Raw genomic sequence first — 57160 nt, 5'->3', positions numbered from 1 at the left:
GCAGCACGAACACACCGAAGTCGAGCCGCAGCAGCGAGCCCAGGGCCAGCACCTCGCGCAGGCTGCCACGGGGCGCGTCCAGCGGCAGCGGCGGCGCCGTGGGCACGCGCCACAGCACCACGGCCACGCCGCTCAAGGCCAGCAGGGCGATCAGCACGAACAGGCCCGACAGGCCCAGCCAGGCGGTCAGCACCGGCGCCAGCACCAGCGACAGCGCAAACATCAGCCCGATGCTGGCGCCGATCAGGGCCATGGCCTTGGTGCGCACCTCGTCGCGGGTCTGGTCGGCCAGCAAGGCGGTGACCGCCGCCGAAATGGCCCCGGCGCCCTGCAGGGCCCGCCCCAGCACCAGGCCGTGCAACGTGCTGGCACCCGCCGAGATGAAGGCACCCAGGGCGAACAGCAGCAGGCCGACCACGATCACGGGTTTGCGCCCGAAGCGGTCGGAGGCCATGCCGAAGGGAATCTGCAGCACCCCCTGGGTGAGCCCGTAGATGCCCATGGCCAGGCCCACCAGGGCCGGGTCATCGCCCCCAGGGTATTTGCGCGCCTCCAGGGCAAACACGGGCAGCACCAGGAACAGGCCCAGCATGCGCAGGGCAAAGATGAACGCCAGCGACTGGGTGGAGCGTCGCTCCAGCGCTGTCATAGCGGTTGATGCAGTCATGGAGTGTGAAAAGGGAGAGACAAGTGAATGCGCGTGGCATTCAGGCACAAAAGCCATATTGTCGGCGAAGCCCGCCAGGCCGGCCTGTGCCAAACGGTGACGTGGTGTCTATCATGGTGGGTTTTTCCCAGCCCGGATCACCGTGAACCCCATTGCCCCCGACAGCGCATCTACCGACGGCACCTACCTGGCCAGCCTCGTCAACGAGCAGCGGCAGCAACGCATCAGCGTTCGCGGGGCACGCACGCACAACCTGAAGAACATCGACCTCGACATCCCGCGCAACCAACTGGTGGTGATCACCGGCTTGTCGGGCTCGGGCAAGTCGAGCCTGGCCTTCGACACCCTGTACGCCGAGGGCCAGCGCCGCTACGTGGAAAGCCTGTCGGCCTACGCGCGGCAGTTTCTGCAGTTGATGGACAAGCCCGATGTGGACGTGATCGAGGGCCTGTCGCCGGCCATCTCGATCGAGCAGAAGGCCACCTCGCACAACCCGCGCTCCACCGTGGGCACGGTGACCGAGATCCACGACTACCTGCGCCTGCTGTTCGCCCGCGCCGGCACCCCGCACTGCCCCACCCACGGCCTGCCGCTGCAGGCCCAGACCGTGAGCCAGATGGTCGACGCCGTGCTGGCCCTGCCCGAAGAGACCAAGGTGATGATCCTGGCCCCGGTGGCCCGCGAGCGCAAGGGCGAGTTCGTCGAGCTGTTTGCCAGCATGCAGGCCCAGGGCTATGTGCGCTTCCGGGTGGATGGCGTGTCGCACGAGTTCGACCAGTTGCCCGCGCTCAAGAAGAACGAAAAGCACGACATCGACGTGGTGATCGACCGGCTGAAGGTGCGCCCCGACATGCAGCAGCGCCTGGCCGAAAGCTTCGAAGCCGCCCTGCGCCTGGCCGATGGCCGCGCCATCGCGCTCGAGATGGACGCCGACCCGGCCGCGCTGCGCCCGGCCGAGCACCTGTTCAACGCCCGCTTCGCCTGCCCGGTGTGCAGCTACTCGCTCAGCGAGCTGGAGCCGCGGCTGTTCTCGTTCAACTCGCCGGTGGGCGCCTGCCCGGCCTGCGATGGACTGGGCGCCACCGACGTGTTCGACCCGCAGCGCGTGGTGGGTTTCCCGACGCTGAGCCTGGCCAGCGGCGCCATCAAGGGCTGGGACCGGCGCAACGCGCACTACTTCGCGCTGCTCGAAAGCCTGGCCGAGCACTACGGCTTCGACATCGACAGCCCCTTCGAGACCCTGCCCGAGGCCACCCGCCAGGCCATTCTCTATGGCTCGGGCACGGACGAGATCCGCTTCAGCTACGAGCTCGAAGGCGCCGCCGGCAAGGCCCCGCGCAAGGTGGCCAAGAAGCACCCCTTCGAGGGCATCATCCCGAACATGCAGCGGCGCTTTCGCGAGACCGACTCGCCCGTGGTGCGCGAAGAACTGGCCCGCCTGCGCAGCACCCAGCCCTGCCCCGACTGCGGCGGCGCCCGGCTGCGCACCGAGGCCCGCCACGTGCGCCTGGGCGAGGGGCCCGAGGCGCGCGCCATCTTCCAGGTCAGCCACCTGACGCTGCGCGAGTGCCACGAGTATTTCCAGCAGTTGCAGCTGCATGGCGCCAAGGCCGAGATCGCCGACAAGGTGGTGCGCGAGATCGGCTCGCGCCTCAAGTTCCTCAACGACGTGGGCCTGAGCTACCTGAGCCTGGACCGCAGTGCCGAGACCCTGTCGGGCGGCGAGGCCCAGCGCATCCGCCTGGCCAGCCAGATCGGCTCGGGCCTGACCGGCGTGATGTATGTGCTGGACGAGCCCAGCATCGGCCTGCACCAGCGCGACAACGACCGCCTGATCAGCACCCTGCAGCGCCTGCGCGACATCGGCAACAGCGTGCTGGTGGTCGAGCACGACGAGGACATGATGCGCGCCGCCAACCACGTGATCGACATGGGCCCGGGCGCCGGCGTGCACGGCGGGCGCGTGATGGCCCAGGGCACGTTTGACGACATCCGCGCCAACCCGCAGTCGCTCACCGGGCAGTACCTCAGCGGGGCACGCCGCATCGAGGTGCCCACCCAGCGCCATGTACAGAAAGACCCGGCCCAGGTGATCCGCATCACGGGTGCGCGCGGCAACAACCTGAAGAACGTGACGGTCGAGTTCCCGGTGGGCCTGATGACCTGCGTGACCGGCGTCTCGGGCTCGGGCAAGTCGACCCTGGTCAACGAGACCCTGTACACCGCGGCGGCGCACCAGATCCACCGCGCCCACGACGAGCCCGCCGAGCACGACACCATCGAGGGGCTGGAGCAGTTCGACAAGGTGATCAACGTCGATCAGTCACCGATTGGCCGCACGCCACGCAGCAACCCGGCCACCTACACCGGCCTGTTCACCCCCATCCGCGAGCTGATGGCCGAGGTGCCCACCGCGCGCGAGCGCGGCTACGGCCCGGGCCGTTTCAGCTTCAACGTGGCCGGCGGGCGCTGCGAGGCCTGCCAGGGCGACGGCGTGGTGAAGGTGGAGATGCACTTTCTGCCCGATGTCTACGTGCCCTGCGATGTGTGCCAGGGCCAGCGCTACAACCGCGAAACCCTGGAGGTGCAGTACAAGGGCCGCAACATCGCCCAGGTGCTGGACATGACGGTCGAGGCGGCCCACGAGTTCTTCAAGGCCGTGCCCGCCATCGCCCGCAAGCTGCACACCCTGCTGGAGGTGGGGCTGTCGTACATCAAGCTGGGGCAGTCGGCCACCACCCTGTCGGGCGGTGAGGCCCAGCGCATCAAACTGGCGCTGGAGCTGTCCAAGCGCGACACGGGGCGCACGCTCTACATCCTGGACGAGCCCACCACCGGGCTGCACTTTGCCGACATCGACCTGCTGCTCAAGGTGATCCACCAGTTGCGCGATGCGGGCAACACCATCGTGGTGATCGAGCACAACCTGGACGTGATCAAGACCGCCGACTGGCTGATCGACATGGGCCCCGAGGGCGGCGCCGGCGGCGGCACCGTGGTGGGCGTGGGCACGCCCGAAGCCCTGGCCGCCCTGCCGGCCAGCCACACCGGGCGATACCTGGCGCGGCTGCTGACGCCCACCCCCTGAGGCGGGTGAGCCGGCCGCATTCAAACGGGCAACACCAGCCTGGGCCGGCGACAGTAGGCCACGAACTCTTCGGGTGGCAGGGCACGCGAGAACAGGTAGCCCTGCCCCATGTCCACCCCCAGGTCACGCACCTGGGTGGCCACGGCGGTGCTCTCCACCCCCTCGGCCACCACGGTGGCGCCACAGCGGTGGGCCAGTTCGACGATGTGCTGCACCACCACCAGCGACTTCAGCTCGCCCAGCGAGATCACCAGGCTGCGGTCGATCTTGACCTCGGAAAACGAGAAGCGGGTCAGCAACAGCAGATTGGAGTAGCCGGTGCCGAAATCGTCGATCGACAAGGGCACACCCAAACTCGTCAACTGCGCCAGATTGGCCTGCACCCGAGGATCGTCGAGCAGATCGGACCACTCCACCAGCTCCAGGCGCAACAGGGCAGGCGGCACCTGGCACTGCGCCAGCAAGGCCTGGACCTGTTGCGCAAACCCAGGCATGCGCAGCGACTCGGCCGACACATTGACCGCCAGCGACACGCCCGGCAAATGATTCGCCAGACCTTGCAACAGGTGTGCGGCGGCCGCCACGGTGGCCCATTCGACCTCGGCCAGGCGCCCACAGCGGCGCGCCACCGTGATCACCCGCATGGGCGAGACGGCCCGGCCCTCGGGATCGCTGAGCCGCAACAAGGCCTCGGCCCCCCCCACCTGACCGTTGGCCAGGTGCAGCTTGGGCTGCAGCCAGATCGGCACCGTGCGCGGATCCGACCACCGATTGATCTGGCTTTCGATGAAGGCAACCAGCGCCTGATCCTGGCGCATCAGGCCGTTGAAATACGCCACCCCGCGGGGCAGCGAGTTCAGCGCCAGGGTGATCTCGCGGTAGGGCAGGTGGGGCGCTGGCGCCGCATGGGCCGGGTCCAGGTCCACGACCGCGCACCGGATGGCGGCCCGGTAGCCCGGCCAGGCCCGGCTCATGCCCAGCTCGCAGCGCCGCAATGCGGGCTCAAGCTCGCCACGGTCTTCCAGCTCGGACAAGCCCACCCCTTCCAGGAACAGGGCCAACGAGAAGTCGCTGTATTGGAAAGGCGTTGGCCGATACGCCCGCAGGGCCGCCAGCACCTCGCGCAGCAAGGCCCCGCCCTGCTCCAGCCCGCCGCTCTTCCAAAGCTGCCAGGCCCGCTCCTGGCCGTGGCGTGACAGGAAATCGCTCAGGTTGCCCAACTCCAGCACCACCAGGCAGGCCGCACGGGAAGGATCGAGGCGCCAATGCGCCTGCACACACTCGCTCAGCGCACGCCGGTTGGGCAGGCCGCTGACCGGGTCGCGGCGCAGCAAGGCGTGCTCACGGGCCTGCTGGGCGTCGATCTGGGCATCGGTGGCCAGCAGCAGCAAGGTGCAGTAGATGACCAGAAAGGAGATGGGCAGCACCGTGGCACGCCCCTGCCACAGCAGCACCAGGGTCTCAAGGGGGGTGTCGGACAGCACCATGCCCACCCAGGCCCCCAGAGCGGTCGAGAGCAGGCGCCCACCCCAGACCCAAAGCACGGTGCGCGCCTGCAGATGCAGCAAGGCACGTGGATCGATCAGCAGACGCAACACCCAGCCGCACAGCACATGGATCGAACCATCGGCCAGTGCCGCCCCCAAGTGCATGATGCCGCCGTACTGCCAGCGGGCCAGCTCCACCAGGGCAAAGCTGAGCAGCCCGCCGCGCCAACCTCCCAGGTAGGCCCCCAGGTACAGAAAGTCGATCACCAGGGTGGGGCGCACCTCGCTCTCGCCGTAGTTGGACACCATCGCCCCGATCACATAGCCCGCGCCCCCCACGGCCAGCCCCAGTGCCAGACTGCGCTGGCGCAGCGGCAAGCCATGGCGGCGGCACACCAGCAACACCGCGGCCAGCAAGCCCACCAAGGCGGCCCCCTGCAGGCACAGCAGCGGGGTGTCGGGCGGCAGCAGGTGCAAGAGGCCGGACAGCGGCTGCTGCAGCAATTCATACAGGGCTGTGGCCATGCGGGCTCCAGGTCGGGTGGAAAGAAAGGACCGCACGCTCGACCCACTCGGCAGCAGGGAAACAGCCCACACACGCCCCTCTGGAATCAGGATCGACGGCCTGCTTCAAAGGAACGCCGGGGGATTTTTGACCCCACCCCTCGTTTTTCCACACCGCCAACCGACCAGCGGGCCTCGCTGTGGTGCGCCCCACCACAAGCGCCGAGCAAGACAACCGCCGGTCGGGAATAATGCGACTTTCAGCGACTCACTACCCCACCATGCATTCCATCGTCCTGCGCTTTCTCGCCGAACCCAGCACCGTCAATTTCGGCGGCAAGGTGCACGGAGGCACCGTGATGAAATGGATCGACGAGGCCGGCTATGCCTGCGCCACCAGTTGGTCCAAACGCTATTGCGTGACCGTCTTCGTGGGCGGCATCCGCTTCCACCGCCCGATCATGATCGGCGACCTGGTCGAGGTCGAAGCCCGTCTGGCCTACACCGGCACCACCAGCATGAACATCTCGGTCGAGGTGCGCAGCGGTGACATGAAAAGCGGCCAGATGGCCAAGACCACCGAATGCCTGATCGTGTTCGTGGCCCTCGATTCGCACGGCCACACCATCCCGGTGGACACCTTCTCGCCCGAGACCCCCGGCGACATCGCCCTGGCCCAGCGCGCCAAGGCCCACATCGAGGCCGCCAAGGCCAACCCCCAGGCGCCGCATTGACGGCCGCCCCCGGCCCTCTCCCCGCCTCGGGCCTGAGCCGCACCGACCTGCTGGCCGCGCTGTGCGTGGTGGTGGTGTGGGGGCTGAACTTCGTGGCCATGAAGGTGGGGCTGCGTGACTTCACGCCCTTCCAGCTCGGGGCGGCGCGCTACCTGGTGGCGGCCTTTCCGCTGGTGCTGCTGGTGCGCCGACCGCAGGTGGCCTGGCGCTGGCTGCTGCTGTACGGCCTGACCCAGGGCGTGGGCCAGTTCGGCTTTCTGTTCTGCGCCATGCAAGTCGGCATGAGCGCCGGCCTGGCCTCGGTGCTGCTGCAGACCCAGGTCTTCATCACCGCCGTGCTCGGCTTTGTGCTGCTGGGCGAACGCGCCGGCCGGCCGCTGCAGCTGGGGCTGGCGCTGGCCAGCGCGGGCCTGCTGTGCTTTGCGCTCAACTACCTGGCACCGGGCGGCAGCGCCGGGGCCACCACCTTCTGGGGTTTTGTGCTCAACCTGTGTGCTGCGGCCATGTGGGCCAGCTCCAACATCGTGATCCGCAAGGCGCGCGAGCACAGCCCCGACATGGACCCGCTGGGCTTTGTGGTGTGGAGCTGCCTGGTGCCGGTGCTGCCGTTTGCGGCGCTGTCATGGTGGCAAGACCCGCCCGAGCTGCGCTGGCACTGGCTGCAGGCACCGCCGCTGGCCTGGGCCGCCGTGGCCTACCTGGCCTGGATGGCCAGCGTGCTGGGCTATGCGCTGTGGACGCGGCTGCTGCAGCGCCACCCGGCCAACCGCGTCGCCCCCTTCAGCCTCGGGGTGCCGGTGGTGGGCCTGAGCGCCGGCATGCTGCTGCTGGGCGAGGGCATCACGCCCTGGCAGTGGGGCGGCATCACGCTGGTGGTGCTGGCCCTGGCCTGTGTGCTGGGCGGCGATGGTCTTCTGAAAAACCGCCGCCTGCGCTGACTCACCGCCTCACAAGGGGCTGCGGCGCGCGAACCGGACGACGGTGACGCCGGCGCGGGCCTGGCGCACCGAGGGCATCACCAGCACGCAGTCGTCGTAGGGGGTGGTGACGGGCTCGCCCTCGTTCCAGCCGATCACGGTGCCGGCCTTGTCGATCACCTCCAGGCCCTGGAAGGGCTCGACAAAGCGGAAGGCCGGGCTGCGGGCCACCACCGGGCCGGTCACCTCCAGCGCCCACTGGCGCGGGGCAGGCGGCTGCAGCCAGCCCGGCAGGGCGGCCAGCAGCACGGCCTCGTCGACCGTGCCGGATTCGCGCAGAAAGCGCAGGCAGGCGTCCTGGGCCACGCTGCGGCTGGACAGGTCGCCATGGAAGCCGCACTCGATGAGCAGCGAATGCGTGCCGTTGTCGGCCAGCTCGCCGAAGCGGCCGAAGTCGCGCATGCGCACGCCATCCTTGTGCCCGGCGTCGACCACGATGTGCTCGGGCGCGCCCAGGGCGCGGGCCAGCGCCCGGTTGCGCGGCTGCACGCCGGTCAGCAGCAGGGGCTGGCCGCGCTCATGCATGGAGTGCAGGTCGAGCAGCCAGTCGGCCTGCTCGACAAAGGGGCGCAGCTGGGCGGCGCGCCGGCGCTCCTGGCTGCCCCCGGCCTCGATGCGCTCGACCAGCCACTGGCGGTTCAGGTCTTCGTCGACAAAGCGCGAGGCGTCGTGGTTCAAGGGGTCGAAACGGTCGAACGCGGCCAGGTTGCAGAAGGCCAGCGTGAGGCGGCCGCGCTGCGGCCGCAGACCGGCCTGCAGCAGGCCCAGCAGGGCCCAGGCACCGCACAGCTCGTTGCCATGCACCAGGGCGCTGATCATCACGTGGCGGCCGGGCTGGTCGCCGTCGAACTGCCACACGCCTTCGACGCCGGTGTTGCCGGTGCGCCAGGGGCCCAGATCGGGACAGGGCAATGCGAATTCAGGGGATGCGGTCACGGGTTCACTCCTCGATGCGGGCAAATTCAACAATGCGCTTGTACTTGGCGCTTTCCTCGGCCATGAAGCGGGCCAGGTCCAGCTGCGGGTTGGCCACGGTGGAGCCGGTCTCCTCGAGCTTTTTGCGCACCTCGGGGGCCTGCAGGGTCTCGGCCAGGGCCTTCTTCAGGCGGGCGGCCACCGGCTCGGGCAGGCGGGCCGGGCCCAGCAAGGCGAACCAGGAGCTGATGTCGATGTTCTTGAGCGCTGGTGTCTCGGCCACCGCAGGCACGTCGGGCGTGGCCTGGGAGCGCTTGCGCTCGGTGGTGCCCAGGGCCACCAGCTTGCCGCTCTTGATCAGGGGCAGGCCGCTGGACAACACGAACACGCCGTAGTCCACGTTGCTGCCGAGCAAGTCGGTGGTCAGCGGGGCCACGCCGCGGTAGGGGATGTGGGTCATGAACAGCCCGCCCTGGTCCTTGATCATTTCGCCGGCCAGGTGCAAGGCCGTGCCCACGCCTGAGCTGCCATAGGTGAACTTGCCCGGGTTGGCCTTGACCTGTTTCATGAAGTCGGCCACGGTCTTGACCCCCGTGCGCGGCGAGGCCACCAGCACCATGGGCTGCGAGGCGATCAGCCCCAGGGGGGTGAAATCGCGCAGCTCGTACTTGACCGAGGCCGGGGCCACCAGGCGCTTGATGGCGATCTCGTTGTTGGCGCCTACCAGCAGGGTGTAGCCGTCGGCCGCGGCGCTGGCCACTTTCTGGGCCCCGATGGCGCCACCGGCGCCGCCCAGGTTCTCGATCACCACCGGCGTGCCCAGACGGCGCGACAGCTCGGGGCCGATGGTGCGCGCCATCAGGTCCGTGCTGCCACCGGCCGGGTAGCCGACCACCAGGGTGACAGGCTTGTCGGGATAGCCCTCGGCCTGGGCCAGCGGGGCCAGCACGGTCAGGGCACCCAGCGTGCTCAACAAGGGCCACAGCGCACGGCGGCGCAGGGACAGGGAGGATTCAGTGTTCATGGCAGGCTCCGGACAAGGCATACATGACAGGGGAAGGGGTGGCAGACGTCGGGCACAGGCAAGTGATCGTTCACAGCCCGCCGATTGTCCAGCCTGCAGGCTGACCTTTGGTGCCAAAACAGCACCAGACGGTGCTGTTTTCAAACACAAGCGTCAGAGCAGGCTCTCGCTGCGCTGCCAGACCTGCTCGGCCAGGTCCGACAGGCGCCGCTTGGCGCGGTACAGCCGCACCTCGAAGCGCACGGCCAGGCGCGGATCACCGACCCGGCCCAGGCGGCCCTCCTGCAGCGCCCCGGCCGCCAGCGAGACAGGCAACCAGGCCACGCCCAGGCCTTTGAGGGCGTACTCGAGCAAGGCATCGGCCGAGTCGCACTCGATGACCCGGCGCAGGGCCGGGGCCTGCGGGTGGTGGGCCAGGTGGTCCTGCACCAGGCGGCCCAGCGCCAGGCTGTCGGCATAGGCCAGATAAGGGGCGGCGATGCCCGGGACGGAGGCATGCAGGGGCACGCCGCCGGCATCGCATTGGCTGACCGGCACCAGTTCGTCGCGAGCCAGGGTCAGGTGGCTGTACTGGCGGGCCGGGATCTGCAGCGCCAGCAGCGGGTGGTGGTAGGTGAGCATGAAGTCGACCTCACCGCGCTCCAGCAGGCGGGTGGTGTCGGCCAGGGCCCGGGTGCGGATCAGCACCTCGGCCTGGCCCAGCACGGGCTGCAGCCGGCACAGCCAGTCGGCCACCAGGGTGCGGGCCAGGGTGCGGCCGGTGGCCAGGCTCAGGGTCTGCTGTTCGCGCCCGGCCGCGCCGCGCAAGGCGTCATGGGCCTGGTTCAGGCCCTGCAGCAGGTGGCGGGCGTCCTGCAGCAGGCTGTCGCCGGCGGCGGTCAGCGTCACCGGGCCGGGGCCGCGCTGCACCAGCGGCGTGCCAGCCCATTCCTCCAGCGCCCGGATGCGCCGGCCGAAGGCCGGGTGGGTGACATGGCGCAGCTCGGCCGCGCGGGTGAAGCTGCGCGTCTGCGCCAGCACCACCAGGTCTTCGAGCCACTTGACCTGCATGGCGATGGCGGGGTGAGCGACGGGCCGGGGTTCAGCCGCGGGCGGCTTGCAGCAGGTCGCGGGTGCGCAGGGCTTCGCGGCGGGCCGCGTCCTGGAAATCATCGCCCGACGAGGCGTACAGGATGGCGCGCGAAGAGTTGACGACGATGGGGGCACCGGGCTTCCAGCCCGCGCGCACCGTGGCCACCGCGTCACCGCCCTGGGCCCCGACGCCAGGGATCAGCAGCGGCAGCGTGGGCGCCAGGGCCCGCACGCGCTCGATCTCGGCCGGGTAGGTGGCACCCACCACCAGGCCCAGCTGCCCGTTCAGGTTCCAGGGGCCCTGGGCCAGGCGGGCCACGTGTTCGTACAGCAGGGGCTGGCCCTCGACCGAGGCCAGGCGCTGGTTCTGCAGGTCGTCACCACCGGGGTTGGAGGTGCGGCACAGCAGGAAGGCGCCCTTGCCTTCGTACTTGAGGTAGGGCTGCACCGAGTCAAAGCCCATGAAGGGCGACAGGGTGACGGCATCGGCGCCATAGCGGTCAAACGCCTCTTTGGCGTACTGCTCGGCGGTCGAGCCGATGTCGCCGCGCTTGGCGTCCAGGATGATGGGCACGTGGGGCGCGACACGGCGCATGTGCTCCATCAGGCGCTCCAGCTGGCCTTCGGCGCGGTGCGCGGCAAAGTAGGCGATCTGGGGTTTGAAGGCGATCGACAGATCGGCCGTGGCATCGACGATGCGGGCGCAGAAATCGTAGATCTTGTTGGCGTCGCCCTTGAGCTGGGCCGGGAAGCGCGCGGGCTCAGGGTCCAGGCCCACGCAGAGCATGGAGCCGTTTTGTTGCTCGGCGTTGCGGAGCATGTCGAGGAAGGTCATGGGCGCCATTTTAAAGAGGTGCCCGATCGACGGGCAGCCGGGGGGAACGAAAGCTCAGCCCAGGGCCAGGCACAGGTCGGCCCAGGCGCGCGCCTTGTCGGTCTGGGCGCGCAGCAGGTAGGGGGCGTCGTAGGTGACGACGGCAGGCACGCCGTGCAGATCGTGCACGCGCCCGCGCAGCCGCCCCAGCGGCTCATCGGTGCCCAGGGCCTCACGCGCCGCGGTGCGCCCCATCAGCAGCACCCGCTGCGGTTGCCGGGCCTGCAGCAGTTCGGCCCAGCCCAGGGGTTCGGCGGCCTCGTCGGCGCCGCGCCGGGCCAGGCCGGCCGCCCACACCTGGGGCGCCTTGTGCAGGCCCATGGCACGCAGCATGTTGTCCAGCAGGCGGGCCGCCGGGCCGCCGTCTTCGGCCAGCGGGTCGTCGCCCGGCCAGATCGCCTCGGTGACCACCAGCCAACCGCCCGGGGCGGCGGGGCTGGCATACAGGGCCTGGGGCGGCAGCAGGCGCCAGGTGCTGGCCGCGCCGGCGACCACGCGCCCGGGGGCCGGGGCGGGGGCGGGGGCGGGGCGGGCCACTTGCGGCGGGGCCACAGGCGCCTGCGGGGCGGCTGCTGGGGGGGCTGCGGGCGCACTCATGCGCTGCGGTGCCTGGGTCGGTGTCTGGACCGAGGGTTGGACCTGTGTGTGGACCTGTGTATGGGCCGGTGCCTGGACCGGGGTCTGCTCCGGTGCACGCACCAGCAGCTCGCCCACCACCGGGGGCTCAGGCCACCAGTAGGGGATGTGCATCTCGTCCAGCATGGCGCGCTGGCGCGCGTCGAGGTTCAGGCTCATAGTTTCAGGCTCATCACAATCGCGTCTTCACGCCCTTCGAAGGCTGGATAGTAGGCCCGGCGCACGCCCACCCGCTGGTAACCATGGGCCAGGTACACCGAATACGCCCGGGTGTTGGACACCCGAACCTCCAGCCACAGCCACTGGGCGCCCTGCCCGCGCGACCAGGTGGCCAGGGCATCGAGCATCACCCGCGACCAACCTTGGCGTTGAAACGCCGGGGCGACGGTGATGTTCAGCAGGTGGACTTCGTCCACCCCCTTCATGGCCACAAAGTAGCCGATCAGGCTGTCATCGCCCACCAACACCTGGGCCTGGTAGCCCGAACGGATGGAATCGGTGAAGTTGCCCCGGCTCCAGGGGTGGGTGTAGGCCTGCTGCTCGACGACCAGCACGGCGTCCATCCAGGCCTCGGTCATGGTCTCGAATCGGGCTTCACTCACGGACATGGGGCACCTCAGACCTGGGGCTGGCGGGCCGCCTTGTCGGCCTCGCGCTCGGCGGTGGTCTGGGCCACCTTGTCACGGATGTACAGGGGCAGAGCCTGCTCGGCGGGCACCGCCCGCCCCGCCTGCCACAGCGCCGGGGCCAGGCGCAGCAGCGCCGTGGCGGTGGGCAACAGCGCCAGGCCCGGCGCCCCGGCCAGCCGCCCGGGGTAGGCCGCGGCGGCACTGCCGGCCAAAGTCCAGCCCGGGGGCACGGCCACGCTCTCGGGCGCACCCAGGGCGAAGTCGGCAGGCACCTGCCACTGGCCGCCCTGCCATTCGCAGGGCGCGCTGTAGACCTCGTTCATGCGGGCGTCCAGCGCGGCCACCACCCGGGTGCAGCCATGCTGGTGACGGGCCTCTTCGGCCACCGCCAGCAGGGTGCTGACCGGCAGCACCGGCAGACCGGCCCCGAAGGCCAGCCCTTGGGCCACCGAACAGGCGGTGCGCAGGCCGGTGAACGAGCCCGGGCCGCTGCCGAACACGATGGCATCAAGCTGCTGCAGTGTGAGCCCGGCCTGGGCCAGCAGCGCCAGCAGCGCCGGGATCAGGGTGGCCGAAGACTGGGCGCCCCCGGCGCCCTCCTGCTGCCACACGGCCTCACCCCGCCCCACGGCCAGCGAGAGGCGTTCGGTGCTGGTGTCAAAAGCAAGAAAATTCATATTCAGGGAAAGGGTTCAGCGCAGGCCTTTGGCCGGCTTGGAAAAAAGGGGGAACAACCCGGCCGGCCACGACGGCAGCACACCGGCCGCGATGCCCGCCGTGACCAGGGCCAGGCCCAGCACCAGGTTCCAGTGCATGGGCTCGCCCAGCAGCCAGACCGCGCCCAGGGCCGACAGGCCCGGCACCAGGGCCGTGATCATGGTGGAACGCACCGGACCGAAGTATTGGATCATGCGCGTGAAGGCGATGCCCGAGATCACCACCGAGCCCACGCCCTGGAACAGCAGCTGAAAGACAATTTCGCCCCAGGGCGCCGAGCCCAGGCGGGTGGGCAGCAGGCCCGACTGCGTCAGCAGCGCAAAGACGGGCACAAAACTCAGCAGGGCCAGTGCGGTGACGGCCATGGTGGCCCGCACCGCATCGGCCCCGGTGCGGCGCACCAGCACGCTGTAGGTGGCCCAGCAACTGCTGGCCGCCATGAACAGCAGATCGCCCTTCCAGACCGAGCCCTGGCCCGACAAGGCGCCCAGCAGGCTGGCGCCACCGACCAGCAGGTCGCCCAGCAGGATCAGACCCAGGCCGAACACCCGCGCCGCAGGCGGCCGGTCGCCCAACAGCCAGATGCTCAGCAGTGAAGCCCACAAGGGCAGGCTGCCGGGCATCAGCACCGAGCCGTGGGCGGCCGGAGCAAAAAAGAAACCGCTGTAGGCCAGCACGGCATAGGCCAGCCCGCCGAACAGGCCCAGCACCAGCGTGGGCCGCAGCGGCAGCGGCGACAAGCCGCCCAGCGAGCCACTGAAACCCGCCGGGCTGCGCCGCTCACGCCGGGCGCGCCACAGCGCCCAGGGCATGAGCACGGACGCGGCCCCGACGATGCGCAAAAAGGCGATGTCGAAAGGGCTGAGGGTGCGCTGGGCCGAGGCTCGGGCAATCACGATGAAGGCGGTCCAGATCAGGACCGTGACGAGGGCGGACGCCAGGCCCACCGCTCGCGGAGAAAAACGCATGGGGCGATTATCCCGAAATGGCTTCAGGCAGGCGGTGCCGTGTCAAGATCCGGGGCCAGACTGATCTGCCCTGCGATGAAACCAAGCCGTTTGATGCCGCTGTCAACCTCTTCCCCCCTGGCCCATGCCTGCCTGCGCTCACTGCTGGGCGGCGCGCTGCTGCTGGCCTATGCCCTGTGCGCCAGCGCCGCCACCGCCCTCCCCCCCGAGATTGAGGCTGCGCTGACGCGCTCGCGCCTGCCGCGTGACTCGGTGGCCCTGCTGGTGAGCGAGGTGCAAGGCCAGCGCCCGCCCCGGCTGGCGCTGAACCCGGCAACCCCCATGAACCCGGCCTCGGTGACCAAGCTGATCACCACCGAGGCGGCCCTGGAGCTGCTGGGGCCGGCCTTCAGCTGGCAGACCCCGGTGTACCTGGATGGCCCGATTCGCGAGGGCACGCTGCAGGGCAACCTGGTCATCAAGGGCCAGGGCGACCCCAAGCTGGTGCTGGAGCGCCTGTGGCTGCTGCTGCGCCGGGTGCAGGGCCTGGGCATCCGCCAGATCAGTGGCGACATCGTGCTGGACCACAGCGCCTTCGAGCTGCCCGCGGTCAACCCGGCCGACTTCGATGGCGAGCCGCTCAAGCCCTACAACGCGGCGGCCGACGCGCTGCTGATCAACTTCCGCTCGCTGGTGCTGACCTGGGTGCCCGACTCGGCCGCCGGCCTGGCCCGGGTGCAGCTCGACCCACCGCTGGCCGGCGTGCAGTTCAGCCCCAGCGTGCCGCTGCTGGCCGGCGAATGCGGCGACTGGCGCACCCAGCTCAAGGCCCAGCTGGCCGACCCCAACCGCCTGGGCTTTGCTGGCGGCTACCCGGCCAGCTGCGGCGAGCGCAGCTGGCCCCTGGCCTATGCCGAGCCGGCGAGCTACAACGCCCGCGCCCTGGAAGGCCTGTGGAAGGACATGGGCGGGCGACTGGGCGGCCAGGTGCGCGACGGGCTGGTGCCGGCGGGCCTGCAGCCCATCTTCAGCCTGGCCTCGCCCCCGCTGGCCGAGGTGATCCGCGACATCAACAAATACAGCAACAACGTGATGGCGCAGCAGCTGTTCCTGACGCTGAGCCTGCAGCAAAAAGGGCTGGGCACGCCGGCGGGTTCGCGTGAGGTGCTGGGCCAATGGTGGCGGCGCCGTTTTGGCGAGGCCGATCTGCCCAGCCTGGACAATGGCTCGGGCCTGAGCCGGGACACCCGTGTGAGCGCCCAGGCCCTGACGCGGCTGCTGCAGGCTGCCTGGGCCGGCGGCACCATGCCGGAACTGTTGTCGTCCCTGCCGCTCAGCGGGGTGGACGGCACGCTGCGGCGGCTGGGCAAGGACAACGCGGCCGTGCAGGGCGCTGCCCACCTGAAAACCGGCAGCCTGCGCGACGTGACCGCCGTGGCCGGCGTGGTGCATGGCGCCAGCGGCCGCCGCTACACCCTGGTGGCCATGGCCAACCACCCCAATGCCAACGCCCTGCGCCCGGTGATCGAGGCCTTGATCGCCTGGACCGCGCGGGATCAGAACCTGCCCTGAACTGGTGCCTCCCATGTCCCTCACCGACCTGACCGGCTACCTGGCCGCCTGCCTCACCACCTGCAGCTTTGTGCCCCAGGCCTGGCTGACCTTCAAGACCCGCGATGTGCGTGGCATTTCGCTGGGCATGTACAGCGTGTTCACCTGCGGCGTGGCCTTGTGGCTGCTGTATGGCCTGGCCCTGGAGGCCTGGCCCATCGTCGCGGCCAATGCAGTCACGCTGAGCCTGGCCGCCAGCATCCTGACCATGAAGCTGCGCTACCGGTAGGTCGAAAAACAAGCCTGGGCGGCATTGACAACGGCCACGAAGGGCTTGGTAGTTTCCCGCTGACGACGCAGGTATCGCCAGCGTTACGATGGAGCGACGCAAAAACGAACGGTCGTTCTATTTTTAACAGGAGACATCCATGCGCCATTTCATCGGCCTTGCGCCCATTGTTGCGGCCCTCTTGCTCGCAGGGTGCGGCGGGGGCGGTTCTGACACGGGGGGCAGCAGCACCACGGACAACAGCGGCAGCCGCGGCTCGCTGCAGTACAACCCGCCCCTGCGCGTCACCGGCCTGAGCGCCAGCGACTTCCAGGCCCAGCTCAGTGCCAGCAGCACGGGCAAGGGCCTGCTGGCGGTGGCCGGCACACCGAAATGCGGGATCAATTTCCACTACATCCAGTACGGCACCGTGGGCGGTGCGGGCGAAGCCACCAATGGCACGGGCGCCTTGATGGTGCCCACCGGCACCGACCCGGCCTGCTCCGGGGCCCGCCCCATCGTGCTGTACGCCCACGGCACCACCACGGCCAAGGCCTACAACATCGCCAACATCCTGGACTCGAGCAACGACGCCTACGGCGAAAGCGTGCTGGTGGCCGCGGCCTTTGCAGCGCAGGGCTTCATCGTGGTGGCCCCCAATTACGCCGGCTACGACGCCTCCAAGCTCAGCTACCACCCCTACCTGAACGCCGATCAAGAGTCCAAGGACATGATCGACGCCCTGACCGCAGCCCGCACCGCCCTGCCCAATGTGGGTGGCAGCGATTCGGGCAAGCTGTTCATCACCGGCTACTCGCAAGGCGGCCACGTGGCCATGGCCACGCACCGGGCCCTGCAGGCCCTGGGCAAGAGCGTGACCGCCTCGGCCCCGCTGTCGGGCCCCTATGCCCTGGCCGCCCTGGTGGACGCGGTGTACTACGGCAATGTGAACTTGGGCTCGACCATCTTCACCCCGATGCTGACCACCAGCTACCAGAAGGCCTACGGCAACATCTACAGCACACCCAGCGACATCTACAGCAGCAACTTCGCCACCGGCATCGACACCCTGCTGCCCTCGACCAGCTCGCTCAGCACGCTGTTGACCCAAGGCAAGCTGCCACAGACGGCCCTGTTCAGCAGCACCCCACCCACGGCACCGGCAGGTTCGCCGGCCAGCCTGCAGGCCACATTGAACGCCATCACCCCGCCCACCACGCCGGCCGCCCAGGCAGCCCTGTTCGCCCTGGGCTTTGGCAGCAATCCGCTGGTGACCAACAACGCGCGCCTGGCCTATCTGCTGGACGCCCTGGCCAACCCGGACGGTGCCGTGCCCAACACCACGACCGGCCTGCCCGCCAGCGCACCGACCAACACCATGCGCCAGGCCTTCAAGACCAACGACCTGCGCAACTGGACGCCCACGCGCCCGGTGCTGATGTGCGGTGGCAATGGCGACCCGACGGTGTTCTACAGCGTCAACACCCAGTTGCTGGCCAAGCTGTGGAGCGCACCGTCGCCCATGGCCATGGGCACCGGGCTGCTCAATGTGCTTGACGTGGACTCGGCCGTGACTGGCGCCAGCGACCCGTTCGCCGCCGCCAAGGTGGGCTTTGCCACCCTGAAGGCCTCCACCGCCGCGGCCGCTGTGGCCGCCGGGGCCACCGATGGGGGTGCCAGCGCCGTGGTGCAGGCCTACCACGGCAGCCTGGTGCCACCGTTCTGCACGGTCGCAGCGCGCGGCTTCTTCCAGCAGGTGCTGGCCGCCGGCCTCTGAGCCCCACCCAAGACGCAGGAGACAAACATGACATTCCGGCTGAACCCTCTCGCCCTGGCCCTCGCCCCCCTCTTGCTGGGTGGCACAACGGCCTGGGCCCAGGACAACATCCTCAGGGTGGGCTACACCCAGGTGCAACCCAACTCGTCCGCCAGTGACGCCACCGGCCCCTTCCTGTTGAAGCCGAACTCGGGCGTGAGCCTGACGGTGAAAGACCAGAGCACGCTGTTCTTCTCGTACGCACGAAAGATCGATGACCGGCTGGAAGTGGAACTGGCCATGGGCGTTCCGCCCACCCACGACATCGCCGCCAAGCTGAACCCGGCCATCGTGCCGGGCTACATCGTCTCGGCCTACCAGGGGCAGACGATCGCCAAGATCAGGCAGTTTGCGCCCACGGTGTTCCTGAACTACAGCTTTGGCGAAAGCAGCAGCGCACTGCGCCCCTTTGTCGGGGTGGGCGTCAACTACACCAAGTTCGACAAGCGCAGCTCCACCAGCATCGGCAACTCGCTCAATGGCGGGCCGACCGACATCCAGCTCAGCGACTCCTGGGGGCTGGCCGCCCAGGTGGGCCTGGAATACCGCATCAACGACAAGTGGTCGCTCCATGGCTCGGTGGCCACCGCCCGCGTCAAGACCACGCTGACGGCCACCACCGCGGGTGCCGCCCGCGTGATGGACATCACCTTCCACCCCGTGGTGCTCACGATGACGGCGGGCTACCGGTTCTGAGGCGGAACGGCCCCCACACCCTGAAGGCCCCGCGTGCGGGGCCTTTTTTCATGGGGGACAGCCCATGAAAAAGGGGGCCTGGGCCCCCTGATCTGTGCCGGCCACGCTGCCTGCGCAACGTGCCGTGTGCGTGCACTGACTTACCAGCGCGACTTCATGCGGCCGTAGGCGTAGGTGCCATACAGCGTCTGGGCCGCAGGGGTGAAGTACAGCTTGTCGGCAAAGGTGTACTTGGTGTAATCCACGCCACTGGCCAGGGTGCTGGTGGTGCACAGGCTGGAGTTGACCTGGCCGTTGCCGATGCCGATGCCCGCGCCGCTGTCGGTCGAGGTGCAGGCGATGTTGGTCGAATCGGTCAGGCTGTAGCTGCTGGGCGAGGCGATGACCAGGTTGTAGTAGTAGGCAGCGTCGATGTAGAGCACATTGGCGCCCAGGTCGTTGATCGCCAGCAGCAGCGCGCTGTTGAACTTGAGCACGCCGTTGCTGATCATGCTGGCCTGGCCGGTGCCCACGCCCCAGGGCGACTTGCTGACGTCGTACAGGCCCGACACCACCACGTACTTGGCGCCCGCCGTGACCAGGCGACGCACCTGGGTGCCCATGTCCGTGCCGGCCTGGGTCATGGCCGCCGCAAAGCTGGCCGAGTTGCTGCTGTTGGCGTTGTAGCTGACCAGCAGATCGCCCAGGCCGCCGTTGAGCAGCACCACGTCGTTGGCACCGAACTTGTCAGCGGCCAGGAACTTGTCGACCTGCTGCGCGACGGTCAGCGTGCTGCCGTTCACGTCGTCGGGCGTGCCCACGATGCGGGCATGGCCACGGGCATAGCTGGTGCCGCCCGAGGCCAGGGTGACCAGGGTGCCGCCGTAGCTGGTGGCCACCTGCTGGGTCCAGACGTTGACCGTGCCGTCGTTGACGGTGTAGCGCGAGCCGGACTGGCCCAGGTCACTGAGGCCATCACCGAAGGCGATGAAACGCGAGGGCGCCAGGGCCGACTCGATGGTGCTGGAGCCGCAAGCCGAGAGCACGGCGGCCGATGCACAAGCCGCCAGCAACACAGCGCGGCGCAACCATTTTCCAGTCATTGAAATCTCCAAAAGATAGCCGGTAGTTTAACGAGGGCCGGCCTCAGGCCGCGGCAGCCCGTTGCAAGCGATCGCGCACCCCTTCCCAGGCCGGGGTGGCGGGTGGGGTTTCGACCCAGATCAGTTTCACGCCAGCCTCGTCGAAGCCGCGCAGGGCCGCAAACAGCTCGCGAGCGGCGTCTTCGGCCTGCGCGGGCATGGGTCGCAGCAGCACCCCGGGCGCTGGGGTGCGCAAGGGGCTTCGGGCATAGACGGCCACCGAACTGGCCTGGGGGCCGAGCACATCCAGGGCTGTCTGCAGGGCCTGGGCCTCCATCAGGCGCACCTTGGCCTGGGGGGCGTAGTGGGCCTCGAGGGTGCCTGAGGCCCGCGGATCGGGGCTGGCCAGCTCTTCGCGCGTGCGCAGGGGCTGGCCGCAGGCGGCCTCGATCTGCTCGCGCGTGACGCCGCCGGGGCGCAGCAGCACCGGTGCGCCGCGGGTGCAATCGACGATGGTGGATTCGATGCCCACCTCGCAGGCACCGCCATCGAGCACCAGCAAGCCGTCGCCGAACTCGCCCAGCACGTGGGCCGCCGTCGTGGGGCTGACCCGGCCGAACAGGTTGGCGCTGGGCGCCGCCAGCCCATGCACGCCCACGGCCTCACAGGCCTTGAGCAGGGCATGGGCCACGGGGTGCGAGGGGCAACGCAGGCCCACGGAGTCCTGGCCGGCCGCGGCGGCCGCCCCGGCCTCGGGGCGGCGCGGCAGGATCAGGGTCAGCGGGCCGGGCCAGAAGGCCTGGATCAGCCGCTGGGCGAAGGCCGGCACGTCGTGGGCAAAGGCGTTCACGCCTTCGACCCCGGCCACGTGCACGATCAGGGGGTGGTCGCTGGGCCGCCCTTTGGCCGAAAAGATCCGGGCCACCGCCGCGTCACTGCCGGCGTCGGCCGCCAGACCGTAGACCGTCTCGGTGGGCAGGCCCACCAGTTCGCCACGCGCCAGCGCCTGGGCGGCGCTCAGCACCGCAGCGGGGTCTTGCCCATCAAGAATCATGGTTTAGCACTCCGACGGGCTCAGAAAGGCGCAATGCCCAGGATGGCCGCGGCCTGCAAGGCCTGCTCGCGCACCGCCTCGGGGCTGGGGCCGGTGAAGTTCAGGTGCCCCATCTTGCGGCCCCGCTTGGCGTCCAGCTTGCCGTACAGGTGCAGGTGCGCACCGGGCAAGGCCAGGATGCGGTCCCAGGCCGGGGTGCGTTGCTGGTCGCTGCCGGGCTCGAACCACAGATCGCCCAGCAGGTTGAGCATGATGGTGGGGCTGTGCAGGCGCGGCTGCACCAGGGGCAGGCCGACCATGGCGCGCACCTGCAGATCGAACTGCGACAGGTCGCAGGCGTCGATGGTGTAGTGGCCGCTGTTGTGCGGGCGGGGGGCGATCTCGTTGACCACCAGCGAGCCGTCCTGCAGCACGAAGAACTCGACACACAGCACGCCCACGTAGTCCAGGCCCTGCGCCACCGAACGGGCGGCCGCCACGGCCTGTGCGGCCACAGCGGCGCTCACATTGCCCTCGAACACCTCGGTGACGGCCAGGATGCCGTCGCGGTGCAGGTTGCGCTGCACCGGGAAGTTGACCTGCTGGCCGGCCGCATCGCGCGCCACGATGACCGAACACTCGGCCGCCAGGGGCAGCATTTTTTCGAGCACGCAGGGCACCTGCTTCAGGCCCTGCCAGGCGGCGGCCAGCTCGGCGCGGGTCTTGACGCGCACCTGACCCTTGCCGTCATAGCCCATGCGCGCGGTCTTGAGGATGCCGGGCAGCAGCGCCGCGTCATCCAGCGCCGCCAGTTGGGCCTCGGTCTCGATCACGGCGTACGGGGCACAGGGCACGCCGCAACTCACGAAGTGCGCCTTCTCGCGGGCCCGGTCCTGGGCGATGGAGACGGCCGAAGCGGCCGGCGCCACCGGCCGTTGCTCGGCCAGGGTGGCCAGCGCCTGCGCCGGCACGTTCTCGAACTCGGTGGTCACCGCGCTGCACAGGCGGCTCAATTCGGCCAGGCCTTGAGGGTCCAGGTAATCGGTCTGGATGTGGTGGTGGCTGACGCGGCCGGCCGGGCTGGTCGGGTCCGGGTCCAGTACCGCGGTGAAATACCCCATCTGCTGGGCGGCGTGCACGAACATGCGGCCCAGTTGGCCACCGCCAAGCACGCCCAGGGTGGTTTCGCCCTGGGAGGCAGGCAGAAGGGGCTGGCGTGGTGTGTTCGTCATCATCATCCTGCGACAGGCGGCAGCGTCATGGCGCGGGCCACTTCGGTTTGTTCGGCGCGGAAGGCCTCCAGGCGCTGGCGCAGCGCCGGGTCTTCATTGGCCAGCAGGGCCACCGCGAACAGGGCCGCATTGGCGGCCCCCGCCGTGCCGATGGCAAAGGTGGCCACCGGGATGCCCTTGGGCATCTGCACGATGCTGTGGAGCGAATCCACGCCTTGCAGGTGGCGGCTGGCCACCGGCACGCCCAGCACGGGCACGGTGGTCTTGGCGGCGATCATGCCGGGCAGGTGGGCAGCGCCCCCGGCCCCGGCGATGATGGCTTTGAGACCGCGGCCGACGGCGGCTTCGGCGTAGGCGAACATGTCGTCCGGCATCCGGTGCGCCGAAACCACCCGGGCTTCGTGGGCGATGCCGAATTGCTGGAGAATCTGGACTGCATGCTGCATGGTGTCCCAGTCACTGCTGGAACCCATGACCACGCCGATTTGAATGCTGCTGCTTGTCATAGGCTGTAAGGTTCGGTGCGGGCCAGCGGGCCCGTTTGGGCCCGCCACAGCCGGGGACACCGGGTTGCAACCCTGAATTTTACTTTTAGGCCCAGAAGGCTACGAAATGATTGACGTCACGATCCAAAACTTTGAAACCGAAGTCATTGCCGCTTCGATGAGCACGCCCGTGCTGGTGGACTTCTGGGCCGACTGGTGCGGGCCTTGCAAACAGCTGGGTCCGCTGCTGGAAAAGCTCGAAGAAGACTACGCGGGCCGCTTCAAACTGGTGAAGATCAACGCCGATGAGGAACAGCAGCTGGCGGGGGCTTTCGGCATCCGCAGCCTGCCCACCTGCATTTTGCTGATGGGTGGCAAGCCGGTGGATGGCTTCATGGGCGCGATTCCCCCTGCAGAACTGCGGGCCTTTCTGGACAAGCACATCCCCTCGGAAGAAGCCCTGCTGGCCGAAAGCGAGACCGAAGAGGCCGAGGCCCTGCTCGAATCGGGCGACACCGAAGCCGCCATGGCCAAGCTGGCCGACGCGGTGGCCGCCGACCCGGGCAATGACGATGCCCGCTTCGACTACGCCCGCCTGCTGATCGCCGAAGGCGGCTTCGAGGAAGCCCGCGCCCTGCTGGCCGAGCCGCTGACCCGCATCCCCAAGCCGCTGCGTTTTGAAGCCCTGCTGCACTGGATGGAAGCCCTGGAGTTCGTGAGCACCGACGAGCGTGGCCAATGGGCGCTGACCGATTTCGACGCCCGCATCGCCGAGAACAAGCGCGACTTCGACACCCGCTTTGCCAAGAGCCGCATGCTGATCGCGCTGGGCGACTGGACCGGCGCCATGGATGAGCTGTTGGAGATCATCATGCGCGACAAGACCTGGAACCAGGAAGCGGCGCGCAAGACCTTTGTGGCCATCCTGGAGTTGCTGACCCCGCCCAAGCCCAAGGCCAGCGCGGCCGATGGCAGTGGCAAGAGCGCGGGCGGCATCGAGCTGGCCGGCAAGTCGGTGGCCGAGCTGGACCCGCAGGCCGAGCTGGTGTCGAAGTACCGGCGCAAGCTGAGCATGTCCTTGAATTGAGGCCCCCACGGTCGTGCACTTCGTGTCACTCCCTGCCCCCCGAGGGGGCCGCAGCCCGCCTTCGGGCGGCCGGGCGGCGGGCTGATCACTTCGTTGCTGGCCTGCTGAAGGAATACCGGGGCAGGATGACCCCCACGGTCGTGCACTTCGTGTCACTCCCTGCCCCCCAGAGGGGGCCGCAGGCCGCCTTGGGGCGGCCCGGTGCCGGCCTGTTCACTTCGATGCTGGCCTGCTGAAGGAAGACCGGGGCCTGGCGGCCCCACGTTCGCTCACTGCGTGTCGCGCCCTTGGGCCCAGGGGCGGTCAGGCAGCGTGGCGGGCGGCAGGTAGAGTGGGACGGTGGTGCTCTGTAGCCAGCACGCGCTCTGGGTTGAGGCTGCGGATGGGGATGCTGGTGTCCTGGGGGATGCCGCCGCTGAGTTGCAGGGCCATGTAGCGGCCGCAGCAGACGCGCAGGAAGGACGCAAAGTTCTCGACGCTGCCGCGTTCGGCCTGCAGTTCATCATGCAGGCGGGCGCAGAGTTGGGGCACGCTCATGCCGTCGCGGGTGGCGATTTCTTCGAGCACCTGCCAGAACAGGTTTTCCAGCCGGATGCTGGTGGCCACGCCGTGCAGGCGCACGGATCGGGCACGGTTGTCGTACAGGCGCGGGTCGGCGCTGATGAACACCTGGCACATGTTGTTGTCTCCTGGGCAGGCCTGCATCTTCGGGGCGGGCCGGCGGGGCCGTCAAGAGACGGCCCGTTCTGAACAGGGGGCTCAGTGGGTGATGCGGGTGCCCAGCACGTGCAGGAACTGCGCGATCCAGTCGGGGTGGGCCGGCCAGGCGGGGGCGGAGACCAGCTTGCCGTCGGTGTGGGCCTTGTCGACGGCGATGTCGGCGTAGCGGCCACCGGCCAGTTCGACCTCGGCGCGGCAGGCCGGGTAGGCGGAGCAGGTGCGGTCTTTCAGCACGCCGGCGCCGGCCAGCAGCTGGGCGCCGTGGCAGATGGCAGCCACGGGCTTGTCGGTGTCGAAGAAATGGCGCACGGCGGCCACCACGGCGGGGTAGGTGCGCAGGTACTCGGGGCCGCGGCCGCCGGGCACGACCAGGGCGTCGTACTGCTCGGGGCTCACCTCGGCAAAGCTGGCGTTGAGCACAAAGTTGTGCCCGGGCTTTTCGCTGTAGGTCTGGGCACCCTCGAAGTCATGGATGGCCGTCTTGATGGCCTCGCCAGCCTTCTTGTCAGGGCACACCGCATGCACGGTGTGGCCCACGGCCAGCAAGGCCTGGAACGGCACCATCACTTCGTAGTCTTCGCAGTAATCCCCGCAGATCATGAGAATCTTCTTGCCCGCCATGTCGGTCTCCTGTGTTGATTGAGGCGACCTGATTGTTCGGGCAGCCCGCGATGGGCGGGTGTTATCGGGTTACTACAAGGCACAAGGAGGTGGCGTGCCCGGCCTCCTCGGCACGGGATCAGGCGGTGAGGCGTTGCAGGGCTTCGCGGTATTTGGCGGCCGTCTTCTCGATCACCTCACGCGGCAGGCGCGGTGCGGGGGCGGTCTTGTTCCAGGGCGCGCCGTTGACGCGCACGGCTTCGAGCCAGTCGCGCACGAACTGCTTGTCGTAGCTGGGCGGGTTTTCGCCGGCGGCAAAGGCGGCGTCGTAGCCTTCGACGGGCCAGTAGCGCGAGCTGTCGGGGGTCAGCACCTCATCCATCAGCACCAGCGTGCCGTCGGTGTCCAGACCGAATTCGAACTTGGTGTCGGCAATGATCATGCCCTTGGTCAGCGCGATCTCGGCGGCGGCCTTGTAGATGGCGATGCTGATGTCGCGGATGCGGGTGGCCAGGTCCAGGCCGATCATCTCGACCGTGCGCTCGAAGGTGATGTTCTCGTCGTGTTCGCCCATCTCGGCCTTGGCGGCGGGGGTGTAGATGGGCTCGGGCAGGCGCGAGGCGTTCTTCAGGCCTTCAGGCAGGGGCACACCGCAGACCGAGCGGCTTTCCTGGTATTCCTTCCAGCCGCTGCCGGCCAGGTAGCCGCGCACCACGGCTTCGACCGGGATGGGCTTGAGGCGCTTGACCAGCATCGAACGGCCCGTGACCTGGGCCACTTCGTCGGCTGCCACCACGCTCTCGGGGGCGTCACCGGTCAGGTGGTTGGGGCACAGATGGCCCAGCTTGTCGAACCAGAACAGCGCCATCTGGGTCAGCAGCTCGCCCTTGCCCGGAATCGGCTCGCCCATGATGACGTCGAAGGCGGAAAGGCGGTCGCTGGCCACCATCAGGATGCGGTCGGTGCCCACGGCATAGTTGTCGCGCACCTTGCCACGGGCCAGCAGGGAGAGGGAATGGAGGGCAGAGGTGTGCAAGGCGGTGGACATGGTTTTGACTTCAGAGAAAACGGCGGAAACCCGGAAATGAAAAAGCCCGCTGAACAGTCAACGGGCCCGCGCTATTCGGCCCGATTATCGCAAGAGTCGGCCGGCCACGCCACGAAGCGGCCCGGCAAGCGGCCTCAAGCCCGGGGCCGGGCATGAAAAAAGGCCCCGCAGGGCCCCTTGATGGGTGTGGCCCCCAAGGGGCCACACAGCCTCAATTCACGACTTGAGCGAGTTCGCCGGCCGCGTAACGCGCAGCCAGGACCTGCAGGCTGCTGCCCTTGATCTTGGCGCCCTGGCCTTCGCAACCGAACTCGAGGTAACGCTGCTTGCACACGGCCTTGGCGGCTTCGCGGGCGGGCTTGAGCCATTCGCGGGCGTCGAACTTGTCGGGGTTCTCGGCCAGGAACTTGCGCACCGCGCCGGTCATGGCCAGGCGGATGTCGGTGTCGATGTTGATCTTGCGCACGCCGTGCTTGATGGCTTCCTGGATTTCACTGACGGGCACGCCGTAGGTTTCCTTCATCTTGCCGCCGTACTGGTTGATGAGCGCCAACAGTTCCTGCGGCACCGACGAGGAGCCGTGCATCACCAGGTGGGTGTTGGGGATGCGGGCGTGGATTTCCTTGACGCGGCTGATGGCCAGCACATCGCCGGTGGGCGGGCGGCTGAACTTGTAGGCGCCGTGGCTGGTGCCGATGGCGATGGCCAGCGCGTCGAGCTGGGTTTCCTGCACGAAACGGGCCGCCTCTTCCGGGTCGGTCAGCATCTGGCTGTGATCGAGCTTGCCGACGGCACCGATGCCGTCTTCCTCGCCGGCTTCGCCGGTTTCGAGCGAACCCAGGCAGCCCAGCTCGCCTTCGACGGTGACACCCACCTTGTGGGCCAGGGCCACGACCTGACGGGTCACCTCGACGTTGTAGGCGAAATCGGCCGGGGTCTTGCCGTCTTCACGCAGCGAGCCATCCATCATCACCGAGCCGAAGCCCAGATCGATGGCGCCGGCACAGATCTTGGGGCTGGTGCCGTGGTCCTGGTGCATCACCAGCGGGATGTGGGGGTAGGCTTCGGTGGCGGCCTGGATCAGGTGCTTGATGAAGGACTCACCGGCGTACTTGCGGGCACCCGCGCTGGCCTGCAGGATGACCGGAGCGCCCACTTCGTCGGCCGCAGCCATCACGGCCTGAACCTGTTCCAGGTTGTTGACGTTGAAGGCCGGAATGCCATAGCCGTTGGCCGCGGCGTGGTCCAGCAGTTCGCGCATGGAAACGAGAGACATGGTGTAGATCCCTGGGGAGTAATGATGAATCGGTGAACGCGGGCAAGCCCGGGCTTGGTAACCCCGCTGTAACTGCGGCGATTTTAGCCGTATGTCGCCACGCCACGCCATGCCCAGACGGGCTCCCAGGGCGGCCAAGCTGGCGCCCTCGCGGGCGCCGGTGCCTGACGAGCCGCGTCAGGCGACGCGGCAGATCTTCAGCATGTTGGTGCCGCCTGGTGCGCCCATGGGCTCACCACAGGTGATGGCATAGACATCGCCGCTGCCGACGATGCTGCGCTTCTTGAGGTGGGCCTCGGCCTGCACCAGGGCCGTGTCGCGGTCGCCGCTGGTGTCCATGAGCAGCGGGCGCACATTGCGGAACAGGGCCATGCGGCGCTGGGTGGCCACCTTGGTGGTGAGGGCGTAGATGGGCACATGGATGCGGTGGCGGCTCATCCACAGCGCGGTCGAGCCGCTGTCGGTCATGGCCACGATGGCCTTGGCGCCCAGGTGGTGGGCCGTGAACAGCGCGCCCATGGCGATCGACTGGTCGATGCGGCTGAACGACTTGCCCATGAAGTCGGCTTCCAGCTCGACCTCTTCGGCCGCTTCGGCGGCGCTGCAGATCTTGGCCATTTCCTCGACCGTCTCGAGCGGGTACTTGCCGGCGGCGGTCTCGGCCGAGAGCATCACGGCATCGGTGCCGTCGAGCACGGCGTTGGCCACGTCGCTGACCTCGGCGCGGGTGGGCACGGGGTTGGTGATCATGCTTTCCATCATCTGGGTGGCGGTGATCACGACCTTGTCGTTGTCGCGGGCCAGGCGGATCATGCGCTTTTGCAGCGCCGGCACCACGGCATTGCCCACTTCGACAGCCAGATCGCCGCGCGCCACCATGATGCCGTCGCTGGCGGCCAGGATTTCCTCCAGGCGCGGAATGGCCTCGGCCCGTTCGATCTTGGCGATCAGGCCCGGCTTGTGGCGGTATTCGGCGGCAGCCACGTTGCACAGCTGGCGCGCCATTTCCATGTCGGTGGCGTTCTTGGGAAAGCTCACGGCCACGTAATCGGCCTGGAAGCTCATCGCGGTGCGGATGTCTTCCATGTCCTTGGCGGTCAGGGCCGGGGCGGTCAGGCCGCCCCCCTGCTTGTTGATGCCCTTGTTGTTGGACAGCTCCCCACCCAGCTTGACCACCGTGTGCACCTGCTCGCCGCGCACGGCGGTGACGGTCAGCACGATCAGGCCGTCGTTGAGCAACAGCACGTCGCCCGCCTTGACGTCGCGCGGCAGTTCCTTGTAATCCAGGCCCACGCCCTGCAGGTCACCCAGTTCGGTGCGCGAGGCATCCAGCACGAAGGGCATGCCCGGCTCCAGCATCACCTTGCCTTCGGCAAACTTGCCGACCCGGATCTTGGGGCCTTGCAGATCGGCCATGATGGCCACTTCGCGCCCGGCGCGCTGGGCGGCGGCACGCACCAGGGTGGCGCGGTCGATGTGGTCCTGGGCCTTGCCATGGCTGAAGTTCAGTCGCACGACATTGACCCCCGCACGGATCATTTTCTCCAGCAGGTCGGGATCGCTGGAAGCGGGGCCAAGGGTGGCGACGATTTTGGTGGCGCGGCGGGTGCTCATGCAGTGTCTCCTGTAACTTAGTTTCTATTTTCACATGGATCGAGTTACCAACGCGGTACATGGCGCCCGCAATGCCCGCCTCGCGGGCTGGGACATTCGATCCGGCTTGCATTGTGCGCGGCGCCAGACCTGCAGGGCCGCATGGCCGTGTCAGGCTGGCAAGCCCCCAGGGCCTCGCGCCGGCAAAGTGGTGATCGATGGCTGGGCAAGCTGGGCGGATGGTTGAAAATCGCGGTTTTGGCACCCGGCGAGCCCGGGCAATCCCCCGTCGACACCGGGGGCTTTGCCACAGGACAAATGCACCGGCTTTGAGGCGCGTCAACGGCCTGTCTTGACAAAGCCCTACCATCCGCACCTGCCGCTAAATTCGCAGAATCCTTTAGGCGACCATGAACGTCACTCAGAACTCCCCTCAACCGCTGCCCGCGCCGCTGGCTCCGGACGTCCCCCTGCCCCACCGCAAGATCATCCGCTCGTGGCTGATTCCCCTGTCCGAGCGCACCACGCTGTGGGCCTTTGTGCTGCTGGCTTTCGATTACGCCGTGCTCGGCGCCTTCCTCAGTGGCGTGGTGCTGCTGGGTTCGGTCTGGCTCAAGCTGCTGTGCGGCCTGGCCGCCGGCTTCATGCTGGGCCGCCTCTTCATCATCGGCCACGATGCCTGCCACCAGAGCCTGACGCCGCACCGCCGCCTGAACAAATGGCTGGGCCGCATCGCCTTCCTGCCCTCGATCACCCCCTACAGCCTGTGGGACGTGGGCCACAACGTGGTGCACCACGGCTTCACCAACCTCAAGGGTGTGGACTTCGTCTGGGAACCCAAGACCCAGGCCGAGTTTGACGCCATGACCCCGGGCCGCCGTTTCATGGAGCGCCTGTACCGCAGCGGCTGGGCGCCCGGCCTGTACTACATGATCGAGATCTGGTGGAAGAAGATGTTCTTCCCCAGCAAATCGAGCATGGGCACGCGTCGCCCGCTGTTCTTCTGGGATTGCGTGGGCGTGTCGGCCTACGGCGTGGCCTGGATCGGCGCCCTGGTGGCCTCGGCCCTGAGCACCGGCCAATCGGTCACCACCTTGCTGCTGCTGGGTTTCGTGGTGCCGATGATGTTCTGGTTCGCCATGATCGGTTTCGTGGTGTACGTGCACCACACCCACGTGAAGGTGTCCTGGCATGACAACAAGGCCGCCTGGACCCGCGCCCAGCCTTTCGTGTCGACCACCGTGCACCTGACCTTCCCGCTGCAGATCGGCGCCGTGCTGCACCACATCATGGAGCACACCGCCCACCACGTGGACATGAGCATCCCGCTGTACCGCCTGAAAGACGCGCAAAAGATGCTGGAAGACCTGCTGCCGGGCCGCATCATCATCCAGCCCTTCTCCTGGAGCTGGTACTTCAAGACCGCCCGCGCCTGCAAGCTGTACGACTTCACGCGCCGCTGCTGGACCGACTTCAAGGGCCAGGCCACCAGCGTGCCGCAACCGATGCCGGCCTGATCACCTCCGGCCCGCCCAACAAAAAGCCCCGTCGATGACGGGGCTTTTTTGTGTCCGGCCCTGGCCCTGGAAGGGCTCAGGTTCGGACCGGGGAATCACTGCTCGCTGGCGCGGCGAGACAGGATCTCGAAGGCCGGCAGGGTCTTGCCCTCCAGCACTTCCAGGAAGGCGCCACCGCCGGTGGAGATGTAGCCCACCTGCTTTTCGATGCCGTACTTGGCGATGGCCGCCAGGGTGTCGCCACCGCCGGCAATGCTGAAGGCGCTCGATTCGGCGATGGCCTGGGCGATCACCTTGGTGCCGTTCTCGAAGGCCGGGAACTCGAACACGCCCACCGGGCCGTTCCAGACGATGGTGCCGGCCGCCTTGAGCTGGGTCGCCAGGCGGGCTGCGGTCTCGGGGCCGATGTCCAGGATCAGGTCGTCATCGGCCACCTCGGTGGCCTTCTTGACCGTGGCTGGGGCGTCGACGGCAAAGGTCTTGGCCACCACCACGTCGGTGGGGATCGGCACCTCGGCGCCACGCGCCTTCATGGCCGCGATCACGGCCGTGGCCTCGCCCAGCAGATCGGGCTCGGCCAGGCTCTTGCCGATCTTCAGGCCGGCGGCCAGCATGAAGGTGTTGGCGATGCCGCCGCCCACGATCAGTTGGTCGACGTTCTTGGCCAGGCTTTGCAGGATGGTCAGCTTGGTGCTCACCTTGCTGCCGGCCACAATGGCCGCCAGCGGGCGCTTGGGGTTGGCCAGGGCCTGGGTGATGGCATCGATCTCGGCGGCCAGCAGCGGGCCGGCACAGGCCACGGGGGCGTACTGGGCGATGCCGTAGGTGGTGCCTTCGGCGCGGTGCGCGGTGCCAAAGGCATCGTGCACAAAGATGTCGCACAGGGCGGCCAGCTTGCGGGCCAGTTCTTCCTTGTTCTTTTTCTCGCCCACGTTGAGGCGGCAGTTTTCCAGCAACACCACCTGGCCCGGGGCGATGGTCACGCCATCCACCCAGTTGGAGACCAGGGGCACGTCGCGACCCAGCAACTCGCCCAGGCGCTTGGCCACGGGGGCCAGCGAGTCTTCGGGCTTGAACTCACCCTCGGTCGGGCGGCCCAGGTGCGAGGTGACCATCACGGCGGCGCCAGCCTGCAGCGCCATCTGGATGCAGGGGACGCTGGCGCGGATGCGGGTGTCTTCGGTGATGTGGCCGGCGTCGTCCTGGGGCACGTTCAGGTCGGCTCGGATGAAGACGCGCTTGTCGCGGGCTTGGCCGCTGGCGCACAGGTCGGAAAATCGGATGACGTTCATGGCTTGGCTTCGGTTCTGGACAAAACCCTTCCATTCTAGAAGCATGGGCTTCGCCAAACTGACACAGCCACGGCCTCCCGCCGGGCCCGCCCCCCTTACCAGCCCAGGCCGATGTGCAGCGGCAGGTACACCGCCATGCCCAGCACGATGGTCAGCAGCACGTTCTTCTTCCAGTAGTAGGCCGCCGCACCGGCCAGGGCGCCATACAGGCGCGCGTCCTGCAGCGAGGGCGTGAGGTGGCCCTGCACCATCACCACCTCGGGCACCACCACCGCGGCCAGGGCCGCGATGGGCGCGTACTGCAGCCCCCGCTGGGCCCAGTGCGGCAGGCCCCAGGGCTTGTTCGACATGAAGAAGAAGCTGCGCGCGATCACGGTCACGCAGGCCAGGCCGATGATGACGGCAACGGTCCAGAGGTCGGTGGTACCCATCAGGTGCTTTCGAGCGATGCGCTTCAGTGGGGGGCGCCGGCCGGGCGCTGGGGTTCAAAACGCTCCAGGCTCAGGCACAGCAGCACGGCGATCGCGATGGCCGCCACGATGTTGAGCTTGAGCGGCAAGGCATAGGCCACCACGGCCGCCACGCCGGCCACGCCGACCGCCACCAGGCGCAAACGCGTGCTGGCCAGAGAACACAGGATGCCGATCAGGCACAGGATGCCCGCAAAGCCCAGCCCCCATTGGGTGGGGATGAAATTGGCCGCCACCACACCGACCAGGCTGGCCGAGATCCAGCTGCCCCAGTTGACCGCGCAGTTGCCGGCCAGATAGGCCGTCTGGGCCAGGCGCTCATCGGCCGTCGTGCCGGGCTTGGGGTACTGACGGGTGAACAGCACATAGGTCAGATCGGCCGTCAGGTAGCCATGCATCAGGCGCTCCCAGAGGGGCAGATGCATCATGTACGGGCGCATGTGCAGGCTGAACACCACAAAGCGCAGGTTGACGCAAAAGCCCGTGGCCAGGATCACCCAGGCCGGCGCGCCGGCCACCAGCAGCGGAATGGCGGCCAGTTGCGAACTGCCGGCAAACACCAGCAGGGTCATGAGCACCGACTCGAACACGCTCATGCCCGACTTGACCATGGCCACGCCCGTCATCAGCCCCCAGGCGGCAATGCCCGGGGCCTGGGGCCACATCTGGGCCATGCCGGCCGAGAAGGCCGGGTGGCGGTAGTGGGTGGGGCGCAGGAACATCGGGGCGTCCGGACTCAGGCGGCCGCGCCCAGCACGGCACCCACCTGCAAGGGGAAGCCACGCAGGAAATCGGCCACCGGCAGGCGCTTGCCGCCGGCGCGCTGCAGCACGCCCAGACGCAGCCGGCCGCCACCGCACTGCACCAGCACACCGCGCTCATCCACCTCCAGGATGCGCCCCGGGGTATCGCCCTCGCCGGCCTCTGGCGTGGCGGACCAGACCTTGATCACCTCGGCCCCGAGCACCGTCTGGGCGCCCGGGAAAGGATCGAAGGCACGCACCCGGCGGCCAATGACCTCGGCCGGGAGAGCCCAGTCGATCGCCGCCTCGGCCTTCTCGATCTTGTGCGCATAGTTCACACCCTCGGCCGGTTGCGGCACGGGGCGCAGGCCGCCACAGGCGGCCAGCTCCAGGGCTTCGACGATCATCCGGCCCCCCAGGGCGGCCAGGCGGTCGTGCAAGCCGGCCGTGGTTTCGGTGTCCGTGATGGGCAGGCGCTCCACCAGCAACATGTCGCCGGTGTCCAGACCGGCGTCCATCTGCATGATGGTGACACCGGTCTCGGCGTCGCCCGCCTCGATGGCGCGGTGGATGGGCGCAGCACCTCGCCAGCGCGGCAGCAGCGAAGCGTGGATGTTCAGGCAGCCCAGGCGCGGGGTGTCCAGCACCCACTTCGGCAGGATCAGGCCGTAGGCGGCCACCACCATCACGTCGGCCCCGGCCGCCAGGATGGCCTCGCGGCCCGCCGCCGCTTCATCGGGGTACTTGCCGTCGAGCCGCAGGCTGCGCGGCTGGGCCACGGCCACGCCCTGCTCCAGCGCCCACTGTTTGACGGGTGAGGGTTGCAGCTTCAGGCCGCGACCGGCAGGCCGGTCGGGCTGGGTGAGCACCAGCGGTACCTCGAACCCGGCGGCATGCAGCTGCTCCAGTGCCACACGGGCAAACTCCGGCGTGCCGGCAAAAATCACTCTCATGCGTTCAGCGCCGCCAGACGGCGGGTGTCATCCACGGTGGTGCCCATTGGGCGGGTTGCGAACCGGCTGGTAGACCACCCGGCGCAACACGCCTTGGGGGTCCAGGTGCAGGTAGGCATAGAAAGGTTCGTTGAGATCGAGAAACTGGTAGACCCAGACGGTGCCTTCGAAGCGGGCCACCTGATCGATGCGCACGGGCTGGCCGTACAGCAGGCGGATGTCCTCGGCCCGGGTCTGGTCGATCACCATATCGGTGTCGATGCGGCTTTTCAGCAGGGGTTGGTCCACACGCTGCAGCCGGCCCTCGGCATCCAGGTCGAGGTTGTAGACCGTCACCCCGGCGGGCAGAAACGAGTACTGCAGCCGCTCGCCCTGAGGCAGGGGGTAGCTGGCCGTGGGCGCGCCCAAGCGGGTCAGCACCTCGGCTCGGGTCGAGCCCAGCGGCTGCGACATCGGAAAGCGTGGCCCCACCCAGCCGGCGCAGCCCGCCAGGCCCAGCGCCAGCAGGCACGAAGCCAGACCGTGCCAAGCCCGGAGCGGCTTCATCCGCGGGCCTCGCGCTGCAGCTTGAGCATCTTGGTCTTGATGCGGTTGCGCTTGAGCGGCGACAGGTATTCCACGAACACCTTGCCCAGCAGGTGGTCCATCTCGTGCTGGATGCACACGGCCAGCAGGCCCTCGGCGCTGATCTCGCGCGACTGGCCCTGGGCATCCTGCGCCTTCACCCGCACCGCGGCAGAGCGCTCGACACCGTCGTAGATGCCCGGCACCGACAGGCAACCTTCGTCGCCCACATGGTGCTCTTCGCTGGCCCAGGTGATTTCAGGGTTGATCAGCACCAGCGGCTGATCGCGGTCCTCAGAGACGTCGATCACGATCAGGCGCTCGTGGAAGTCCACCTGGGTGGCGGCCAGGCCGATGCCCTTGGCGTCGTACATGGTCTCGAACATGTCGGCAACGCGTTGTTGCAGGCGCTCGTCAAACACGGTGACGGGCTTGGCCACCTTGTGCAGGCGGGGGTCGGGGTAACAGAGAATGGGTAGAAGAGCCATGGCGTTTCGCAGCAGTTGTCGCTATTTTCGCCACTTTTGGCTGCCCCCTCCGGGCCAGGGTTGATTTTTCATTGCCCAATCAAGGGCTTGGGCGCAAAATCTGACCCGTTTTGTGACGTTCCGCCGGGTTGAAGCCGAGCTTTGACGGCGGACCCCGGGAGCAGCAGGAATGCCAAAAGACCACCACCATCAGCCCGTGCGCAGCGACCGACGGCTGATCACGTTTTCCGCCCTCTCGATGCTGGGCCTTGCCACTGTGCCCGCCTGGGCGCAGCGCTACCCCGTCACCAGCGACCAGAAGGCCAGTGCACGTCAGGCGGCGCAGAACGGCGTGCCCGAAGGCGAGCTGGCCGCCAACGCACCCAACACCTACACCGTCAAAGGCGGCGACACCCTGTGGGGCATTTCGGGTGTGTTCCTGAAAAAGCCCTGGCGCTGGCCGGCGCTGTGGGGCATGAACTTCGAACAGATCAGCAACCCGCACCTGATCTACCCCGGCCAGACCCTTTACCTGATCCGCCAGAACGGCCTGGCCCGCCTGAGCCTCAGCCCTGCCGACGGCACGGGCGACATCCCCACCGTGCGCGTGTCGCCCCGCTCCCGCTACGAATCGCTGGCAGACAACGCCCTGCCCACCCTGCGCAGCCACCTGATCGAGCCCTTCCTGGCCGAGCCCGTGGTGGTCGACGAGAACACCCTGCTGCAGGCGCCCCACATCGTGGCCGCCCAGGATGACCGGGTGCTGATGAGCCGTGGCGACCGCGCCTACGCCCGGGGCGAGGCCAGCACGCCTCTGCTGATGGGCCCGGGCATGCCGCGCGATTTCCGGGTGTTCCGCAGCGCCACCCCCATCAAGGACCCGAACGACGGCAAGATCCTGGGCTACGAGGCCCAGTACCTGGGCCGCGCCCGCCTGATCCGCGCCGAAGGCGCACAGGACGAGCCTGACGACACCCCGGTCCTGCGCGAATTCCCGGCCGGCAATGTCAGCGAGGGTGGCTACCCGGCGGCCAAGAAGCCGCCCCCACCGACCGAGATCATCCCCGCCTCGATCGACATCACCTCGATCAAGGAAGAGATCCGCGCTGGCGACCGGCTGCTGCCCGAGCCGCCCCGCCAGCTGATGAACTACGTGCCCCGCGCCCCCCAGGTGCCCACCGAGCGGGGCCGCGTGGCCTCGATCTATGGCAGCGCGGTGGCCAATGCGGCGCAGAACCAGATCGTGGCCATCAACCTGGGCACGCGCGACGGCATCGAACCCGGGCATGTGCTGGCCATCCTCAGCGAAGGAGCCCGCCTGCTGGACACCAGCGACGGCTCGCGCGTCAAGATGAAGCTGCCCGACGAACGCAACGGCCTGCTGATGGTGTTCCGCTGTTTCGACCGCATTTCGTACGCGCTGATCCTGGAGATCAAGAAGGCTGTGCGGGTGGGCGACCGCCTGGTCAACCCGCTCTGATCGCAGCGCCCCACTGTCGGTGCCCGTTCGCCCCCGTTTGCCGATGTGCCCGCCATGGCGCTGCAACGCGAAGAACTCCAAGCCTGGCTGCGCCTGACGCTGAGCCCGGGCGTGGGCAACCAGAGCGCCCGGCGCCTGCTGGCGGCCCTGGGCTCGCCCGAGGCGGTGTTCGAAGCCGCCCCTGAGCGGCTGCACGAACTTGTCACCCCCGCCCAGGCCCAGGCCTTGAGCCAGCCCCCCACGGGTCTGGAAGCCTTGCTGGAGCGCACCTGGAGTTGGCTGCAAGCCCCGGCCGATGGCCTGTGCCACCAGCTGCTGACCCTGGGTGACCCGGCCTACCCGGCCGACCTGCTGCAACTGGCCGATCCCCCTCTGATGCTGTATGCCCTGAGTGGCCGGCCGCTGCCACACAGCGAAGGCCCGCTGCAGGCCGTGGCGGTGGTGGGCAGCCGCAACCCCAGCGCCCAGGGCCTGGAGAACGCCCACGCCTTTGCCCACAGCCTGGTCGGCCAGGGCTTCTGCGTGGTGTCCGGCCTGGCCCTGGGCATTGATGGGGCAGCGCATGAAGGCGCCCTGAGCGCCGCGACCGGCAGCGCTGACACCGCCTTGTGGCCCACCTTGGCCGTGGTGGGCACCGGCCTGGACCGCGTGTACCCGCGCCAGCACCGCGACCTGGCCCACCGCGTGGCCTTGCAGGGGGTGATGCTGAGCGAGTACCCACTGGGCACGCCGCCCCTGGCGGCCAACTTCCCCAAACGCAACCGGCTGATCGCCGCCCTGTCGCGCGGCACCCTGGTGGTGGAGGCCGCGCTCGCCTCGGGCTCGCTGGTCACGGCCCGGCTGGCCGCGGAACAGGGCAAGGAGGTGTATGCCATCCCCGGCTCCATCCACTCACCCCAGTCCAAAGGCTGTCATGCCTTGATCCGACAAGGCGCCAAACTGGTGGAGACCGTGCACGACATCCTGGAGGAGCTGCCCGCGGCCTCAAGCCATCCCGTGCAGTTGGGCCTGCCGATGGCTCCCCGCAGCGAAGAGACCGACTGCGATGCAGAGGCCGCCAACGGCGACGAGGTGCTGGCCGCGCTGGGCCAGGAGCCCTGCACGCTGGACACCCTGCAAGCCCGTTGTGGCTGGCCCACCCCGGCGCTGCAGGCCCGGCTGCTGACACTGGAACTCAACGGCCAGCTCAGCCGCCTGCCGGGTGGGCGCTTTCAGCGCATCGGCATGGCTTGAAGGCCGACGACGGCGCCAGCCGCGGCAGGCCCCAAGGGCCGTCTGGCGAACTCGGCTATATTGCCCGGATGATGGATGTTCTGGTCTTTGTGTACGAAAACTATGGGCGCAGCGACGCCTGCCCCGAACTGACGCAGCTGAGCCACAAGCTGACAGCGGTCGGATTCGAGTCGGAGGAGATCGAGCAGGCGCTCGACTGGCTGGAGGATCTGCAACAGACCGCCGCAGGCATGCGCGCCGTGCTGCCGCGCCATGGCAACAGCGGCACGCCCCCGCTCGCCCGCCCCCGCGTGCAGGCGCCCCGCCACGACAGCGTGCGCGCCTACCTGCCGCGCGAGATCGAACACCTGGGCTCCGAAGGCCTGGGTTTTCTGCTGTTTCTGCAGGCCGCCAAGGCCCTGCCGACCGAGCTGCACGAGGTGGTGATGGACCGAGCCACCGCCGCGCACGACCGCCCCCTGACTTTGGACGAGCTGAAGATCATCATCCGCATGGTGTTCTGGCAGTTCGACCACGAGCCCAGCGCCCTGGTGCTCGATGAGCTGTGCCACGACCGCAGCACGCAGACGCTGCACTGAAAGCACCTTGACATTCTGAGAGGGCCGCCAGCGCGGCCCGCCCCAGCTCAGTTGAGCAGGCGTTCGGGATTGGCGTCGAGCTTGGCCAGGGCGTCGCGGGTGGCCCGCAGGGTGAGGGTCTCTTCCTCCTGCGGCACCATCAGGCCGGCCTGCAGGTAGGCCGCGAGGCGGCGCAGCTGGATCAGGTAGCTGGTGCCATCCATGGCCGCGAACAGGTGCAGCTGGCGCCGGTCGCTGCGCCAGGCGTACTGCACCTGCTTGACCGAACCGTTGTGGTCCAGCGAGAACCAGAGCCCGGTCTGCAGCTCCAGGGCCCAGGCCAGCATGTCCTCGCTGGGCTGGGCACCGCCGCCGGCCACCACGGTCAAGGCCGCACCGTCCACCCCCAGCATCACCTCCAGGCTTTCGGCATCCAGCGGCAGCTCGTCCAGTCCCTCTTCGGTGACATAGTCTTCCAGGTGGGTCAGGCGCTTGGCCATGGCGTCGATGGTGGCCTGCGGGATGGCCTCGGTCTTGGACAGGAAGGCATCGGCCAGGGTCTCGCTGAGGATCTTGATGTGCGCCTCTTGCGGCGCCCCGGTCACGCCCAGCATGGCCAGGCCCTTGCGCAGGTGTTGCAGCAGCATGGGCAGGTCGTGGATGACGCGGGCGCGATCAGAGCGGTTGGGCTTGGCACTGGCGGCCCACACCAGATCGGCCGCGGCCTTCTTGAACGCCACCGTGCTCTCGTGCTGCGGGCCGCTGCGCACCGCCGACAGGGCCAGCACCTCGGACCACACCTTGAACAGGAAATCGCGGATCTCGTCGCGCACGGGCATGTCCTTGAGCATGTTGCGCATCTCGATGGTGTACTGGATGGCCAGCGCCTCTTTCTGCTCGACCTGCTGGGCCACGGTCACCAGACGTGCCGTCTTGCCTTTTTCGGTCAGGAAGCGGTTGAGGAATTTCTGGAACTCATCGTGCACCAGCTGGAACACGCGACGCCCGGTCTCGGGGTACTGCTCGATCACCTGCACCACGCGCCGGATCTCGGCCTCCAGGGCGGAGTCGGCTATTGCGTTGTCGTCAAAACCCAGCACGCACGAGCCCATGCGGTCGATCAGCAGGCGGGCCGGGTGGCTGAGGTTGTCAAAGAACTCGGGCTCGGCCAGGGCCACCCGCAGCACGGGCACCTGCAGCCGGGCAAACCAGACCCGGATCGCCGGCGGCAGACGCTCCTCGGACAGAATGCTCTGGAACATCAGGGCCACGATCTCGATGGTGGCTTTTTCAGCCGGGTTGGCCGTCTTCTTCTTGAGCTCGGCCGACTTGTCGCGCAAGGCCCCCGCGGCCGCCGCCACGCCCGCCGGGGTGGCCTCCATCAAGAACAGGTTCTGCGCCGGCGCCAGCCGCTGACCGGCCACGCCCAACCCGACGCCGCCACCGGCCCCCGACGACACCAGCACCGGCATGAGCGCCTGCGCCAAGGCTTCGCTGGCCGGCGCCCCGCTGCGGGCCGCCATCAGGCCCTGGGCCAGGCCTGCGCCGCCCCCTGAGCCCCCCATGCCCATCGGCCCCTGGGCCGACAGGGCCGCCACAGCGGGCACATCGCCCACGGAGCGCACCAGCAGGCGCTGCAGCTGACCGATCAGACCATGGGCCCGCGCCCGCGCGCGCATCAGCGGCGAGCTGCCGGACAGCAATTGGGTTTCATCACCGGTGGCACGGGCCGCCTGCATGCGGGCCGAGCCGTAGCCGGAAGCACCGGGCCGGCCACTCAGCTCGGCATGGGCCGACATCGGGACCGTGCCCGAAGCCCCCGCGTCCATCACACCGGGTGAGGAGGGCGCCCGCTTGACGCGGCTGCGCAGATCATCGGATGCGACCACGCCACGCTGCTGCAACCACTGGTTGGCCTGGCGGTAGGCCTCCTGGATCTGGGGCGCCAGAATCTCCTTGAGGCGCTCGGACAGCAGCAGCAGAACCTCGCGGTTCAGGCCGCTGGCCACCCATTGCTCGATCAGGTGCTGGCACAGGGTTTCGGGTCGCAGCACGTCGTCGGCGCCCAGATCCCCCCCGCGCGGCAGCTCTTGCAGCTTGCCACGCAACTCCTGAAAGCCCGCGCCCACGCGCTCGGACAGGGCCTGGGCCATGCGCGAGGCGGTGATCTGGTTGTCGAGCACATCGTCGCCCACCAGTTGCAGGTCCATCATGTCGAGCGGCTCGGCACGCGGTGCCGCCGCCCCGGGCGGATGCAAGGCCCTCAGCCAGGCCGCCTGCAGACCGTCGACGAAGGCCTTGCGGTGCTGCTGCCAACCCAGCCAGGCATCGCGGTGCATCTGCATGTCGCGCGCCGTGCCGGTCTGGCTGGCCAATGCCAGCAACTGGGTTTCGCAGCCCTCGGCCAAGGCAGGCAGGCCCTGGACCAGCACATCCACAAAGCGGCGGCGCACCTGGGCGCCGAGCTCTGGGGGGGGTGGAGAGGAACTGAAGACCATCGCAGGGCCGTGAGGAACTCAGAGACGGGAACTCAGACCGTGGCACCCGCGTTCGGATCGTCGGGGTCACCTTCCTTGCGCACCGGGCCCTTGATCAGGTCCTCGCGCTTGATGCCCAACCACATGGCAATCGCCGCGGCCACGAACACTGAAGAATAGATGCCGAACAGAATGCCGATGGTCAGGGCCATGGCAAAGTAATGCAAAGTCTGGCCGCCGAACAAGAGCATCGACAGCACCATGATCTGGGTCGAACCGTGGGTGATGATGGTGCGGCTGATGGTGGAGGTGATCGCGTTGTCGATGATCTGCACCGTGTTCATCTTGCGAAAGCGCCGGAAGTTCTCACGGATCCGGTCGAAGATCACCACCGACTCATTGACCGAGTAACCCAGCACGGCCAGCACCGCGGCCAGCACCGCCAACGAGAACTCCCACTGGAAGAAGGCAAAAAAGCCCAGGATGATGACCACGTCATGCAGGTTGGCGATGATGGCCGCCACCGCGAACTTCCACTCGAAGCGGAAGGCCAGGTAGACCATGATGCCCAGCACCACCATGCCCAGGGCCTTGAGGCCGTCGTGTGCCAGCTCTTCGCCCACCTGCGGGCCGACGAACTCGGTGCGGCGCAGGCTGGCTTCGGCGTCCAGCGCCTTCAGGGCGCCCATGACCTTGTCGCTTTGCTGCGCCGAGCTCACGCCCTTCTGGGCCGGCAGGCGGATCATCACGTCCTTGGAGCTGCCGAAGTTCTGCACCAGCACATCATCGAAGCCCAGGCCGGTGACGGTGCTGCGCACCTTCTCGAGCTCGGGCGCCTGCACATAGGCCACGTGCATCACCGTGCCACCGGTGAACTCCACCGACAGGTGCAAGCCCCGGGTCAGCAGGAAGAACACCGCCGCGGCGAAGGTGAGAAAGGAAATCACATTGAACACCAGCGCGTTCTTCATGAACGGGATGTCTTTGCGGATCTTGAAAAATTCCATCGCTTTGTCCTTGCTGGGCCAGTCCCCGACAGCGGGGCTGGCCGTTCATCAGTCTTGCGGGCTCAATCGGCCTTGGCCACGGCCGTGCCGTCGCCATCAGGGCGCCACACCGTGCCAATGGCCACGGACTTGAGCTTCTTCTTGCGGCCATACCAGAGGTTGACCAGGCCACGTGAGAAGAACACGGCCGAGAACATCGAGGTCAGGATGCCGATGCAGTGCACCACGGCAAAGCCCCGCACCGGGCCCGAGCCGAAGGCCAGCAGGGCCAGGCCCACGATCAGCGTGGAGATGTTGGAGTCCAGGATGGTGGCCCAGGCACGGTCGTAACCGGCATGGATGGCCGCCTGCGGCGAGGCGCCGCTGCGCAGCTCTTCACGCACGCGCTCGTTGATCAGCACGTTGGAGTCGATGGCCATGCCCAGCGCCAGCGCCATGGCCGCAATGCCCGGCAGGGTCAGGGTGGCCTGCATCATCGACAGCACCGCCACCAGCAGCAGCAGGTTCAGGCCCAGGGCCAGGCAGGAGAACACGCCGAACATCATGTAGTACAGGCACATGAAGGCCACGATGACCAGGAAACCCCAGGTCACGCTGTGAAAGCCCTTGGCGATGTTCTCCGCCCCCAGCGTGGGGCCGATGGTCAGCTCTTCGATGATCTCCATCGGGGCCGCCAGCGAACCGGCACGCAGCAGCAGCGAGGTGTCGGTGGCCTCCATGGCGGTCATGCGGCCCGAGATCTGCACCCGGCCGCCCCCGATTTCGGAGCGGATCACCGGCGCGGTCACGATCTCACCCTTGCCCTTTTCGAACAGGATGATGGCCATGCGCTTGCCCACGTTCTCACGCGTGACGTCCTTGAAGATGCGCGAGCCCTTGGCGTCCAGCGTCAGGTTGACGGTGGGCTCCTGGGTCTGGCTCTCGAAGCCGGGCTGGGCGTCGGTGAGGTTCTCACCGGTCAGCACCACCTGCTTCTTGACCACCAGGGCCTGGCCGTTGCGGTCGGGGTAGCGCTCGCTGCCGAAAGGCACCGGGCCGCGGCCGATGGCGGCGGCGCCCGCGTCGGAGCTTTCGTCGACCATGCGCACTTCCAGGGTGGCGGTGCGGCCCAGGATGTCCTTGGCCTTGGCTGTGTCCTGCACGCCGGGCAACTGCACCACGATGCGGTCCTGGCCCTGCTGCTGGATCACCGGCTCGGACACCCCCAGCTCATTGATCCGGTTGTGCAGGGTGGTGATGTTCTGCTTGAGCGCCATCTCCTGCACCTTGCGGGCGGCCTCGGGCTTGAGGGTGGCGGTCAACTTGAAATCGCTGCCATCGGGCGACTCGACCATCTGCAGCTCAGGCAGTTGGTCGGCGATCACGGCACGGGCGGCCTGCAGGGTCTGGGTGTCGCGGGCGCGCACCTCGACCGTCTGGCCGTTGCGGGAGATGCCGCCGTGGCGCACGTTCTTCTCGCGCAGCAGGGTTCGGATGTCGCCCGACAGGGATTCGGCCTTCTTGGTCAGCGCCGCCTCCATGTCGACCTGCAGCATGAAGTGCACGCCACCGCGCAGGTCCAGGCCCAGGTACATCGGGGCCGCGCGCACGGCACGCAGCCATTCGGGCGTGCTCGACAGCAGGTTCAGCGCCACCACATAGGATGGGTCACTGGCATCGGGCACCAGGGCGTGCTGCAGCGCATCCTTGGCCTTGAGCTGATCGTCGGTGGTGTTGAAGCGGGCCTTGACGGAGTTGCCGTCAAAGCTGGTGGCCTCGGCCTTCAGGCCGGCCGCACCAAGCACCTCATCCACCCGCTTGAGCATGGAGGCATCCAGCTTGAGGGTGGCCTTGCCCGAAGACACCTGCACCGCGGGCGACTCGCCAAAGAAATTGGGCAGGGTGTAGAGCACCCCAAAGAGCGACACGATCAAGATGATCGCGTACTTCCAGACCGGATAACGGTTCATGATCGCGCTGGTACCTGACTAATGAAGAGACGCAGTGACCGCCCACCCGGGGCCGGGCCACTGCCGGAATCGCACGGTGAGACTTACTTCACCGAGCCCTTGGGCAAGACCTGCACCACGGCGCTGCGCTGGATCTGCACTTCAACGCCGGCGGCCACTTCCAGGCTCAGATGGGTTTCGCCCATCTTGGACACCTTGCCCAGCAGGCCGCCCGAGGTCACCACCTCGTCGCCCTTGGCCAGCGCGTCGATCATGGCGCGGTGTTCCTTCTGGCGCTTCATCTGGGGGCGGATCATCACGAAGTACAGCACCACGAACATCAGCACCAGAGGCAGCATGCTGGTCAGCGACGACATGATGTCGCCACCACCGGCGGCAGCAGCGGGGGCAGTCTGGGCAAAAGCGGAAGAAATGAACACTGAAGACTCCACAGGGGGTAACAAATAGGAAAGCCCGCAGGCTGACCGCAGCAAGGCGGGCAGGCGGGTGCTGGCAAGATTGTATGTCGGGCCGCTGCGGCGGCAATCAAGGGTCCAATGCCCCCACAAAGGGGCCGGCCCGGGCAAAGCCGAGGCCGGCCGAGGGCCTTTCAGCCGGGGCTGGGCAGGGCCGGTGCCCCGTCCTGTCCGCAAGAGGCATCAGGCCGATCAAGCCGCCTTGGCGGCAGGGCGGCCCAGGCGCCATTCGGCCAGCAACTGATTCCAGCGCTGACGCGCCGCCGCCAGGTTGCGCTCCTTCACGTGGCCATAGCCCTTGATCTGCTCGGGCACCTGGGCCAGATCCAGCGCCAGGGCATGGCGCTCGGCGCTCAGGCCGGCGCACAGCTCCTCCACCAGCGCCTGGTACTCGGCGATCAGGGCGCGCTCGGTGCGGCGCTCTTCGGTGCGACCGAACACGTCCAAGGCCGTGCCGCGCAAGCCCTTGAGCCGGGCCAACAGGCGGAAGCCGGTGAGCATGGCCGGCCCGAAGGTCTGTTTGACCAGGTGGCCCTTGGCGTCCTTCTTGGCGAACAAGGGGGGCGCCAGGTGGTAGTGGAGCTTGTAGTCGCCCTCGAACTGCTCGCCGATGCGGGCCAGGAAGGCCGGATCGCTGTGCAGGCGGGCCACCTCGTACTCGTCCTTGTAGGCCATCAGCTTGAAGGCCTGGCGGGCCACGGCCTCGCTCAGCGCGGTCTTGCCCAGGGACGCCTCGGCCTGCTGCACCCGGCCCACCAGGGCGCGGTAGCGCTCGGCATAGGCGGCGTTCTGGTAGGCGGTCAAAAATTCGACCCGGCGTGCCACCAGCGACTCGACCGTCTCGCGGGGCTTGAACTGCACCACCTGGCTGGGCGCCAGCACCTGGCGCACCAGCGCCGGGTCGTGCGCGGCCAGACGGCCCCAGTGGAAGGCGGTCTTGTTGGCCTCGACCGCCACCGCGTTGAGCTCGATGGCGCGGGTCAGGGAAGCCAGGCCGAGCGGAATCCAGCCGCGCTGCCAGGCATAGCCCAGGATCATGGGGTTCACATACAGGCTGTCGCCCATCATGCGGGTGGCCAGGGTTTCGGCGTCGAAGGCGCCTAGGCCCTCGCCCACCGCCCGCGCAATCTGCGCGGCGCAGGCCTCGGCCGGGTTCTGCCAGTCGGTGTTGCGCACAAAGGCCGCGGTGGGCGTGCTGTGCGAGTTGAGCGCCACATGGGTGCGGCCCTCGCGCATGCGCATCAGGGTTTCCTTGCCGGCGGCCACCAGGGGGTCGCAGCCCAGGATCAGGTCGGCCGCGGCCATGCCCACCCGGGTGGTGCGGATGTCGTCCTGACGCTCGCCGATCAGCACATGGCTCCAGGTGGCGCCGCCCTTCTGGGCCAGACCGGCCGCATCCTGGGTGACGATGCCCTTACCCTCCAGGTGGGCGGCCACGCCCAGCAACTGCCCGATGGTGATGACCCCGGTGCCGCCCACGCCGGCCACCACGATGCCCCACACGCCACCGTGCTCAGGCGTCAGGGTGGGCAGCGCCGGCTGGGGCAGTTGGGCCAGTTCGAACGGCGACGGGGCCTGGCCCTTGGCCTTCTTCTTGAGTTGGCCGCCCTCCACCGTGATCAGGCTGGGGCAGAAGCCCTTGAGGCAGGAGGTGTCCTTGTTGCAGCTGCTCTGGTTGATGGTGCGCTTGCGGCCGAACTCGGTCTCCAGCGGCTCCACGCTCAGGCAGTTGGACTGAACGCCGCAGTCGCCACACCCTTCGCAGACCAGCTCGTTGATGACCACGCGCTTGGCCGGATCGACCAGGCTGCCGCGCTTGCGGCGCCGGCGCTTTTCGGTGGCGCAGGTCTGGTCGTAGATGATGACGGTGGTGCCGCTGAGCTCGCGGAACTCGCGCTGCACCGCGTCCAGGGTGTCGCGGTGCTGGATGGCGATGCCCGCAGGCAGGCCCTGCACGCCCTCGTATTTCTCGGGCTCGTCGGTGACGATGGTGATCTTCTGCGCCCCTTCGGCGCGCATGCTCTGGGCGATCTGGATCACCGAGTGGCCCTCGGGGCGCTCGCCCACCTGCTGGCCACCGGTCATGGCCACCGCATCGTTGTAGAGGATCTTGTAGGTGATGTTGACGCCGGCCGCGATGCTCTGGCGCACCGCCAACAGGCCGCTGTGGAAGTAGGTGCCGTCGCCCAGGTTGGCGAACACATGCTTTTCGGTGCTGAAGGGCTGCTGGCCCGTCCAGGGCACGCCCTCGCCACCCATCTGGGTGAAGCCGACAGTGGCGCGGTCCATCCAGGTGGCCATGAAGTGGCAGCCGATGCCGGCCATGGCGCGCGAGCCCTCGGGCACCACGGTGCTGGTGTTGTGCGGGCAGCCCGAGCAGAACCAGGGTTGGCGGTCGGCGCCCTTGACGCCCGCCACCTCGATCACGTTCAAGGCGCTCTGCTTGGCTTCCAGGATGGCCAGCTGGGCGTCGATGCGTGCCGTTAGGTCGGCGCCGACGGGCAGCAGGCCCAGGCGGCGCAGGCGCTTGGCGATGGCGCGGGCGATCAGGGCCGGGGTCAGGTCGGCATTGGCGCGCAGCAAGGTGTTGGCCGTGGGGTTGGGGCGGGCCCACTCGCCGCCGCTGAAATCACCCTCGCCCTCGTCGAACTTGCCCACCACGTTGGGGCGCACATCGGGCCGCCAGTTGTACAGCTCCTCCTTGAGCTGGTATTCGATGACCTGGCGCTTTTCCTCGACCACCAGGATCTCCTGCAGGCCGGTGGCGAATTCACGCGTGAGCTGGGCCTCCAGCGGCCACACCACGCCCACCTTGTGCAGGCGGATGCCGAGCGCGCGGCAGGCGTTGTCGTCCAGCCCCAGGTCCAGCAGGGCCTGGCGGGTGTCGTTCCAGGCCTTGCCGCTGGCCATGATGCCCAGGCGGTCGTTGGCTCCCTGCACGGCGGTGTAGTTGAGGCGGTTGGCGCGGATGTAGGCCAGGGCGGCGTACCACTTGGTGTCGAACAGGCGCGCTTCCTGGTCCAGTGCATGGTCGGGCCAGCGGATGTGCACGCCGCCCGGGGGCATCTCGAAGTCGGTGGGGATCTGGATCTGCACCCGGTCCGGGTCGATCATGGCGGTGGCGCTCGACTCGACGATCTCCTGGATGGTCTTCAGGCCCGACCACACGCCGGCGTAGCGGCTCAGGGCAAAGGCATGCAGGCCCAGGTCCAGGATTTCCTGCACCGTGGACGGGAAGAACACCGGAAAGCCACAGGCCTTGAAGATGTGGTCGCTCTGGTGGGCGGCGGTGGAGCTTTTCGAGATGTGGTCGTCACCGGCCACCGCGATCACGCCCCCCCAGGGCGTGGTGCCTGCCATGTTGGCGTGCTTGAAGACGTCGGAGCAGCGGTCCACCCCCGGGCCCTTGCCGTACCAGATGCCGAACACGCCGTCGAACTTCTGCGTGCCGGGCGGGGCAAACCCCAGTTGCTGGGTGCCCCACAGCGCGGTGGCGGCCAGCTCTTCATTGACCCCCGGCTGGAACACGATGTTCTGCGCCTTCAGGTAGGGGCTGGCCTTGACCAGGGCCTGGTCGTAACCCCCCAGGGGCGAGCCCCGGTAGCCACTGATGAAGCCCGCGGTGTTCTTGCCCAACTGGGCATCGCGCAGGCGCTGCAGCATGGGCAGCTTGACCAGGGCCTGCACCCCGCTCATGAAGGCCCGACCGTAGTCGAGGCTGTACTTGTCATCCAGCGTCACGGTTTCGAGCGCACGGCGGATGTGTTCGGGCAAAGGGGCATTCATGGCTTGTCTCCTGGCGGGCCGACTCGGGCGGCCCTGGGCGGGAATTTGTCAGTGGGTGACAGGCGGTAATAAACGCGACCGCCGGCTCGGGAAAGTGTATGCGGCCTGCCCTGATAAGTCTTTGCGAATAGTGCCCAGGAAAGGCTTTGAAAATTCAATACCTTTCTAAATTTGATCGAAAAAGAAAGATCTTTTCAAAATCAGAAAAGAGTCAGCAATCATCAAAATGATGCCGATGCTCCTGGATTCACCGAATACCACCGCACCGCCCAAGGTTGTCACGAGGCTTTCATGAAGAAGTTACAAATTTAAAGGCTTTGTAAAGCCCCTTGCGGAGTACCTCATGAAATCCTGGTTGATTGCGTCCACCCTGGCGGTGGCCACCCTGACGGCCTGCGGCGGCAGCAGCAGCACCCCGCCCAAGAACGTGCTGTTCTTTCTCGGCGACGGCATGGGCCTGACCACCCTGACCGCCGCCCGCATCTATGCCGCCGGCGAAGACGGCAGCCTGACCATCGACACCCTGCCCGAAAGCGCCTTCGTCAAGACCTACTCGGCCGATGCCCAGGTCACCGACAGCGCCCCCTCGATGTCGGCCTACATGACCGGCGTGAAGATGAACAACGAAGTCATCTCGATGAGCCCGGACACCTCGGCCTACAACAAGACCAGTTTCGCCGACTACGTGTCGGGTGCCGACAGCACCTGCCCCACCAGCGGCAATGGCAGCAGCGTGCCCACGCTGCTGGAGATCGCCAAATCCAAGGGCCTGGCCACAGGGGTGGTCACCACCACCCGCATCACCCACGCCACCCCGGCCGCCACCTACTCGCACATCTGCCACCGCGACGGCGAAAACGCCATCGCCGCCCAGATGGTGCCTGGTGGCAGCGGCTTCAACACCGCGCTGGGTGACGGCGTGGACGTGGTCTTCGGTGGCGGCCTGCGCCACTTCCAGCCCAAGGGCACGACCGGCAGCAGCCGCAGCGACAGCCGCGACCTGGTGGCCGAGATGAAGAAGGCCGGCTACAGCTTTGCCGGCTCGCGCACCGAGTTCAACGCCCTGCCCGCCAGCGGCAAGCTGCTGGGCCTGTTCACGTCCAGCCACATGTCCTACGACCTGGACCGTGACAGCAGCAAGGAACCCAGCCTGGTCGAGATGACCACCCGCGCCATCGACCAGCTCAAGGGCAACCAGAACGGCATGTTCCTGATGGTGGAAGGCGGGCGCATCGACCATGCGCTGCACGAGACCACCGCCCGCAAGGCCTTGCAGGACACCGTGGCCTTCGACAACGCCATCAAGGCCGCCATCGACAAGATGCAGGCCCTGGACCCGGGCCTGAAGAACACGCTGATCGTCGTCACCGCCGACCACGACCACACCCTGGTGCTCAACGGCTATGCCGCCCGCACCGGCAAGACCTCGGACAGCAACCCTGGCGTGCTGGGTCTGCTGCGCAGCTATGTGGACGGCCTGCTGTCCAAGGACACCGGTGGCAATCCCTTCACCATCATCGGCTTCGGCAACGGTGAAAACCGCCAGGCCACCCGCACCGCCCTGACCGACGCCCAGGTGTTCGACAAGACCTACCACCAGGAAGCCACCATCCCGGTGGCCGCCGGCAGCGAGACCCACGGCGGCGCCGACGTGTTCCTGGGCGCCATCGGCAAGGGCGCCGATAGCTTCACCGGCGTGATCGAGAACACCGCCGTGTTCGGCCTGATCCGCAACGCCATGGGCCTCTGATGAGCGCCGCCACACACCCCAGATCTGGAAACACTGCCATGAACCCGTTGAACCTCTCCCTGCCCCGTGGCCCGCGCTTTGCCCATCGCCTGCTGGCCCTCACCCTGGGCGCCCTGTGCGCCGGCCAGGCTTTCGCCGCCGGTGAAGCCAAGAACGTGATCTTCTTCCTCGGTGACGGCATGGGCCCGGTCACCGTCACCGCCAGCCGCATCTACAAATACGGCGAGTCGGGCCAGCTGACCATGGAGACCCTGCCGCGCACCGCCCGCATCAAGACCTACTCGCTGGACGCGCAGACCACCGACAGCGCCCCGTCGATGGCCGCCTACATGACCGGCGTGAAGATGCGCAACGAGGTGCTGTCCATGGACGGCAACACCCAGGCCATCAAGCCCGGTGCCGACACCAGCGTGAGCCCCAGCGTGAGCAACGCCATCAACAACTGCCCGGCCAGCGGCAACGGCGCCAGCGTGCCCACGCTGCTGGAGCAGGCGATTGCCGCCGGCAAGGCCACCGGCGTGGTGACCACCGCCCGCCTGACCCACGCCACCCCCGCCGCCACCTACTCGCACATCTGCCACCGCGATGCCGAGTACCACATCTCACGCCAGGCCGTGCCCGGCGGCGCCGGCTTCAACACCGCGCTGGGCAAGGGCGTGGACGTGATGCTGGGCGGCATCAGCTACTTCTGGCGCCCCTTCAACGCCAGCACCACGCCCAAGGGCCGCCCCGACGGGCGCGACCTGGTGGCCGAGATGCAGGGCCAGGGCTACACCTTCGTGAGCGACCTCGCCAGCCTCAACGCGGCCCCGAACAGCCGCCTGCTGGGCCTGTTCGACCAGGCCCTGTCGCAAGGCCACATGTCCTACGAGCTGGACCGCGATCCGGCCAAGGAACCCAGCCTGGCCCAGATGGCCACCAAGGCGGTGGACGTGCTGTCGAAGAACGGCAACGGCTACTTCCTGATGGTCGAAGGCGGCCGCATCGACCACGCCCTGCACGGCACCAATGCCAAGCGCGCCCTGGCCGACACCATCGCCTTCGACGACGCCATCAAGGCCGTGCTGGCCAAGGTCGACCTGAGCAACACCCTGGTGGTGGTGACGGCCGACCACGACCACACCATGGCCTTCAACGGCTACTCGCACAAGGGCAACGACATCCTGGGCAAGAGCACCAACAACCGCACCAAGCAGACCGCCCTGGCGGCCGACGGCAAGCCCTACACCACCCTGGTGTTCGGCAACGGCGGCGGCCCGCGCAAGTCGGTGCGTGACGACCTGAGCAACGTCGACACCTCGGGCAACAAGGACTACCTGCAGGAAGTGGGCGTGCAGCTGGGCAGCGCCGGCTCGGAAACCCACGGCGGCGGCGATGTGATGCTGTTCGCCACCGGCGCCGGCAAGGCCCCGTTCAAGGGCACGCTGGACAACACCCGCGTGAACGCCCTGGTGCGCCAGGCCTTCGGCTTCTGATGCGCACGAACCCCGCATCGCGCCGCCAGCTGCTGCAGGCCGCACTGGCCTGCGGCCTGGCCGCCGCAGCACCCTGGGCGACGGCCCAGAGCACGCCACAAGGTGGGGCCCAGGGCGTGGGCTCCGGCCCCAGCCTGGACCTGCTGGTGCGCCACACCAGCGTGTCGCTGGGGGCCGATGGCATCAAGCGCACCGCCGAGTTCAGCGAGCGCGTGCACCGCCGCCCGCAGATGGTGTGGATCGAACGTGTGATCCCGCCGCACGCCCACTCGGACGAAGAGCACGCCAAGGGCCACAAGGCCCACAAGCACCTGGACGTGGCCGCCGCCGCGCGCTGGGTCACCCGCGACGAGCGTGGCGAGCCGCGCCTGCGCCTGGTGTCGGCCGAAGACAAGGTGGTGATCGACATCGCCCGCACCGACTACGGCAACGTGGGCTTCGATGGCTCCTGGCCCGCCGCCTGGCACCTGATCGATCCGGCCGTGCTGCAGCAGCTCAAGGCTGCCGCGCCGGTGGGCGACACCACCACCTACACGCGCCAGGACGCCAACGGCCGCCTGACCGTGGTCTGGAATCACAAGCTGATGGTGCCGGTGAGCGTGGAATCCAGCGGGCCCCAGGGCTCGCGCAAGACCGTGGTGCAGGCCATCCCGGCCCCCGCCACCCCGCCCTGGGCGCGGCTGGACGGCTACGGCAAGAAGGATTACTCCGACTACCTCGACTGAGCCCAGCGGCCCAAGCCCCAGGCCGGCGCCCAGCGCCGGCCTTTCTTTTTGTTTGTCGGCTATGCTGCGGCCCTCACCCCGACCGATCGACCCTTTCGCCCTCTCACCCTGTGGACTCCCTCGACAAATTCGACATCGCCATCCTGAGCGAACTGCAGGCCGATGCGCGGCTCACCAACGCCGAGCTGGCGCAGCGCGTGGGCCTGTCGGCGGCGCCCTGCTGGCGCCGGGTGCGGGCCCTGGAAGAGGCGGGTTACATCAAGGGGTACCGGGCCGAGATCGACCGGCACAAGATCGGCCTGGGCGTGCTGGCCTTTGTGCGGCTGGACGCCGAGCGCAACACCGGCGACGCCACCAAGAAGCTCGAAGATGCGATCCGCCAGATGCCCGAGGTGATCAGCTGCCACTACATCAGCGGCACCGGCACCTTCGAGCTGCAGGTGGTGGCGCAGGACCTGGACAGCTTTTCGCGCTTTGCACTGAAAAGCCTGATCAACCTGCCCCATGTGAAAGACCTGCACACCAGCTTCTCGCTGGGCGAGGTCAAGGCCAGCAGTGCCCTGCCGCTGGGGCACCTGAAGCCGCCCGGCAGCAAGGCCGGCAGCGCGCGCTGACCCACCGGCATCGCCTGCCAGTGGGCGAGGGGCCTCAGGCCTTGGGCGTGAACCCGGTCAGGTAGCCGACCGAGGCGCCGAAGCGGTCCTTGAAATTGGCGCGCACCAGCGGGTCCAGCGTGTCCTTGACCTTGTCGTGCAGGGGCTTTTCCCAATCGCCCGGGTGCTGGAAGTTGCTCATGACGTAAGTCCAGCCATTGATCTCGTCCACCGCGTGCAGGCCGGTCGACTCGGCACCCGAGGGGCACGACAGGATGCGCGTGAGCTGCTTCGTGTCGACGTGGTAGGCCCACAGGAAGTTGTTCACGTGCATGCCGCTGTCCTCCCCGATGAACAGGGTGCGCAGCTTCTCGGAGAACTTGATGTTGTCGGGGTTGGCGATGTGGTCGGCGTGCGCCAGGTTGCCCAGCGCGTCGGGGGTCTTCAGGTCCACGCCCACCAGGGCGGCCGGGGGCTCCATGTGGGTGGACACCCATTCGCTGTCGATGGTCTGGCCGCTGCTGTCCTTCTGGCCGCCTTGCAGCAGGTGTTCGTACACCGCGCCGGCCTTGGGGCCCTGCACGCGGATGCCGCCCGAGCCATCGAGCATGCTGGTCTGGATGTAGGACATGGCCGAGTAGGCGCGCTTGTCCTTGGCATTGACCGTGGTGCCCTCCATCTTGGTGAAGCCCAGGCTGCCGCCCACCAGGGCGGCATAGCGGTGGGTCTCGAGGAAGGCGGCGGCCTTCTCCATGCCGGGCTTGAGCTTGACCCAGTTGAACTTGCCGTTGAACGGGATGCGGGTGTAGCTGGCATTCATCGGGTCGCTGGTCTTGACGTCCATGATGTCGCCGGGGCGGATGCCGCCGTCCACCAGGGCGCGGATCTCGGCGCTGGTCGCATGGCCCAGGCGGATCCAGCCGATGTCGCCCGCGCCCGGGCCCACGCCCGAGGTCTGCTTCCAGGTGGCCACGTACAGGGTGCCGGCCGAGAGGTCGCGGGCCCGGTCGGCCACGAACATGAACAGGCCACCGTTGGTGGCGTCGTCGCCCATCAGGGCGGTGCGCTCGTCGGGCATCACCTGCACCAGCTCGTGCGAGATGCGGCCCATGCAGTAATGCTTGGCGATGCGGCCCGTGCCGTCGGGCAGCACCGTCACCTCGGGCAGGTGGCCGTAGTGGTAGGGGTTGGCCTTGGACGCGTCGCCATACAGGTTCTGGCTGAAGGCCTTGAACTGCGCGTTGCTGGCCAGGGCGAAGGCATCGGGTTCGTACTCTTCGCTGGACAGGTGCGTGTTCCAGGGCGACAGGCTGGCGCCGCAGGTGATCCACAGGCCCTGCACCGAGGAGGTGTCCACGTTGTGGTACTTCACCACGCTGAGCGCGCCGGTGGCGGGGTTCTGGTCCAGCGTGATCACAGCGATGGGCGAAGGCAGCTGGCCGTAGGTGGCGGCGCCGGCCTGGTTGCGCGTGGCGTACTCGAACTGCACCACGGCAAACACCGTGTTGCCCTTGACCCCTGCCACCTGGGCTTTGGGCAGGGTCAGCAGCGAGGAGCCATCGGGGCAGTCAGAGTAGAAATGGCGCTCGCGCCCGGGCAGCGAGCGGTCCACGATAGGCTGGTTGCGGATGTCGTAGTACCCGCCGGCCAGCACCTGGCCGCCCTGCCCATCGGGCAGCATCTCGCCGGTCATGAAAAAGGGCTGGTAGGCCAGGGCCTGGGTGCGCTGGCTGCCGTCGGCCAGGGTCACGCTCAGGGCCGACTGCACCGTGGTCGTGGCCATGGCCTGGGGGTTGGCCAGCGTGGGCGCCACCATGCCTTCGAAGCGCACCGAGCGGAAGGCCGCGGGGCGCGCCGCCGGGGCGCTGGCGCAACCCGCCAGCCCTCCCAGGGGGAACAGGGGGGCGGCGGCCAGGGCACGCAGCACATGACGACGAGAAGGGCCGGCAACATCAGCAGACATGGGGAGACTTTCCAAGAGCATGGGGGATGACAACACAGCACCGGAGCAAGGCAGACGAACAGCTCCGGCGAAGCCGGTCAGCTTAGGCAAGGACCGTGACAACTTCATGACCCGGCCTGGGTCGCAGCCCTGCCACCCGGCGCAGGGGCGCCATCGCCTCGGAAAGTAAAGAGCCCCGATCGCACGAGGCCAGAGCGGCCTCTCGCTTGTTCAGGGGCTTTTTTTTGAATACATTGAACCCACTGAAAAGATGCGAGCAAGAACGGCCATGCCCCCAACCCACACCACGATGACGGTCCATCTGAACGAAGCCCTGAGCGACTTCGTCGCGGCCCACGTGGGCGAGTCCGGCACCTACGACAACGCCAGCGAGTACGTGCGAGACCTGATCCGGCGGGACAAAGAGCGCTCGGAGCAGCTGGCTTTCGAGCGGCTCCAGGCTGAATTGACGCACGCCTTCGCGGCGCCCGAATCCTCGTACCAGCCCCTGACGGCAGCGGAAGTGATCGCGCGCAACAAGGCCTGAACGTGGCGCAGGTGCGCATACAGGAGGCTGCCGCCTTCCGGCTGGACGACATCTACCCCCTGAAGCAGGCACATCAACAGCCTGCAGCCCCGAAGACCGCAGGCCTGCGGGGCTGCCTCAGCGTGGCCACAGCGCCCACAGGCGCAGCGGCTGCTTGAGGCGGCCGGCCAGCTCGCCTGCATCCGCCCCCCAGCCGGCAAAGTAGTCGGCCCGCACCGCGCCGATGATGGCGCTGCCCGTGTCCTGCGCCAGCACCAGGCGCTGCAGCTGGGCCGTGGGCCCGCTGGAGGCCAGCCACATCGGCGTGCCGTAGGGGATGTTCTGCCGGTCCACCGCGATCGAACGGCCCGGCGTCAGCTCCACGCCCTGGGCGCCACGCGGGCCCTGGCTGGCGTCGCTGCTGGACAGCGCCTCTTCCCGGAAGAACACATAGCGCGGGTTGCTCCACAGCAGCTCGTTGGTGCGCTGCGGGTTCTGCGCCAGCCACTGGCGGATGCCGGGCCAGGTGGCGTCGCGGGTCTGGCCCTGGTCGAGCAGCCAGCGGCCCACACTCTTGTAAGGCTGATCGTTGGTGCCGGCAAAGGCCAGGCGCACCAGGCGCTGCGAGCCATCAGGCTCGGTGATGCGCAGGCGGCCCGAACCCTGGATGTGCAGCACCAGGGCCTCCACCGGGTCGGCGATCCAGGCGATCTCGCGCCCGCGCAGCGCGGCCTGGGCCTCGGGCAGGGTGTCGATCTCCTGACGCGTGTACCAGGGCCGGCGCTGGTTGAGGGTGGCAGGGGCACGGTACAGGGCCACGTTGTAGCCGTTGCCGGGCAGGCGGCTGGCCGGGATCACGGGCTCGTAGTAGCTGGTCAGCAGCCCCTCAGCCTGCCCGTCCAGGCTCTCCACCCGGTAGGGTTGCAGGCGGCGCACCAGCCAGCCCAGTTGCTCTTCGGGCGTGGCGATGCTGAGCTGGCGCACCTCACCGCACAGGGGGGCAAACACCGGTCCGGGGCGCTCACAGCTCTTGATCCAGGCGTTCCAGGCCTCGAACAGCGGGTCTTGCCCCAGGCCGGGCAGTTCGGCCCAGCGCACCGGCACCCAGCGGCTGTTGCCCTGCACGCGCGGCGGGGGCAGGGGGCGGCTTTCGTCTTCGCTCAGCGTCCAGCCCGGCAGGGGGGCGGCGGGCTCGCCAGGCGAGGTCGGGGGGGTGGCGGGGGCCGTCGGGCTGCTGGGTGGCGGGCTCGCGCACGAAGCCAGCATTCCTACAATGACGGCCGTCACCGCCTTCCACAGGAGTCTTTTCATCATGGGTCTGATTTTGCTTGAAGCCCTGCTGGCCTTGCTGGTGCTGGTGGCGATTGTCTGGTGGACCATGTTTTCGGGCCGCCGCGGGGGCGAACCGGCGCGCGCCGAGAGCGTGGAAGCTGAAAAACCACACGAAAAATAGCAGTTTGGGCACGGCACAGTGCCGCAATTGCGCTTACAACGCGGGTTCGCCGTCCGTTTCCGGGCGGTCTGTCATCGGTCTGTTGGATCAAGGAGAGAACCCATCATGCGCAAGAACACCTCATCCCTTTTCATTCTGGTTCCCGTGCTGGCCGCCGGCCTGTTGAGCGGCTGCGCCGACATGAGCGAGAACCAGCGTCGCACCGGCACCGGGGCCGGCATCGGCGCCCTGGCCGGCGCGGTGCTGAGCTCGGCCACCGGCGGCAACGCCGGCACCGGGGCCGTGGTGGGGGCCGGCATCGGTGCCCTGGGCACCTACATCTGGTCGCGCCACATGGACGAGCAAAAGCGCACCATGGAACAGGCCACGCAGGGCACGGGCGTGACGGTGGTGCAGACCGCCGACAACCAGCTCAAGCTCGACATCCCGAGCGACATCTCGTTCGACACCGGTAGCGCGGTGGTCAAGCCCAACCTGCGCCCCATCCTGGACCGCTTTGCCGAGGGCCTGCGCAACAACCCGCGCGCCGAGGTGCGCATCGTGGGCCACACCGACAGCACCGGCAGCGATGCGGTGAACAACCCCCTGTCGCAAGACCGAGCCGCCAGCACGCGCGACTACCTGGTGGCCCGTGGCGTGCCCTTTGACCGCTTCATGGTCGAAGGCCGGGGCTCGCATCAGCCGGTGGCTGGCAATGACACCGCGGATGGGCGGGCGCGGAATCGGCGGGTGGAGATTTTTGTGGGTGAGAAGGGGTAACTTTTCATCCTGCGGATGAGGGGCGGTGGCGGGGTCTGGTCCGTCAATGGCTGATGTGCCTTGTTCACTGGGTGTGGGTTCTGTGTTGCCGCTGCGCTCTGGTCGTTCTGCTCTTTGTTTCAGGGCGGAGGCCGGGATTGCGGCCCGGCGGCCGCCTCACTTTCTTTGCTTCGCCAAAGAAAGTAAGCAAAGAAAGGCGACCCGAAGTCAGGGCCACTTCGTGGTTCCCTGCGCTGCTCGCGCCAGGGGGG

51 protein-coding genes (1 of these 51 cut by a window edge) are annotated in these 57160 nt (G+C 68.1%); 19 read left to right on the top strand and 32 right to left on the bottom strand.

The features are described 5' to 3' along the window. A protein-coding gene (locus L880_RS0120580; RefSeq protein ID WP_043330092.1) for an MFS transporter crosses the window boundary here: on the bottom strand, positions 1–649 show its 5' portion. 551 nt of this gene lie to the left of the window's left edge; the window shows 649 of its 1200 coding nt (coding positions 1–649); it begins with the start codon at positions 647–649; its stop codon lies beyond the left edge, outside the window. Between the two features lie 160 nt (positions 650–809). On the opposite strand from L880_RS0120580, the gene uvrA reads away from it, so the two are divergent. Further along, positions 810–3755 carry an excinuclease ABC subunit UvrA gene (gene uvrA, locus L880_RS0120575; protein ID WP_027477280.1) on the top strand — a complete coding sequence of 982 codons (2946 nt, stop codon included), beginning with the start codon at positions 810–812 and terminating at the stop codon, positions 3753–3755. Between the two features lie 20 nt (positions 3756–3775). On the opposite strand, the gene L880_RS32990 is transcribed toward uvrA, so the two are convergent. Further along, on the bottom strand, positions 3776–5767 hold the full coding sequence (locus L880_RS32990) for an EAL domain-containing protein (RefSeq protein WP_051443468.1): 1992 nt from the start codon (positions 5765–5767) through the stop codon (positions 3776–3778). 260 nt (positions 5768–6027) lie between these two features. Between L880_RS32990 and L880_RS0120565 the strand changes: the two genes are divergently transcribed. Together L880_RS0120565 and L880_RS0120560 are read left to right on the top strand one after the other, a co-directional pair. Next, complete coding sequence (locus tag L880_RS0120565; protein WP_027477279.1) at positions 6028–6480, top strand: acyl-CoA thioesterase; 453 nt, start codon at positions 6028–6030, stop codon at positions 6478–6480. Beyond that, entirely contained in the window at positions 6477–7418 is a 942-nt protein-coding gene (locus L880_RS0120560; protein WP_027477278.1) for an EamA family transporter, read from the top strand. Before L880_RS0120565 ends, L880_RS0120560 begins: the two co-directional genes overlap by 4 nt. 9 nt (positions 7419–7427) lie before the next feature. Here L880_RS0120560 and L880_RS0120555 read toward each other — a convergent pair whose 3' ends face one another. The 8 genes from L880_RS0120555 to L880_RS32985 form a co-directional block, all read right to left on the bottom strand. Continuing rightward, positions 7428–8393, bottom strand: coding sequence for a M14 family metallopeptidase (locus tag L880_RS0120555; protein ID WP_027477277.1), 966 nt, complete (start codon positions 8391–8393; stop codon positions 7428–7430). Between the two features lie 4 nt (positions 8394–8397). Then, positions 8398–9396, bottom strand: coding sequence for a Bug family tripartite tricarboxylate transporter substrate binding protein (locus tag L880_RS0120550; RefSeq protein ID WP_027477276.1), 999 nt, complete (start codon positions 9394–9396; stop codon positions 8398–8400). 153 nt (positions 9397–9549) lie between these two features. Beyond that, positions 9550–10446: a LysR family transcriptional regulator gene (locus tag L880_RS0120545; RefSeq protein ID WP_027477275.1), complete on the bottom strand. Its 897-nt coding sequence runs from the start codon at positions 10444–10446 to the stop codon at positions 9550–9552. Between the two features lie 31 nt (positions 10447–10477). Beyond that, positions 10478–11302, bottom strand: a complete 825-nt coding sequence (gene pyrF, locus L880_RS0120540; RefSeq protein WP_019576936.1) for an orotidine-5'-phosphate decarboxylase — start codon at positions 11300–11302, stop codon at positions 10478–10480. A 54-nt stretch (positions 11303–11356) separates the two neighbouring features. Further along, on the bottom strand, positions 11357–12136 hold the full coding sequence (locus tag L880_RS0120535; protein WP_027477274.1) for a uracil-DNA glycosylase family protein: 780 nt from the start codon (positions 12134–12136) through the stop codon (positions 11357–11359). After that, on the bottom strand, positions 12133–12585 hold the full coding sequence (gene rimI, locus L880_RS0120530; protein WP_027477273.1) for a ribosomal protein S18-alanine N-acetyltransferase: 453 nt from the start codon (positions 12583–12585) through the stop codon (positions 12133–12135). The genes L880_RS0120535 and rimI overlap by 4 nt, the downstream gene beginning before the upstream one ends. An 8-nt stretch (positions 12586–12593) precedes the next feature. Further along, complete coding sequence (tsaB, locus tag L880_RS0120525) at positions 12594–13283, bottom strand: tRNA (adenosine(37)-N6)-threonylcarbamoyltransferase complex dimerization subunit type 1 TsaB (RefSeq protein ID WP_027477272.1); 690 nt, start codon at positions 13281–13283, stop codon at positions 12594–12596. 15 nt (positions 13284–13298) lie between these two features. Then, entirely contained in the window at positions 13299–14291 is a 993-nt protein-coding gene (locus L880_RS32985; RefSeq protein ID WP_043330090.1) for a DMT family transporter, read from the bottom strand. 93 nt (positions 14292–14384) lie between these two features. Between L880_RS32985 and dacB the strand changes: the two genes are divergently transcribed. From dacB to L880_RS0120500, 4 genes are all read left to right on the top strand, one after another. Then, positions 14385–15842, top strand: a complete 1458-nt coding sequence (gene dacB / locus L880_RS0120515; RefSeq protein WP_027477271.1) for a D-alanyl-D-alanine carboxypeptidase/D-alanyl-D-alanine endopeptidase — start codon at positions 14385–14387, stop codon at positions 15840–15842. 13 nt (positions 15843–15855) lie between these two features. After that, positions 15856–16110 carry a SemiSWEET transporter gene (locus tag L880_RS0120510; RefSeq protein WP_027477270.1) on the top strand — a complete coding sequence of 85 codons (255 nt, stop codon included), beginning with the start codon at positions 15856–15858 and terminating at the stop codon, positions 16108–16110. A 139-nt stretch (positions 16111–16249) separates the two neighbouring features. After that, positions 16250–17866, top strand: coding sequence for an alpha/beta hydrolase family protein (locus tag L880_RS0120505; protein WP_027477269.1), 1617 nt, complete (start codon positions 16250–16252; stop codon positions 17864–17866). A 27-nt stretch (positions 17867–17893) separates the two neighbouring features. After that, positions 17894–18601: an OmpW/AlkL family protein gene (locus L880_RS0120500; protein WP_027477268.1), complete on the top strand. Its 708-nt coding sequence runs from the start codon at positions 17894–17896 to the stop codon at positions 18599–18601. A 140-nt stretch (positions 18602–18741) separates the two neighbouring features. Here the strand turns inward: L880_RS0120500 and L880_RS0120495 are convergent, their stop codons facing one another. The 4 genes from L880_RS0120495 to purE are packed head-to-tail and all read right to left on the bottom strand — an operon-like array spanning position 18742 to position 22433. Next, complete coding sequence (locus L880_RS0120495) at positions 18742–19683, bottom strand: SGNH/GDSL hydrolase family protein (RefSeq protein ID WP_027477267.1); 942 nt, start codon at positions 19681–19683, stop codon at positions 18742–18744. A gap of 43 nt (positions 19684–19726) precedes the next feature. Beyond that, a complete protein-coding gene (locus L880_RS0120490; protein WP_027477266.1) occupies positions 19727–20716 on the bottom strand; it encodes an L-threonylcarbamoyladenylate synthase in 990 nt (329 codons plus the stop codon). Between the two features lie 20 nt (positions 20717–20736). Next, positions 20737–21933, bottom strand: a complete 1197-nt coding sequence (locus L880_RS0120485) for a 5-(carboxyamino)imidazole ribonucleotide synthase (protein WP_425389204.1) — start codon at positions 21931–21933, stop codon at positions 20737–20739. Beyond that, complete coding sequence (purE, locus tag L880_RS0120480) at positions 21930–22433, bottom strand: 5-(carboxyamino)imidazole ribonucleotide mutase (RefSeq protein WP_031256104.1); 504 nt, start codon at positions 22431–22433, stop codon at positions 21930–21932. Before purE ends, L880_RS0120485 begins: the two co-directional genes overlap by 4 nt. Before the next feature lie 106 nt (positions 22434–22539). On the opposite strand from purE, the gene trxA reads away from it, so the two are divergent. After that, the gene (gene trxA, locus L880_RS0120475; RefSeq protein ID WP_027477264.1) at positions 22540–23499 is read left to right on the top strand and encodes a thioredoxin; all 960 of its coding nucleotides are present in this window, start codon (positions 22540–22542) and stop codon (positions 23497–23499) included. 303 nt (positions 23500–23802) lie between these two features. On the opposite strand, the gene L880_RS0120465 is transcribed toward trxA, so the two are convergent. From L880_RS0120465 to pyk, 5 genes are all read right to left on the bottom strand, one after another. Continuing rightward, positions 23803–24177: a ribbon-helix-helix domain-containing protein gene (locus tag L880_RS0120465; protein WP_027477263.1), complete on the bottom strand. Its 375-nt coding sequence runs from the start codon at positions 24175–24177 to the stop codon at positions 23803–23805. Between the two features lie 81 nt (positions 24178–24258). Next, on the bottom strand, positions 24259–24840 hold the full coding sequence (locus tag L880_RS0120460) for a DJ-1/PfpI family protein (protein WP_027477262.1): 582 nt from the start codon (positions 24838–24840) through the stop codon (positions 24259–24261). 118 nt (positions 24841–24958) lie between these two features. After that, positions 24959–25867: a phosphoribosylaminoimidazolesuccinocarboxamide synthase gene (locus tag L880_RS0120455; protein ID WP_027477261.1), complete on the bottom strand. Its 909-nt coding sequence runs from the start codon at positions 25865–25867 to the stop codon at positions 24959–24961. Between the two features lie 211 nt (positions 25868–26078). Further along, positions 26079–27143, bottom strand: a complete 1065-nt coding sequence (fba, locus tag L880_RS0120450) for a class II fructose-bisphosphate aldolase (RefSeq protein WP_027477260.1) — start codon at positions 27141–27143, stop codon at positions 26079–26081. Between the two features lie 177 nt (positions 27144–27320). After that, complete coding sequence (gene pyk, locus L880_RS0120445; protein ID WP_027477259.1) at positions 27321–28757, bottom strand: pyruvate kinase; 1437 nt, start codon at positions 28755–28757, stop codon at positions 27321–27323. A 389-nt stretch (positions 28758–29146) separates the two neighbouring features. Here pyk and L880_RS0120440 point away from each other — a divergent pair, with 389 nt between their 5' ends. Continuing rightward, the gene (locus tag L880_RS0120440) at positions 29147–30253 is read left to right on the top strand and encodes a fatty acid desaturase (protein ID WP_043330086.1); all 1107 of its coding nucleotides are present in this window, start codon (positions 29147–29149) and stop codon (positions 30251–30253) included. Between the two features lie 95 nt (positions 30254–30348). On the opposite strand, the gene L880_RS0120435 is transcribed toward L880_RS0120440, so the two are convergent. The 6 genes from L880_RS0120435 to def all read right to left on the bottom strand — a co-directional run bounded on the left by L880_RS0120435 (position 30349) and on the right by def (position 34763). Further along, a complete protein-coding gene (locus tag L880_RS0120435) occupies positions 30349–31545 on the bottom strand; it encodes a phosphoglycerate kinase (RefSeq protein ID WP_027477257.1) in 1197 nt (398 codons plus the stop codon). A gap of 95 nt (positions 31546–31640) precedes the next feature. After that, positions 31641–31976: an AzlD domain-containing protein gene (locus L880_RS0120430; RefSeq protein WP_019576915.1), complete on the bottom strand. Its 336-nt coding sequence runs from the start codon at positions 31974–31976 to the stop codon at positions 31641–31643. A gap of 23 nt (positions 31977–31999) precedes the next feature. Beyond that, entirely contained in the window at positions 32000–32737 is a 738-nt protein-coding gene (locus tag L880_RS0120425; protein ID WP_027477256.1) for an AzlC family ABC transporter permease, read from the bottom strand. A 14-nt stretch (positions 32738–32751) separates the two neighbouring features. Then, a complete protein-coding gene (gene fmt, locus L880_RS0120420) occupies positions 32752–33711 on the bottom strand; it encodes a methionyl-tRNA formyltransferase (RefSeq protein ID WP_027477255.1) in 960 nt (319 codons plus the stop codon). A gap of 27 nt (positions 33712–33738) precedes the next feature. Next, positions 33739–34257 (bottom strand): hypothetical protein, encoded by a 519-nt coding sequence (locus L880_RS32980; protein WP_043330084.1) that lies wholly within the window; start codon positions 34255–34257, stop codon positions 33739–33741. Continuing rightward, positions 34254–34763, bottom strand: coding sequence for a peptide deformylase (gene def / locus L880_RS0120410; protein WP_027477254.1), 510 nt, complete (start codon positions 34761–34763; stop codon positions 34254–34256). Before def ends, L880_RS32980 begins: the two co-directional genes overlap by 4 nt. 169 nt (positions 34764–34932) lie before the next feature. Here def and L880_RS0120405 point away from each other — a divergent pair, with 169 nt between their 5' ends. The 3 genes from L880_RS0120405 to L880_RS0120395 all read left to right on the top strand — a co-directional run bounded on the left by L880_RS0120405 (position 34933) and on the right by L880_RS0120395 (position 38033). Next, on the top strand, positions 34933–36222 hold the full coding sequence (locus L880_RS0120405) for a LysM peptidoglycan-binding domain-containing protein (RefSeq protein ID WP_051443467.1): 1290 nt from the start codon (positions 34933–34935) through the stop codon (positions 36220–36222). Between the two features lie 60 nt (positions 36223–36282). After that, positions 36283–37455 (top strand): DNA-processing protein DprA, encoded by a 1173-nt coding sequence (gene dprA / locus L880_RS0120400; protein ID WP_027477252.1) that lies wholly within the window; start codon positions 36283–36285, stop codon positions 37453–37455. Positions 37456–37526: 71 nt separating this feature from the next. Continuing rightward, positions 37527–38033 carry a Smg family protein gene (locus tag L880_RS0120395; RefSeq protein ID WP_342669184.1) on the top strand — a complete coding sequence of 169 codons (507 nt, stop codon included), beginning with the start codon at positions 37527–37529 and terminating at the stop codon, positions 38031–38033. A 47-nt stretch (positions 38034–38080) separates the two neighbouring features. On the opposite strand, the gene L880_RS0120390 is transcribed toward L880_RS0120395, so the two are convergent. From L880_RS0120390 to L880_RS0120370, 5 genes are all read right to left on the bottom strand, one after another. Further along, on the bottom strand, positions 38081–40510 hold the full coding sequence (locus tag L880_RS0120390) for a DUF1631 family protein (protein ID WP_027477250.1): 2430 nt from the start codon (positions 40508–40510) through the stop codon (positions 38081–38083). 32 nt (positions 40511–40542) lie between these two features. Continuing rightward, a complete protein-coding gene (secF, locus tag L880_RS0120385; RefSeq protein WP_019576906.1) occupies positions 40543–41496 on the bottom strand; it encodes a protein translocase subunit SecF in 954 nt (317 codons plus the stop codon). Between the two features lie 62 nt (positions 41497–41558). After that, a complete protein-coding gene (secD, locus tag L880_RS0120380; protein ID WP_027477249.1) occupies positions 41559–43445 on the bottom strand; it encodes a protein translocase subunit SecD in 1887 nt (628 codons plus the stop codon). 83 nt (positions 43446–43528) lie between these two features. Next, positions 43529–43864, bottom strand: coding sequence for a preprotein translocase subunit YajC (gene yajC, locus L880_RS0120375; protein ID WP_027477248.1), 336 nt, complete (start codon positions 43862–43864; stop codon positions 43529–43531). A gap of 228 nt (positions 43865–44092) precedes the next feature. Next, positions 44093–47686, bottom strand: a complete 3594-nt coding sequence (locus L880_RS0120370) for an indolepyruvate ferredoxin oxidoreductase family protein (RefSeq protein ID WP_027477247.1) — start codon at positions 47684–47686, stop codon at positions 44093–44095. A gap of 343 nt (positions 47687–48029) precedes the next feature. On the opposite strand from L880_RS0120370, the gene L880_RS0120360 reads away from it, so the two are divergent. From L880_RS0120360 to L880_RS0120345, 4 genes are all read left to right on the top strand, one after another. Continuing rightward, a complete protein-coding gene (locus L880_RS0120360; RefSeq protein ID WP_027477246.1) occupies positions 48030–49436 on the top strand; it encodes an alkaline phosphatase in 1407 nt (468 codons plus the stop codon). Between the two features lie 38 nt (positions 49437–49474). Further along, the gene (locus L880_RS0120355) at positions 49475–50911 is read left to right on the top strand and encodes an alkaline phosphatase (protein ID WP_051443465.1); all 1437 of its coding nucleotides are present in this window, start codon (positions 49475–49477) and stop codon (positions 50909–50911) included. Continuing rightward, positions 50911–51636 carry a hypothetical protein gene (locus L880_RS0120350; protein ID WP_043330082.1) on the top strand — a complete coding sequence of 242 codons (726 nt, stop codon included), beginning with the start codon at positions 50911–50913 and terminating at the stop codon, positions 51634–51636. The genes L880_RS0120355 and L880_RS0120350 overlap by 1 nt, the downstream gene beginning before the upstream one ends. 110 nt (positions 51637–51746) lie before the next feature. Further along, positions 51747–52250, top strand: coding sequence for an Lrp/AsnC family transcriptional regulator (locus tag L880_RS0120345; protein ID WP_027477243.1), 504 nt, complete (start codon positions 51747–51749; stop codon positions 52248–52250). A 34-nt stretch (positions 52251–52284) separates the two neighbouring features. Here L880_RS0120345 and L880_RS0120340 read toward each other — a convergent pair whose 3' ends face one another. Beyond that, entirely contained in the window at positions 52285–54192 is a 1908-nt protein-coding gene (locus L880_RS0120340) for a PhoX family protein (RefSeq protein WP_027477242.1), read from the bottom strand. Between the two features lie 268 nt (positions 54193–54460). On the opposite strand from L880_RS0120340, the gene L880_RS0120335 reads away from it, so the two are divergent. Next, entirely contained in the window at positions 54461–54718 is a 258-nt protein-coding gene (locus tag L880_RS0120335) for a ribbon-helix-helix domain-containing protein (RefSeq protein ID WP_027477241.1), read from the top strand. Between the two features lie 117 nt (positions 54719–54835). Here the strand turns inward: L880_RS0120335 and mltA are convergent, their stop codons facing one another. After that, positions 54836–56077: a murein transglycosylase A gene (gene mltA / locus L880_RS0120330; RefSeq protein ID WP_157463002.1), complete on the bottom strand. Its 1242-nt coding sequence runs from the start codon at positions 56075–56077 to the stop codon at positions 54836–54838. On the opposite strand from mltA, the gene L880_RS36075 reads away from it, so the two are divergent. Both L880_RS36075 and L880_RS0120320 read left to right on the top strand, forming a co-directional pair. Continuing rightward, positions 56010–56150 (top strand): hypothetical protein, encoded by a 141-nt coding sequence (locus tag L880_RS36075; RefSeq protein ID WP_169737790.1) that lies wholly within the window; start codon positions 56010–56012, stop codon positions 56148–56150. The two genes, mltA and L880_RS36075, sit on opposite strands and share 68 nt — an antisense overlap. Positions 56151–56255: 105 nt before the next feature. Then, the gene (locus tag L880_RS0120320; protein ID WP_027477239.1) at positions 56256–56909 is read left to right on the top strand and encodes a YiaD family glycine zipper/OmpA-like lipoprotein; all 654 of its coding nucleotides are present in this window, start codon (positions 56256–56258) and stop codon (positions 56907–56909) included. Positions 56910–57160 lie beyond the last annotated feature (251 nt).

It is taken from the genome of Curvibacter gracilis ATCC BAA-807 (genome assembly GCF_000518645.1).
GTDB classification, from domain to species: Bacteria; Pseudomonadota; Gammaproteobacteria; order Burkholderiales; family Burkholderiaceae_C; genus Curvibacter; species Curvibacter gracilis.
Note: the sequence above shows the minus strand (reverse complement) of the source record. Positions and strands in the feature narration are given on the sequence as shown.

Bases quoted from the DNA above. Each gene is read 5' to 3' on its own strand.
- L880_RS0120545 (WP_027477275.1), bottom strand. From the start codon at position 10,446: ATGCAGGTCAAGTGGCTCGAAGACCTGGTGGTGCTGGCGCAGACGCGC.
- purE (WP_031256104.1), bottom strand. From the start codon at position 22,433: ATGACAAGCAGCAGCATTCAAATCGGCGTGGTCATGGGTTCCAGCAGT.
- L880_RS0120490 (WP_027477266.1), bottom strand. From the start codon at position 20,716: ATGATTCTTGATGGGCAAGACCCCGCTGCGGTGCTGAGCGCCGCCCAG.
- L880_RS0120435 (WP_027477257.1), bottom strand. From the start codon at position 31,545: ATGAACGTCATCCGATTTTCCGACCTGTGCGCCAGCGGCCAAGCCCGC.
- fmt (WP_027477255.1), bottom strand. From the start codon at position 33,711: ATGAGAGTGATTTTTGCCGGCACGCCGGAGTTTGCCCGTGTGGCACTG.
- L880_RS0120425 (WP_027477256.1), bottom strand. From the start codon at position 32,737: ATGTTCCTGCGCCCCACCCACTACCGCCACCCGGCCTTCTCGGCCGGC.
- L880_RS0120495 (WP_027477267.1), bottom strand. From the start codon at position 19,683: ATGACTGGAAAATGGTTGCGCCGCGCTGTGTTGCTGGCGGCTTGTGCA.
- L880_RS32985 (WP_043330090.1), bottom strand. From the start codon at position 14,291: ATGCGTTTTTCTCCGCGAGCGGTGGGCCTGGCGTCCGCCCTCGTCACG.
- pyrF (WP_019576936.1), bottom strand. From the start codon at position 11,302: ATGACCTTCCTCGACATGCTCCGCAACGCCGAGCAACAAAACGGCTCC.
- L880_RS0120505 (WP_027477269.1), top strand. From the start codon at position 16,250: ATGCGCCATTTCATCGGCCTTGCGCCCATTGTTGCGGCCCTCTTGCTC.
- L880_RS36075 (WP_169737790.1), top strand. From the start codon at position 56,010: ATGGGTCTGATTTTGCTTGAAGCCCTGCTGGCCTTGCTGGTGCTGGTG.
- secF (WP_019576906.1), bottom strand. From the start codon at position 41,496: ATGGAATTTTTCAAGATCCGCAAAGACATCCCGTTCATGAAGAACGCG.
- L880_RS0120370 (WP_027477247.1), bottom strand. From the start codon at position 47,686: ATGAATGCCCCTTTGCCCGAACACATCCGCCGTGCGCTCGAAACCGTG.
- L880_RS0120485 (WP_425389204.1), bottom strand. From the start codon at position 21,933: ATGATGATGACGAACACACCACGCCAGCCCCTTCTGCCTGCCTCCCAG.
- L880_RS0120350 (WP_043330082.1), top strand. From the start codon at position 50,911: ATGCGCACGAACCCCGCATCGCGCCGCCAGCTGCTGCAGGCCGCACTG.
- L880_RS0120565 (WP_027477279.1), top strand. From the start codon at position 6,028: ATGCATTCCATCGTCCTGCGCTTTCTCGCCGAACCCAGCACCGTCAAT.
- L880_RS0120510 (WP_027477270.1), top strand. From the start codon at position 15,856: ATGTCCCTCACCGACCTGACCGGCTACCTGGCCGCCTGCCTCACCACC.
- L880_RS0120360 (WP_027477246.1), top strand. From the start codon at position 48,030: ATGAAATCCTGGTTGATTGCGTCCACCCTGGCGGTGGCCACCCTGACG.
- L880_RS0120535 (WP_027477274.1), bottom strand. From the start codon at position 12,136: ATGAGCCTGAACCTCGACGCGCGCCAGCGCGCCATGCTGGACGAGATG.
- L880_RS0120500 (WP_027477268.1), top strand. From the start codon at position 17,894: ATGACATTCCGGCTGAACCCTCTCGCCCTGGCCCTCGCCCCCCTCTTG.
- fba (WP_027477260.1), bottom strand. From the start codon at position 27,143: ATGTCTCTCGTTTCCATGCGCGAACTGCTGGACCACGCCGCGGCCAAC.
- L880_RS0120340 (WP_027477242.1), bottom strand. From the start codon at position 54,192: ATGTCTGCTGATGTTGCCGGCCCTTCTCGTCGTCATGTGCTGCGTGCC.
- L880_RS0120440 (WP_043330086.1), top strand. From the start codon at position 29,147: ATGAACGTCACTCAGAACTCCCCTCAACCGCTGCCCGCGCCGCTGGCT.
- L880_RS0120405 (WP_051443467.1), top strand. From the start codon at position 34,933: ATGCCAAAAGACCACCACCATCAGCCCGTGCGCAGCGACCGACGGCTG.
- L880_RS0120465 (WP_027477263.1), bottom strand. From the start codon at position 24,177: ATGTGCCAGGTGTTCATCAGCGCCGACCCGCGCCTGTACGACAACCGT.
- L880_RS0120430 (WP_019576915.1), bottom strand. From the start codon at position 31,976: ATGGGTACCACCGACCTCTGGACCGTTGCCGTCATCATCGGCCTGGCC.
- mltA (WP_157463002.1), bottom strand. From the start codon at position 56,077: ATGGTCCACCAGACAATCGCCACCAGCACCAGCAAGGCCAGCAGGGCT.
- dacB (WP_027477271.1), top strand. From the start codon at position 14,385: ATGCCGCTGTCAACCTCTTCCCCCCTGGCCCATGCCTGCCTGCGCTCA.
- L880_RS0120395 (WP_342669184.1), top strand. From the start codon at position 37,527: ATGGATGTTCTGGTCTTTGTGTACGAAAACTATGGGCGCAGCGACGCC.
- def (WP_027477254.1), bottom strand. From the start codon at position 34,763: ATGGCTCTTCTACCCATTCTCTGTTACCCCGACCCCCGCCTGCACAAG.
- L880_RS32990 (WP_051443468.1), bottom strand. From the start codon at position 5,767: ATGGCCACAGCCCTGTATGAATTGCTGCAGCAGCCGCTGTCCGGCCTC.
- L880_RS0120320 (WP_027477239.1), top strand. From the start codon at position 56,256: ATGCGCAAGAACACCTCATCCCTTTTCATTCTGGTTCCCGTGCTGGCC.
- L880_RS0120460 (WP_027477262.1), bottom strand. From the start codon at position 24,840: ATGGCGGGCAAGAAGATTCTCATGATCTGCGGGGATTACTGCGAAGAC.
- pyk (WP_027477259.1), bottom strand. From the start codon at position 28,757: ATGAGCACCCGCCGCGCCACCAAAATCGTCGCCACCCTTGGCCCCGCT.
- secD (WP_027477249.1), bottom strand. From the start codon at position 43,445: ATGAACCGTTATCCGGTCTGGAAGTACGCGATCATCTTGATCGTGTCG.
- L880_RS0120390 (WP_027477250.1), bottom strand. From the start codon at position 40,510: ATGGTCTTCAGTTCCTCTCCACCCCCCCCAGAGCTCGGCGCCCAGGTG.
- L880_RS0120335 (WP_027477241.1), top strand. From the start codon at position 54,461: ATGCCCCCAACCCACACCACGATGACGGTCCATCTGAACGAAGCCCTG.
- L880_RS0120550 (WP_027477276.1), bottom strand. From the start codon at position 9,396: ATGAACACTGAATCCTCCCTGTCCCTGCGCCGCCGTGCGCTGTGGCCC.
- trxA (WP_027477264.1), top strand. From the start codon at position 22,540: ATGATTGACGTCACGATCCAAAACTTTGAAACCGAAGTCATTGCCGCT.
- L880_RS0120355 (WP_051443465.1), top strand. From the start codon at position 49,475: ATGAACCCGTTGAACCTCTCCCTGCCCCGTGGCCCGCGCTTTGCCCAT.
- rimI (WP_027477273.1), bottom strand. From the start codon at position 12,585: ATGTCCGTGAGTGAAGCCCGATTCGAGACCATGACCGAGGCCTGGATG.
- tsaB (WP_027477272.1), bottom strand. From the start codon at position 13,283: ATGAATTTTCTTGCTTTTGACACCAGCACCGAACGCCTCTCGCTGGCC.
- L880_RS32980 (WP_043330084.1), bottom strand. From the start codon at position 34,257: ATGAAGCCGCTCCGGGCTTGGCACGGTCTGGCTTCGTGCCTGCTGGCG.
- L880_RS0120455 (WP_027477261.1), bottom strand. From the start codon at position 25,867: ATGTCCACCGCCTTGCACACCTCTGCCCTCCATTCCCTCTCCCTGCTG.